At 38.1% G+C, this 57671-nt stretch carries 61 protein-coding genes, 1 rRNA gene and 2 riboswitches (1 of these 64 running past the window's edge); of the genes, 21 read left to right on the plus strand and 41 right to left on the minus strand.

Features of this window, described 5'->3' with window-relative positions; translation table 11 throughout:
- Positions 1-196: ribosomal RNA gene (locus ACNHOZ_RS24330) — 16S ribosomal RNA — on the minus strand; the annotation flags it as partial.
- A 342-nt stretch (positions 197-538) separates the two neighbouring features.
- A complete protein-coding gene (locus ACNHOZ_RS24335; protein ID WP_047751718.1) occupies positions 539-1405 on the minus strand; it encodes a nucleotidyltransferase-like protein in 867 nt (288 codons plus the stop codon).
- A 222-nt stretch (positions 1406-1627) separates the two neighbouring features.
- Between ACNHOZ_RS24335 and ACNHOZ_RS24340 the strand changes: the two genes are divergently transcribed.
- Entirely contained in the window at positions 1628-1987 is a 360-nt protein-coding gene (locus ACNHOZ_RS24340) for a YgzB family protein (RefSeq protein WP_014461817.1), read from the plus strand.
- Positions 1988-2009: 22 nt separating this feature from the next.
- Here the strand turns inward: ACNHOZ_RS24340 and perR are convergent, their stop codons facing one another.
- From perR to ACNHOZ_RS24370, 6 genes are all read right to left on the minus strand, one after another.
- Entirely contained in the window at positions 2010-2444 is a 435-nt protein-coding gene (gene perR / locus ACNHOZ_RS24345) for a peroxide-responsive transcriptional repressor PerR (protein ID WP_013055172.1), read from the minus strand.
- A 253-nt stretch (positions 2445-2697) separates the two neighbouring features.
- Positions 2698-3168: a thioredoxin-dependent thiol peroxidase gene (bcp, locus tag ACNHOZ_RS24350; RefSeq protein WP_028412424.1), complete on the minus strand. Its 471-nt coding sequence runs from the start codon at positions 3166-3168 to the stop codon at positions 2698-2700.
- 69 nt (positions 3169-3237) lie between these two features.
- Complete coding sequence (locus tag ACNHOZ_RS24355) at positions 3238-3630, minus strand: ion channel (RefSeq protein WP_013081554.1); 393 nt, start codon at positions 3628-3630, stop codon at positions 3238-3240.
- A gap of 92 nt (positions 3631-3722) precedes the next feature.
- Entirely contained in the window at positions 3723-4508 is a 786-nt protein-coding gene (locus ACNHOZ_RS24360; protein ID WP_013055169.1) for an ABC transporter permease, read from the minus strand.
- Between the two features lie 9 nt (positions 4509-4517).
- Positions 4518-5309 carry an ABC transporter permease gene (locus ACNHOZ_RS24365; protein WP_048021545.1) on the minus strand — a complete coding sequence of 264 codons (792 nt, stop codon included), beginning with the start codon at positions 5307-5309 and terminating at the stop codon, positions 4518-4520.
- A complete protein-coding gene (locus ACNHOZ_RS24370; RefSeq protein WP_013055167.1) occupies positions 5302-6315 on the minus strand; it encodes an ABC transporter ATP-binding protein in 1014 nt (337 codons plus the stop codon). Before ACNHOZ_RS24370 ends, ACNHOZ_RS24365 begins: the two co-directional genes overlap by 8 nt.
- A 202-nt stretch (positions 6316-6517) precedes the next feature.
- On the opposite strand from ACNHOZ_RS24370, the gene ACNHOZ_RS24375 reads away from it, so the two are divergent.
- On the plus strand, positions 6518-7816 hold the full coding sequence (locus tag ACNHOZ_RS24375; RefSeq protein WP_028412426.1) for a glutamate-1-semialdehyde 2,1-aminomutase: 1299 nt from the start codon (positions 6518-6520) through the stop codon (positions 7814-7816).
- Positions 7817-8143: 327 nt separating this feature from the next.
- Positions 8144-9232, plus strand: a complete 1089-nt coding sequence (locus tag ACNHOZ_RS24380; RefSeq protein ID WP_028412427.1) for an FUSC family protein — start codon at positions 8144-8146, stop codon at positions 9230-9232.
- Positions 9233-9267: 35 nt separating this feature from the next.
- On the opposite strand, the gene ACNHOZ_RS24385 is transcribed toward ACNHOZ_RS24380, so the two are convergent.
- The 5 genes from ACNHOZ_RS24385 to fabL all read right to left on the minus strand — a co-directional run bounded on the left by ACNHOZ_RS24385 (position 9268) and on the right by fabL (position 13406).
- Positions 9268-11019 carry an ABC transporter ATP-binding protein gene (locus ACNHOZ_RS24385; RefSeq protein WP_013081549.1) on the minus strand — a complete coding sequence of 584 codons (1752 nt, stop codon included), beginning with the start codon at positions 11017-11019 and terminating at the stop codon, positions 9268-9270.
- 169 nt (positions 11020-11188) lie between these two features.
- The gene (gene ntdP / locus ACNHOZ_RS24390; protein ID WP_013055163.1) at positions 11189-11725 is read right to left on the minus strand and encodes a nucleoside tri-diphosphate phosphatase; all 537 of its coding nucleotides are present in this window, start codon (positions 11723-11725) and stop codon (positions 11189-11191) included.
- Positions 11726-11920: 195 nt separating this feature from the next.
- Positions 11921-12181, minus strand: coding sequence for a YgaB family protein (locus ACNHOZ_RS24395; RefSeq protein WP_013081548.1), 261 nt, complete (start codon positions 12179-12181; stop codon positions 11921-11923).
- Positions 12182-12370: 189 nt separating this feature from the next.
- Positions 12371-12559: a gamma-type small acid-soluble spore protein gene (locus ACNHOZ_RS24400; RefSeq protein WP_048021547.1), complete on the minus strand. Its 189-nt coding sequence runs from the start codon at positions 12557-12559 to the stop codon at positions 12371-12373.
- A gap of 97 nt (positions 12560-12656) precedes the next feature.
- Entirely contained in the window at positions 12657-13406 is a 750-nt protein-coding gene (gene fabL / locus ACNHOZ_RS24405) for an enoyl-[acyl-carrier-protein] reductase FabL (protein ID WP_028412429.1), read from the minus strand.
- A 116-nt stretch (positions 13407-13522) separates the two neighbouring features.
- On the opposite strand from fabL, the gene ACNHOZ_RS24410 reads away from it, so the two are divergent.
- Entirely contained in the window at positions 13523-13747 is a 225-nt protein-coding gene (locus tag ACNHOZ_RS24410; protein ID WP_014461827.1) for a hypothetical protein, read from the plus strand.
- A 33-nt stretch (positions 13748-13780) separates the two neighbouring features.
- Here ACNHOZ_RS24410 and mutY read toward each other — a convergent pair whose 3' ends face one another.
- Positions 13781-14875 (minus strand): A/G-specific adenine glycosylase, encoded by a 1095-nt coding sequence (gene mutY / locus ACNHOZ_RS24415; protein WP_048021550.1) that lies wholly within the window; start codon positions 14873-14875, stop codon positions 13781-13783.
- A gap of 242 nt (positions 14876-15117) precedes the next feature.
- Here mutY and ACNHOZ_RS24420 point away from each other — a divergent pair, with 242 nt between their 5' ends.
- On the plus strand, positions 15118-16098 hold the full coding sequence (locus ACNHOZ_RS24420) for a metal-dependent hydrolase (protein ID WP_028412431.1): 981 nt from the start codon (positions 15118-15120) through the stop codon (positions 16096-16098).
- Positions 16099-16161: 63 nt separating this feature from the next.
- Here ACNHOZ_RS24420 and ACNHOZ_RS24425 read toward each other — a convergent pair whose 3' ends face one another.
- Positions 16162-16431, minus strand: coding sequence for a YfhJ family protein (locus ACNHOZ_RS24425; RefSeq protein ID WP_028412432.1), 270 nt, complete (start codon positions 16429-16431; stop codon positions 16162-16164).
- Between the two features lie 135 nt (positions 16432-16566).
- On the opposite strand from ACNHOZ_RS24425, the gene ACNHOZ_RS24430 reads away from it, so the two are divergent.
- On the plus strand, positions 16567-16722 hold the full coding sequence (locus tag ACNHOZ_RS24430; RefSeq protein WP_028412433.1) for a small, acid-soluble spore protein K: 156 nt from the start codon (positions 16567-16569) through the stop codon (positions 16720-16722).
- A gap of 84 nt (positions 16723-16806) precedes the next feature.
- Here the strand turns inward: ACNHOZ_RS24430 and ACNHOZ_RS24435 are convergent, their stop codons facing one another.
- Positions 16807-17121 (minus strand): YfhH family protein, encoded by a 315-nt coding sequence (locus ACNHOZ_RS24435; protein ID WP_028412434.1) that lies wholly within the window; start codon positions 17119-17121, stop codon positions 16807-16809.
- Positions 17122-17203: 82 nt separating this feature from the next.
- On the opposite strand from ACNHOZ_RS24435, the gene ACNHOZ_RS24440 reads away from it, so the two are divergent.
- On the plus strand, positions 17204-17857 hold the full coding sequence (locus tag ACNHOZ_RS24440; protein WP_028412435.1) for an SDR family NAD(P)-dependent oxidoreductase: 654 nt from the start codon (positions 17204-17206) through the stop codon (positions 17855-17857).
- Positions 17858-17965: 108 nt separating this feature from the next.
- Here ACNHOZ_RS24440 and recX read toward each other — a convergent pair whose 3' ends face one another.
- Complete coding sequence (gene recX, locus ACNHOZ_RS24445) at positions 17966-18775, minus strand: recombination regulator RecX (protein WP_048021552.1); 810 nt, start codon at positions 18773-18775, stop codon at positions 17966-17968.
- Positions 18776-18872: 97 nt separating this feature from the next.
- Between recX and ACNHOZ_RS24450 the strand changes: the two genes are divergently transcribed.
- The 4 genes from ACNHOZ_RS24450 (at position 18873) to ACNHOZ_RS24465 (ending at position 21997) form a co-directional block, all read left to right on the plus strand.
- Positions 18873-19775 (plus strand): TIGR01777 family oxidoreductase, encoded by a 903-nt coding sequence (locus ACNHOZ_RS24450; protein ID WP_048021554.1) that lies wholly within the window; start codon positions 18873-18875, stop codon positions 19773-19775.
- Between the two features lie 60 nt (positions 19776-19835).
- A complete protein-coding gene (locus ACNHOZ_RS24455) occupies positions 19836-20963 on the plus strand; it encodes an amidohydrolase (RefSeq protein ID WP_033580772.1) in 1128 nt (375 codons plus the stop codon).
- Positions 20964-21218: 255 nt separating this feature from the next.
- Entirely contained in the window at positions 21219-21779 is a 561-nt protein-coding gene (locus tag ACNHOZ_RS24460; protein WP_013055149.1) for a GNAT family N-acetyltransferase, read from the plus strand.
- Between the two features lie 101 nt (positions 21780-21880).
- The gene (locus tag ACNHOZ_RS24465) at positions 21881-21997 is read left to right on the plus strand and encodes a YfhE family protein (protein WP_013055148.1); all 117 of its coding nucleotides are present in this window, start codon (positions 21881-21883) and stop codon (positions 21995-21997) included.
- A 423-nt stretch (positions 21998-22420) separates the two neighbouring features.
- Here the strand turns inward: ACNHOZ_RS24465 and ACNHOZ_RS24470 are convergent, their stop codons facing one another.
- From ACNHOZ_RS24470 to ACNHOZ_RS24500, 7 genes are all read right to left on the minus strand, one after another.
- Positions 22421-24562: a PAS domain-containing sensor histidine kinase gene (locus tag ACNHOZ_RS24470; protein WP_048021556.1), complete on the minus strand. Its 2142-nt coding sequence runs from the start codon at positions 24560-24562 to the stop codon at positions 22421-22423.
- Between the two features lie 279 nt (positions 24563-24841).
- Positions 24842-26185 (minus strand): amino acid permease, encoded by a 1344-nt coding sequence (locus ACNHOZ_RS24475; RefSeq protein WP_048021558.1) that lies wholly within the window; start codon positions 26183-26185, stop codon positions 24842-24844.
- Positions 26186-26344: 159 nt separating this feature from the next.
- Positions 26345-26425: riboswitch (glycine riboswitch) on the minus strand.
- A gap of 199 nt (positions 26426-26624) precedes the next feature.
- Positions 26625-27974 (minus strand): FAD-binding oxidoreductase, encoded by a 1350-nt coding sequence (locus tag ACNHOZ_RS24480; protein WP_048021561.1) that lies wholly within the window; start codon positions 27972-27974, stop codon positions 26625-26627.
- A gap of 303 nt (positions 27975-28277) precedes the next feature.
- The gene (rlmD, locus tag ACNHOZ_RS24485; protein WP_048021563.1) at positions 28278-29663 is read right to left on the minus strand and encodes a 23S rRNA (uracil(1939)-C(5))-methyltransferase RlmD; all 1386 of its coding nucleotides are present in this window, start codon (positions 29661-29663) and stop codon (positions 28278-28280) included.
- 162 nt (positions 29664-29825) lie between these two features.
- Positions 29826-30635: a delta-lactam-biosynthetic de-N-acetylase gene (gene pdaA, locus ACNHOZ_RS24490; protein ID WP_048021564.1), complete on the minus strand. Its 810-nt coding sequence runs from the start codon at positions 30633-30635 to the stop codon at positions 29826-29828.
- 94 nt (positions 30636-30729) lie between these two features.
- On the minus strand, positions 30730-32271 hold the full coding sequence (locus tag ACNHOZ_RS24495; RefSeq protein ID WP_098627107.1) for a fumarate hydratase: 1542 nt from the start codon (positions 32269-32271) through the stop codon (positions 30730-30732).
- 162 nt (positions 32272-32433) lie between these two features.
- Entirely contained in the window at positions 32434-32619 is a 186-nt protein-coding gene (locus tag ACNHOZ_RS24500; RefSeq protein WP_013081532.1) for an SE1561 family protein, read from the minus strand.
- A 203-nt stretch (positions 32620-32822) separates the two neighbouring features.
- On the opposite strand from ACNHOZ_RS24500, the gene yfkAB reads away from it, so the two are divergent.
- Positions 32823-33941 (plus strand): radical SAM/CxCxxxxC motif protein YfkAB, encoded by a 1119-nt coding sequence (gene yfkAB / locus ACNHOZ_RS24505; protein WP_048021566.1) that lies wholly within the window; start codon positions 32823-32825, stop codon positions 33939-33941.
- Positions 33942-33976: 35 nt separating this feature from the next.
- Here the strand turns inward: yfkAB and ACNHOZ_RS24510 are convergent, their stop codons facing one another.
- Complete coding sequence (locus tag ACNHOZ_RS24510) at positions 33977-34777, minus strand: YfkD famly protein (protein WP_028412446.1); 801 nt, start codon at positions 34775-34777, stop codon at positions 33977-33979.
- 140 nt (positions 34778-34917) lie between these two features.
- Positions 34918-35973 carry a calcium/proton exchanger gene (gene cax, locus ACNHOZ_RS24515; protein ID WP_048021568.1) on the minus strand — a complete coding sequence of 352 codons (1056 nt, stop codon included), beginning with the start codon at positions 35971-35973 and terminating at the stop codon, positions 34918-34920.
- A 200-nt stretch (positions 35974-36173) separates the two neighbouring features.
- Between cax and ACNHOZ_RS24520 the strand changes: the two genes are divergently transcribed.
- Entirely contained in the window at positions 36174-36587 is a 414-nt protein-coding gene (locus tag ACNHOZ_RS24520; protein ID WP_034263743.1) for a pyridoxamine 5'-phosphate oxidase family protein, read from the plus strand.
- A 19-nt stretch (positions 36588-36606) separates the two neighbouring features.
- Here ACNHOZ_RS24520 and ACNHOZ_RS24525 read toward each other — a convergent pair whose 3' ends face one another.
- The 3 genes from ACNHOZ_RS24525 to ACNHOZ_RS24535 all read right to left on the minus strand — a co-directional run bounded on the left by ACNHOZ_RS24525 (position 36607) and on the right by ACNHOZ_RS24535 (position 38166).
- The gene (locus ACNHOZ_RS24525) at positions 36607-36990 is read right to left on the minus strand and encodes an OsmC family protein (RefSeq protein WP_034263756.1); all 384 of its coding nucleotides are present in this window, start codon (positions 36988-36990) and stop codon (positions 36607-36609) included.
- A gap of 206 nt (positions 36991-37196) precedes the next feature.
- Positions 37197-37685, minus strand: coding sequence for a phenolic acid decarboxylase (locus tag ACNHOZ_RS24530; protein WP_048021570.1), 489 nt, complete (start codon positions 37683-37685; stop codon positions 37197-37199).
- A 25-nt stretch (positions 37686-37710) separates the two neighbouring features.
- Positions 37711-38166 (minus strand): DUF3237 domain-containing protein, encoded by a 456-nt coding sequence (locus tag ACNHOZ_RS24535; protein ID WP_048021572.1) that lies wholly within the window; start codon positions 38164-38166, stop codon positions 37711-37713.
- Positions 38167-38347: 181 nt separating this feature from the next.
- Between ACNHOZ_RS24535 and ACNHOZ_RS24540 the strand changes: the two genes are divergently transcribed.
- Positions 38348-39532, plus strand: a complete 1185-nt coding sequence (locus ACNHOZ_RS24540) for an MFS transporter (RefSeq protein WP_033580744.1) — start codon at positions 38348-38350, stop codon at positions 39530-39532.
- Positions 39533-39546: 14 nt separating this feature from the next.
- Here ACNHOZ_RS24540 and ACNHOZ_RS24545 read toward each other — a convergent pair whose 3' ends face one another.
- Both ACNHOZ_RS24545 and ACNHOZ_RS24550 read right to left on the minus strand, forming a co-directional pair.
- A complete protein-coding gene (locus ACNHOZ_RS24545; RefSeq protein WP_048021574.1) occupies positions 39547-40476 on the minus strand; it encodes a cation diffusion facilitator family transporter in 930 nt (309 codons plus the stop codon).
- A 15-nt stretch (positions 40477-40491) separates the two neighbouring features.
- Complete coding sequence (locus tag ACNHOZ_RS24550) at positions 40492-40809, minus strand: ArsR/SmtB family transcription factor (RefSeq protein WP_034267028.1); 318 nt, start codon at positions 40807-40809, stop codon at positions 40492-40494.
- Positions 40810-41017: 208 nt separating this feature from the next.
- On the opposite strand from ACNHOZ_RS24550, the gene ACNHOZ_RS24555 reads away from it, so the two are divergent.
- Positions 41018-41167 carry a BH0509 family protein gene (locus tag ACNHOZ_RS24555; RefSeq protein WP_013055132.1) on the plus strand — a complete coding sequence of 50 codons (150 nt, stop codon included), beginning with the start codon at positions 41018-41020 and terminating at the stop codon, positions 41165-41167.
- A 225-nt stretch (positions 41168-41392) separates the two neighbouring features.
- On the plus strand, positions 41393-43312 hold the full coding sequence (locus ACNHOZ_RS24560; protein ID WP_034267025.1) for a heavy metal translocating P-type ATPase: 1920 nt from the start codon (positions 41393-41395) through the stop codon (positions 43310-43312).
- Positions 43313-43541: 229 nt separating this feature from the next.
- On the opposite strand, the gene ACNHOZ_RS24565 is transcribed toward ACNHOZ_RS24560, so the two are convergent.
- From ACNHOZ_RS24565 to ACNHOZ_RS24575, 3 genes are read right to left on the minus strand one after another with little or no spacing between them, the layout of a single operon-like run.
- A complete protein-coding gene (locus ACNHOZ_RS24565; protein ID WP_034267022.1) occupies positions 43542-44381 on the minus strand; it encodes a YihY/virulence factor BrkB family protein in 840 nt (279 codons plus the stop codon).
- Between the two features lie 14 nt (positions 44382-44395).
- On the minus strand, positions 44396-44734 hold the full coding sequence (locus tag ACNHOZ_RS24570) for a hypothetical protein (protein WP_048021576.1): 339 nt from the start codon (positions 44732-44734) through the stop codon (positions 44396-44398).
- A gap of 39 nt (positions 44735-44773) precedes the next feature.
- A complete protein-coding gene (locus ACNHOZ_RS24575; RefSeq protein ID WP_048021578.1) occupies positions 44774-45247 on the minus strand; it encodes a low molecular weight protein-tyrosine-phosphatase in 474 nt (157 codons plus the stop codon).
- Between the two features lie 176 nt (positions 45248-45423).
- Between ACNHOZ_RS24575 and ACNHOZ_RS24580 the strand changes: the two genes are divergently transcribed.
- Both ACNHOZ_RS24580 and ade read left to right on the plus strand, forming a co-directional pair.
- A complete protein-coding gene (locus tag ACNHOZ_RS24580) occupies positions 45424-45651 on the plus strand; it encodes a DUF1128 domain-containing protein (RefSeq protein ID WP_013055127.1) in 228 nt (75 codons plus the stop codon).
- A gap of 182 nt (positions 45652-45833) precedes the next feature.
- Positions 45834-45935, plus strand: a riboswitch (purine riboswitch).
- Positions 45936-46018: 83 nt separating this feature from the next.
- Complete coding sequence (ade, locus tag ACNHOZ_RS24585; protein WP_048021580.1) at positions 46019-47755, plus strand: adenine deaminase; 1737 nt, start codon at positions 46019-46021, stop codon at positions 47753-47755.
- A gap of 238 nt (positions 47756-47993) precedes the next feature.
- On the opposite strand, the gene ACNHOZ_RS24590 is transcribed toward ade, so the two are convergent.
- The 4 genes from ACNHOZ_RS24590 to hmpA all read right to left on the minus strand — a co-directional run bounded on the left by ACNHOZ_RS24590 (position 47994) and on the right by hmpA (position 52298).
- Positions 47994-48740, minus strand: a complete 747-nt coding sequence (locus ACNHOZ_RS24590; protein WP_048021582.1) for a CAP domain-containing protein — start codon at positions 48738-48740, stop codon at positions 47994-47996.
- A 358-nt stretch (positions 48741-49098) separates the two neighbouring features.
- A complete protein-coding gene (locus ACNHOZ_RS24595) occupies positions 49099-49611 on the minus strand; it encodes a type 1 glutamine amidotransferase domain-containing protein (RefSeq protein ID WP_013081517.1) in 513 nt (170 codons plus the stop codon).
- A gap of 143 nt (positions 49612-49754) precedes the next feature.
- Positions 49755-51044: a lysine N(6)-hydroxylase/L-ornithine N(5)-oxygenase family protein gene (locus ACNHOZ_RS24600; RefSeq protein WP_048021584.1), complete on the minus strand. Its 1290-nt coding sequence runs from the start codon at positions 51042-51044 to the stop codon at positions 49755-49757.
- A 72-nt stretch (positions 51045-51116) separates the two neighbouring features.
- Positions 51117-52298 (minus strand): NO-inducible flavohemoprotein, encoded by a 1182-nt coding sequence (gene hmpA / locus ACNHOZ_RS24605; RefSeq protein WP_048021585.1) that lies wholly within the window; start codon positions 52296-52298, stop codon positions 51117-51119.
- A gap of 216 nt (positions 52299-52514) precedes the next feature.
- On the opposite strand from hmpA, the gene ACNHOZ_RS24610 reads away from it, so the two are divergent.
- Positions 52515-52964, plus strand: a complete 450-nt coding sequence (locus ACNHOZ_RS24610; protein WP_028410145.1) for an Rrf2 family transcriptional regulator — start codon at positions 52515-52517, stop codon at positions 52962-52964.
- 173 nt (positions 52965-53137) lie between these two features.
- On the plus strand, positions 53138-53269 hold the full coding sequence (locus ACNHOZ_RS24615) for a YflJ family protein (RefSeq protein WP_016762840.1): 132 nt from the start codon (positions 53138-53140) through the stop codon (positions 53267-53269).
- A 48-nt stretch (positions 53270-53317) separates the two neighbouring features.
- Here ACNHOZ_RS24615 and ACNHOZ_RS24620 read toward each other — a convergent pair whose 3' ends face one another.
- Positions 53318-54403 (minus strand): nitric oxide synthase oxygenase, encoded by a 1086-nt coding sequence (locus ACNHOZ_RS24620; RefSeq protein WP_048021587.1) that lies wholly within the window; start codon positions 54401-54403, stop codon positions 53318-53320.
- A 99-nt stretch (positions 54404-54502) separates the two neighbouring features.
- The gene (locus tag ACNHOZ_RS24625) at positions 54503-55435 is read right to left on the minus strand and encodes a D-2-hydroxyacid dehydrogenase (protein WP_048021589.1); all 933 of its coding nucleotides are present in this window, start codon (positions 55433-55435) and stop codon (positions 54503-54505) included.
- 261 nt (positions 55436-55696) lie between these two features.
- Between ACNHOZ_RS24625 and ACNHOZ_RS24630 the strand changes: the two genes are divergently transcribed.
- Positions 55697-57253, plus strand: coding sequence for an ABC-F family ATP-binding cassette domain-containing protein (locus tag ACNHOZ_RS24630; protein WP_048021590.1), 1557 nt, complete (start codon positions 55697-55699; stop codon positions 57251-57253).
- Between the two features lie 195 nt (positions 57254-57448).
- Here ACNHOZ_RS24630 and ACNHOZ_RS24635 read toward each other — a convergent pair whose 3' ends face one another.
- Positions 57449-57671, minus strand: the final stretch of a protein-coding gene (locus ACNHOZ_RS24635) for a hypothetical protein (protein WP_048021592.1). The gene runs 674 nt beyond the window's last position; only the last 223 of its 897 coding nucleotides appear in the window; the start codon falls outside the window, past its right edge; its stop codon occupies positions 57449-57451.

The following is a 57671-nucleotide window of genomic DNA, read 5'->3' on the forward strand; positions in this document are numbered from 1 at the left end:
ATGAAGGAGAAGATCCTATCCGGTATTAGCTTCGGTTTCCCGAAGTTATCCCAGTCTTACAGGCAGGTTGCCCACGTGTTACTCACCCGTCCGCCGCTAACGTCATAGAAGCAAGCTTCTAATCAGTCCGCTCGACTTGCATGTATTAGGCACGCCGCCAGCGTTCATCCTGAGCCAGGATCAAACTCTCCGAAGAAATGTTTGACTTGCTCAATTAAAAAATAAAAATTAACGTTGACGTTTGTCGCTTTGTTCAGTTTTCAAAGTTCAACCGCCGCTCTTAAGCGACTTTTTAATCTTACCAGTTTATCTTTTTCTTGTCAACAACTTTTTTAAGAAGTTTTTTCAAGTTTTTGATAAATTTAGTATCGCTCATCAGCGACGTATATAAATTTACCACGGATATTTTAAAGCGTCAATAGATTTTTTAAAATAAATCGTGTTTTTTTAGAAAAACCTTTTATCCAGACTATAAAATCATGTGTCAGGGCATCTATACGTCATAACCATACCGTATCAGATACCCTTTCTCTCTCTATCATTTCGCCACATAGTGTCTATGGTACAAACTCTTTCCTTTGGTTTCTACTTTTTTCACCATAATGATATCTTTTTCAATTAAAAACTCAAGGAGTATTCCTAAGTCAATAGCATAAGGGCGTATTTCGGGATGATGAACAAGTTCATTAAACGTCCATTCCTGCTTTTCACTTTTCATAATATGAACAAGATGCTTCGCACCCAATTCAGTTTTTTTATTGACTAGAAATTCACTTGCTAAGAAAAGCAGCTCCAAACGCTTGCTAACCTCTTCTTGGCTAATAATTAGCTCTTCGTAAAGACGATGAATTTCAGGTTCTATTTTTTTCACTTGGTTCCACACTGTCACTTCTGGGTGAAATCCATTTTCCAACACAGACAGTCGTGCTAAATGATGAAGAGCATGAATGACATGATTGAATGCATCTAAATAATGATTAGACGCATAAAAGTCTTTTCCTTCTTTAAATCGGCGAATCAACTTAGCAAACTCGACACCTATTCTCTTTGTCCGATCTTCTCTAGGGAAATCAATTAAGCGTTTCTTTAAGTTTTCCATATATTCGTTTCGATCAAATAGCACTTTACCATTTAAGATCCAATCAATAATACGGCGGTTCGTCCCATTCATAATCCATTCACTCATTTGCTGTTCAGAAGCCATATAAAGTGCAGCACGCTCATTTTCATATTCGTATTGTTTAATAAAAAGAGAATTTTCTGTGGTTTTGGTCACAATAAATAAGATAGCATCCAAATTATCCGTCACTGGAGATTCTGATTTCTTTTTTTCAATCAGTAAAATACCGAGTGTGTCTTTATTGCTAGCTCTTTCTTGATATATTGGCCGTAAAACATCTTCCATTTTGAGCTCTCCTAACTGTAATAGACAAATATTTTTCAAAATTTTAAAGGCTATGGACTAAGATTTCTTTTTTTATTATATACGATGTATAACGGATATCCCACTCAGAATTATGGAAATCATTCAGAAAGCTTAAAAACTACGGATAATTTTCCGAAGATTCAATTTTTATTACTATTCACTGTCTCACTCTATGATATATTGGTAATAGGGGGGATACTGATGGGGATAAAGTATTCAAATAAAATTAACAAGATTCGCACGTTTGCACTCAGCCTGATCTTTGTTGGTTTCATTGTTATGTATGGGGGAATTTTCTTTCGGTCTTCAGTCTGGCTAATGACTATTTTTATGCTTTTAGGTTTACTGTGCATCGTAGCTAGTACCGGCGTTTATTTCTGGATTGGCATGCTTTCTACAAAAGCAGTTCAAGTAACCTGCCCTACATGTCAAAAGCAAACCAAAATGCTAGGGCGCGTAGATATGTGTATGTATTGCAACGAGCCGCTTACGCTTGACCGGTCTCTTGAAGGAAAACAATTCGATGAAAAGTATAATAGAAAAAAACAAAAAGAAAGCTGATAGTATCACTACTATCAGCTTATTAATGCGCTTTTTTAGCCGTACAATCAGGACACGTTCCGTAAATTTCCATTCGGTGGTGACTAATATCAAAGTCAGTAATATGAGCAGCCAGCTTTTCTACTTCGTCTAAACCAGGATAATGAAAATCCACAATTTTTCCGCAGCTTTCGCAAATCACATGGTAATGCTCTGTTGTAACATAATCAAACCGGCTTGATGCATCACCGTATGTTAGTTCCTTTACAATACCTACTTCGCGAAATACTCTTAAATTATTGTAAACGGTTGCTACACTCATATTTGGAAACTTACCTTCCAGCGCTTTATAAATATCATCTGCTGTTGGGTGTGTCATAGAATTGATTAAATACTCTAAAATAGCATGACGTTGTGGTGTAATACGAACGCCAGTACCTTTTAACGTTTCAAGGGCTTCTTGTAAATGATTTGACACGTCATGCACCCCTCTTCTATAAGTATTATTACTTTATAATTCTTATAATTAGTCTACATGTTTTACCCACGTTTTGTCAACTTGATGCCTATTCCTATTTTATGTAATAAGTAGAAATTATTCATATATGTTATGCAAAAAAGAAGTGTGGAAATCAATCCACACTTTTAAATATATTAACATCTGAGGAGGTATGCCCTACACTGATATTGTATGTTCAAAGACTAAAACTGCTCTAGTTATCTGCCTGTTTTTATGCCATTTTTTCTTTAATAAATGATAAAGCTTCTTCCACATGCCCTTTTACTCGAACCTTGCGATACTCTTTTACGAGCGTTCCTTCTTTATCAATGATAAAAGTGGAGCGTTCAATGCCCATATATTCTTTTCCAAAGTTTTTTTTCAGTTTCCATACTCCATACTCTTCAGCTACGCTGTGATCTTCGTCAGCTAAAAGCAAGAATGGAAGACCGTGCTTATCAATAAACTTATGGTGTTTGTCGATTGGATCCGGGCTCACTCCTAGAATCACCGCATCTAGCTCTTCAAAATTTTCATGCTGATCTCTGAAATCACAAGCTTCCGTTGTACAGCCTGGCGTCATATCTTTCGGATAAAAATACAGCACAACGTTTTTTCCTTTCATCGAAGCGAGTGATACTTGCTCTCCATTTGTAGACATTAATACAAAATCGGGTGCTTTTTCTCCAACTACAGCTGTCATATTTATCTGCTCCTTTACGCTTTTCATTTTCTTTGAATAGCGTACCCAATATTAGATAAGATGACAAGTTTAAGTGCGGGTAACAGTTCGCATCACAAAGATTGCAGGCATAATGTAGCCGATAAACGCTTCAAAAGTTGCAAATAATTTCCCAATTCCAACCGGATACATATCTCCGTATCCTACTGAAAATAACGTCGCTGCGCTGAAATACATGCTGTTAAACAGCGTATAAAAGTAATGACCTTCATGTTCAAACCCTCCGCTTAACACTGGAATACTTCCCATCTCACACACTGTATAAATAAGGCTAAACCCCAATAAAACTGTGATATATGAATAAAACAAGACAAAGAAATGACCAATTGAGAAAAAATGAAATTCTCCAAGTTCTTTTTCAAAAAGAAACTTCATACTACCGATTACAAAAACAATGATAACGAGGATTAGAAAAATAACCATCATTCTACTCCTTTAATTTATACTCTACTACCACTATACGCGCATCCTTGTCCATTCATTACTACTCAGAAGCCACGAAAAAGAGCAGGCATTTAATTGCCTGCTCCTCTGTATTTTTTGACACCTGTATTCCATAAGAAAATAGAGATTACAAAAAAGACGATTCCCATCACCGGGGTTAAAAATGCATATCCGTACCATTCTGACCTTCCTAAGAAATAAGCAGCTGGATATACGCCTACAAATGCAAAAGGAAGAATCCACGTTAAAACATATCGGATGACATTGTTATAAATATCTACAGGATACCTTCCGTAGTTTCCAATATTATAAATAGTAGGCATAATAGAGGTTCTGGCATCCGACCAGAAGCCTATGCTTGCTAAGGCGATGAAAATTCCTGCGTATACAAGCGCTCCTCCTAAAATAAACAATAGAAAAATAAAAACATCATACCACTGGAAATGAAGGTGTAAAGAAGACGCAGCGTAAGCCATTACGGCAATCCCTGTGATACCACCAAACAATGATTCCAGTTCCATCCGCTCTAAAATAACTTGAAACAAACTGTGAATCGGCCGCGTTAAAATTCGGTCCATTTCACCTTTAACAATGTAGCGCTCGTTGAAATCCCAAATGTTAAAGAAAGACGAAAAAATAGCAAAAGGGACCAAAAAGAAACCATAAATAAAGATAATTTCCTCTCGTGACCATCCGTGCAGCGACTGAGTATGTCCAAATACAACTAAAATAAAAATCAAATTAACTGTTTGAAACAATAAGTCTGAAATGATTTCAACTACCATATCGGTGCGATACTGAAGCCTTGTTTTCATATATTGACTAATGTACTGAAAGAAAATCGAAAAATAAAACATTTTCATAGACTACCCTCCTTGAATAACCATTTTTTTCTTCGCTATGTTCCACAAACACGCAATAGGAATAAATAGAAGCGCTGACCAAACTGCTTGTGTAATAAGAGCATTTATTACTTCCTGCCCTTTAAATCCATTTGTGAAAATCATGCTCGGAATATAACTAATGGCCTGAAAAGGGAAATAGCTCATAATATGTTGCGCCCATAAAGGATAGAAACTGATGGGCAGAAGAAGTCCTGAAAACAAATCAATAACAACGCGCTTCGCTCGAATGAGTCCGTCATTGTTAAAGAGAAAGAAAGTCGTAATACCCGTTAATAAATTAATTTGTGTATTAATAATGAAACTAAAAATTAAAGACAGTCCAAAATAAAGCCATGTTGCGGCATTGGCTGAAAACTGTACTGGAAATAAAAACGCGACAATAATCATACCGGGCACTGAGAAAAACAGCAGCCGAAAAATCCCTTCTCCCAGTCCTTGCATTGTTTTCATACCAAGGTAGCTATAAGGCTTAATTAACTCTACTGCCACCTTGCCATCTTTAATTTCCATTGCCATTTCACGGTCAATGTTATTAAAATAAAAGGCTCTTGCCATCCATGAAACGGCTACATACGTTGTCATTTGGGTAATGGATAACCCTTGAATATTCTCTTTTCCTCCATAAATAGCGGACCATAAAAAGTAGTAAGCACCAATATTAATCGCATAAATCAATATTCCGCTGTAATAATTCGTCCGATACGCCAGCATCATTAAAAAGCGAATGCGTATCATCTCTATATATTTATCCATTCACAACACCTTCTTCATAAATGTTGCGGATGATTTCTTCCGTTGAAATTTCTTCAATGTTAATATCACTGATTTCGTGCTTTGCCACCACTTTAGCAATCAGCTGTGACATTAAGTCCCCTTTATTTTGAAGCTGTGCTGTCCACAAATATTTTTGATCACCTTCAATCCAGTTAACAGGCATCCCTTGCGTCAATAGCTTCAACTGCTCTTTATTTGGCGCGGTTCCAAATTCAAACGTAACTTGTTTAAGGTCTCCCCAATTCGAACGCAGCTTTTGCAGCGAACCGTCATAAATAATACTGCCTTCATCCAGCATTACAACGCGTTCACATAAAGCTTCAATATCTGCTAAATCATGTGTCGTAAGCAAAATTGTCGTATTATATTTTTCATTAATTTCTTTTAAAAATTGGCGGATTTTTAATTTAACTAGTACATCTAAACCAATCGTTGGTTCATCTAGAAATAGAAGCGGCGGATTATGAATAAGAGCAGCAGCCAGCTCACAGCGCATTCTTTGACCTAGAGAAAGCTTTCGCACCGGCTTATCTAGTAGCGGTCCAATATCTAACGTTTGAATAACGTGCTCCATATGAGCGTTATAATCTTCATCTGATACTTTGTATACTTTTTTTAACAGGCGAAAAGATTCTTGTACAGCAATATCCCACCACAGCTGAGAGCGTTGACCAAAAACAACTCCAATCGTTTGGGCAAACTTTTCCCTTTCTTTATGAGGGTTCATGCCATTTACGGTAATGTCGCCTGAAGTAGGAGTTAAAATTCCTGTCAACATTTTGATTGTAGTCGATTTTCCCGCTCCGTTTTCTCCTATATACCCTACCATTTCCCCTTGTTTTACGGTAAACGAAATATCATTTACAGCTTTCATAACTCTATAATTACGGGTAAATAAATCCCGGAATGCCCCTTTAAGGCCAGAGCGGCTAGAATAGGCTTTAAATTCTTTCCGAAGTTGATTCACCTCAATAGCATTTTTCATTGTATTCCCTCCGTTACGTCGACGTATTAGTGGTTTCTTTTATTGTTTCCGGCGCCCTTGCTAGCAACTCCTCCAAGAGACGAGGAACTATTTTCTAGCAGTTAGCTCACAAATTTCTATCATACACGTTCTCGAATGTTTTTCAAGAAACAAATAAGTTTGATAGAATAAAGAAGTTGAACTTTTCATTAGGAGGCATAACATGCAATTTACAAAATCAGAACAATTACACGCTGAAGCGCTCGAACATATTGTAGGCGGCGTTAACAGCCCTTCACGTTCATATAAAGCCGTAGGAGGCGGAGCACCTGTTGCAATGGAAAAGGCAAGCGGAGCTTATTTCTGGGACGTCGATGGAAATAAATATATTGACTATTTAGCAGCTTACGGTCCTATTATTACAGGACACGCTCATCCTCATATCACGAAAGCTATTACAAAAGCAGCTGAAACTGGTGTTCTTTACGGTACGCCAACTGCTCATGAAGTCACATTTGCTAAAATGCTCAAAGAAGCGATGCCCGCATTAGATAAAGTGCGCTTCGTCAACTCTGGAACAGAAGCAGTTATGACAACAATCCGTGTAGCACGAGCTTATACTGGACGCGATAAAATCATTAAATTTGCAGGTTGCTACCACGGCCATTCTGACCTTGTATTAGTAGCAGCTGGATCTGGTCCTTCTACACTCGGAACTCCTGACTCTGCTGGTGTACCAAAAAGTATCGCTAATGAAGTCATCACGGTTCCTTTTAACGATATCGAGCCTTACAAGGAAGCATTAGAAAAATGGGGCGATCAGATTGCGGCTGTTTTAGTAGAACCGATCGTTGGAAACTTCGGAATTGTTGAGCCCGAACCCGGCTTTTTAGAACAAGTTAACGAATTAACTCACGAAGCTGGAGCGCTTGTTATTTACGATGAAGTTATTACAGCGTTTCGCTTTATGTACGGTGGAGCTCAAGATTTGCTTGGTGTAAAACCTGACCTCACTGCATTTGGAAAAATCATCGGGGGCGGTCTTCCAATCGGAGCCTATGGCGGTAAGAAAGAAATCATGGAAAAAGTGGCACCACTTGGGCCCGCTTATCAAGCAGGTACAATGGCAGGAAACCCAGCTTCTATTCTTTCTGGGATTGCTTGCCTGGAAGTACTAAAGCAAGAAGGCGTTTATGAACAGCTGGATAAGCTAGGGGCGATGCTCGAAGAAGGTATTTTAAAACATGCTCGTACATATAACATGCCTATTACGATCAATCGATTAAAAGGCGCTCTTACTCTCTACTTTACAACAGAAACGGTTAAAAACTATGAACAAGCAGAAAATACAGACGGCGAATTATTCGCACGCTTCTTTAAACTAATGCTCCACCAAGGCGTCAACTTAGCTCCTTCGAAATATGAAGCATGGTTCCTTACTACAGCTCATACAGAAAAAGATATTACCGACACTTTAGAAGCTGTAGAAAAAGCATTTAAACAGTTAAGTGAAGAACGCTAATTTTTACTCTAAAGCACTCGTTTGAAAATGAGTGCTTTTTTATCTTGCCTTTGGGTTTCCTTATAGAACATTCCCACCTTTCATAACCATTTCTTACGCGTCATCTCCTTTTTGTCATCCTGTCGAAAAATCCCGAGAAATACCCTTATTTTTCTGCTTGTTTTCTCTTGATATCCATTCTTAAACCTTGTATAGTATGTTATTGTTTATATTATTTCCAACAGGTTATGTAATAAAGAAGGATTGATTTTTGCAATTTATCATTTGTTTTGGGGAACATTCTTCATAACGAAAAAACTTTTTTACAGAAAGGAACTACGAACGCACATGAAACTTGGTGCCCGCATCTTAAAAACGGGAATTGCCATTACACTTTCATTGTTATTAGGTGAATTTCTAAGTTTACCATCTCCAATATTTGCGGCAATTGCGGCAGTTTTTGCAATTCAACCGTCTATTTACAGATCTTATTTAACAATATTGGAGCAAATACAGGCGAATGTGATTGGAGCTGCTTCTGCAGTTTGTTTTGGACTTATTTTTGGTACCCATCCCATCATTATTGGTTTTACCGCTGTTGTTGTCATCGCAGTCAACTTAAAATTACGTATTAATAATACAATTGGGCTTGCGCTTGTGACAGTAATTGCAATCATGGAAAATCCAGGAGATAATTTCGTTGAATATGCGCTTATACGCTTTGGTACAGTGTTACTTGGGGTATTCTCAGCATTTATTGTCAATCTTATTTTTATTCCGCCAAAGTATGAAACAAAGCTGTATTATAAAATTGTAAGCACAACGGAAGAAATTATTAAATGGATTCGTATGAATCTTTATCACGCATCTGAGCACACATTGTTAAAAGAAGACATTGAAAAAATGAAAGACAATGTGGCTAAAATGAATCAACTTTTCGATTTTTACAAAGAAGAACGCACTTATTCAACCAAAAAACGTTTTGTTAAGTCACGCAAGCTCGTTTTATTTCGTCAAATGATTACCGTAACAACACGAGCTCTTACAACCTTGAAACTACTTCACAGAGTGGAAAATGACCTTCAAGTCATGCCACAGCAATTTCAAGATTTAATCAAATCTGAAGTTGAGTGCCTGTTAATGTATCATGAGCAAGTATTATTAAAATTCATTGGGAAATTACGCGTACAGCCAACCACTACTGTACCAAACGAAGCCTGCGTTGGAAAACGAGCTTTAATCGATAAATTTATGCAGTACAAAATATACGATAATGATGAAGAGAATAAGATTATTTATCATATCTTCCCTTTAATTTCCGTCATCATTGAGTATAGTGAAGAGTTAGAGCATCTTGATAAGCTGATTGATACGTTCCAAAACTATCACAAAGATGATAACTCATTTGATATTAATCATCAGCGACAAGAAGATTAAAAACACCACCTATTGTCTAACAATAGGTGGTGTTTTTAAATTGTATCAAGCTGCTGAACGTTAAAGAGCTGATAGTAATGACCTTTTTTCTTAATTAACTCCTCATGAGAACCTCGTTCGACTACTCTTCCATTTTCTAAAAGTACAATTTCATCAACATGAGTAATTGTAGATAAACGATGGGCTACAATGAAAGTCGTACGGTCTTTTGCTAGTTCAGCTAATGCTTCTTGAATATAGTGCTCACTTTCCAAATCTAGAGCTGAAGTGGCTTCATCAAAAATAAGAATAGCTGGATTTTTTAAAAATACGCGCGAAATGGAAATACGCTGCTTCTGTCCCCCTGATAGCTTCATTCCCCGCTCTCCCACTTTTGTATCATATCCTTCGGGCAAATTCATAATAAAATCGTGGGCATTTGCGGCTTTTGCCGCAGCAATTACTTCTTCATCTGTCGCTCCTGGCTTTCCAAGCAGTATATTGTTTTTAACCGTGTCACTAAACAACACCGTATCCTGCAGGACGATTCCAATCTTATCTCGCAGGCTGCGTACTTTATAGGTTTTGATATCAATGTCATCAATGAGAATTTTCCCCTCTGTCACATCATAAAAGCGCGGAATTAAGCTGATAAGCGTGGATTTCCCTCCTCCGCTCATTCCAACAAACGCAACGGATTTTCCTTTTTCTACATCTAAATTAATATCATGAATCACAGGTTTTTCTTCTTCTTCATAAGCAAATGAAACGTGCTCAAACTGCACCTTTCCATGAAGCTCAGTACATTCTTTTGCATCTTTCTTGTCTGTAATATCGTATTCTTCATCAATGAACTCAAACACCCGGTCCATAGATGCAACAGACTGCGTGAGCGTAGTCGATGAATTGACCAAGCGGCGAAGCGGATTATACAAGCGGTCAATATAGGCCACAAATGCTACCATCGTTCCTACGCTAAGACTTTCTGTGATGACTTGATATCCAGCAAATGTAATCACGATTAAAGGTGCCAAATCGGTAATGGTGTTCACTACTGCAAATGTTTTGGCATTCCAATTCGTATGATTGATTGCTTTTTGTAGAAAATTTGAATTTTGCTTATCAAATTGTTTCTGCTCATGAGGCTCAATAGCAAAGCTGCGAATAACAGAGATTCCTTGAACCCTTTCATGCAAGTGACCCTGTACTTCGGCTAAAGCCTGCGAACGGACTCGCGTTAAATGGCGCAGACGACTGTAAAAATATTTTACAGAGAACGCATAAACCGGCAGCAAAATAATAGATACCAGTGTTAAAGGTACATTCATCGTAAACATAATCACAATGGCTATTACAATCGTCATCATATCAAGCCATACGTTCATTAAGCCTGTGATAACAAAGTTTTTTGTTTGCTCTACATCATTAATGACTCGTGAAATCACTTCACCCGCTCGCGTGTTTGCATAGTAACGCAAGCTAAGCTTTTGAATATGGCTAAACAGCTGATCCCGAATATCATATAATACTTTGCTCGATACCCACTGAGCATAATACTGCCTGTAATATTCAATGGGAGGTCTTAACACTAAAAATATAACAAACGAAATCCCCATAATCGTCACCATTTTATGAACTTTTTCAGAGGAAGACATGCCATGTCCATTTACGATATCGTCCAAAACATATTTCAAAAGCAGCGGAATTAATAAAGGAATAGCAAATTTAATAATACCAATTAAGACAGTGCCGACAATTTGCCATTTGTATGGCTGTACAAACTTCATGTAGCGTCTTATACTTCCCATAAAATCTCCCCTTTCTATCTATGAGGGCAAGCTTCCTTAGTATATGTACACGCGTCGATTTTTTAGTGCTTTTATCTCTTCTAAAAGATGGCGACCATAACGCCAAAAAGAACATTATATCAAACAGTCAGCTTTAGACGGCCTAACATAATGTTCTCTAGCTCATTCATCAAGAATGCCGATATGTTAAAAAACGTTCATACCAAATGTCAATGAAATCTGGAGCAAACGGGCCTTTTCGCTGTCGAATCCAACCTTTTAACTCCTCGACGTGATTATGTAAAATACGGTCAATCACTTCTGGATAATTCATTTCTTTTCGATGCTTCTCATATTCATCTTCATCAAGAAGGGTGTATGTCATATCTGGATAGACTTTAATATCTAAATCATAATCAATATATTTGAGCGCTTCATTGTCATCATAAATGAACGGCGAACTGATATTGCAGTAATAATAAATTCCATCTTCACGGATCATCCCAATGACGTTAAACCACTGCTGAGCATGAAAATAACAAATTGCCGGCTCTCTTGTGACCCATGTTCGTCCATCTGATTCTGTAACGACTGTACGATCATTTCCTCCAATCACTAAGTTATTGGTTGCTTTTAATACGGTTGTCCGATCCCACACGCGATGAATATGTCCATTATGCTTGTAGCTGTGTATTTGAATTGTTTCTCCTTCCACCGGAATTCCCATCTCCAATACCTACTTTCATTTTAGCACTTAAAAAAATTCATATAACGTCTCCATTTGTCTTATGTTTATTATAACGGTTTCTCTCTCATTTTAACACAAATGTGCTAACCTTCTTGAGTTCAAAAAAGTCACTCCCCCTACTTTTCCTTTGCTTGGCAGCCTTAAAAAAGAGAGGAAGTGACACATCAATGTTCATTAAGCAAGTGTAGAGCAAGCCCCTTCACTTTTATATGTACGAATAATGTCTTCGGTTTGTGCTTCAAACGTCAATTGAATCTCTTTTAATTTTAGCTTCATTTCACTAATTTCATCTTGCACAGAATGAAGTTTTGCTTCTTCATGAAGTTTTATTAGTTCACCTTCGATTTCCTGACAGCGCTCAATCTCAGACTGCAAAAACAGAAGTTGATCCATGGTCTCCAATTGTTGAGTTACTAGCTGATCAAATTTTTTCATACGATAGCTCCTCTCTATTTGCTTTAACCATACACGCGGCACTTCTGTTAACATTCTGTTTAGGTGATCCAGATTCCTTTGACGAGTTGTGTAAAGTTTCAAGAAGTTTTGTCATACTTTGTTGCTTTTTATATAAGAAAAAGCGAACTTAACATCGCCGTATGAAAGACGTTAAGTTCGCTTTTGATATTAACCTTGGTATTTACCAGAGTTTTGGTTTTTCTTTGCTTCAGCTTGTGCGTTTTGTTGTCTCACTTCTTGAGCACTTGTTTCGCTAGCAAATTCAGTACCGAAATTGTTTTTAGATGCTTGAGCATTTTGGTTTTTCACGTGTTGTGTGCTTGTACCAGATGCTGTTTTGTTAGTTTGTTTTGCCATTGTAATCACCTCCACGAAAATTAATATGCCCGGGAGGTAAATAGGGTATGCAAACTTTTTTCAGTATTTTAAAGCGCAAGCACAAAATACATTTACCTTACATTAAAAGTGAACGCCCTCCGTCAATAATAAGCGTTTGACCGCAAATCATATTTGCTTGATCGGAGACTAAGAACATCACTGCATCTACCATATCTTTTGGCTCCACCATACGACCAGCTGGAGTATGTTTGCGCGCATCATCTAACAGTTCATCACGATTTGGGAAGTGCTTTAATGCTTCTGTATCCACAGCACCTCCAGATACAGCATTTACCACAATATTTTTTGGAGCAAGCTCCACTGCTAAATAGCGGGTCAATGCTTCTACAGCAGCTTTTGACACGCCTACTGTTGTATAATTTTCCAAATAGCGAATAGAACCGAGCGAACTGATGGTAACAATCTTTCCTCCGCCTACTTTTTCCATACGTTTAGCCGCTTCTTGTGCACAGAATAAATATCCTTTGCTATTGATGTCCATTGTCCAATTCCAGTGAGTTTCTTCTAATTCCATAATAGGACGTAAAACTCCTGAAGCTGCATTACTTACAAATACGTCTAAGCGACCGAATGCGTCATCAATTTGCTCAAACATTTCTTTAATTTTCTCTACTTTTCCTACGTTTGCTTTAACAACTAATGCTTCTCTGCCTAATGCTTTGATTTCTTCGGCTACTTCCTGCGCTGCACTTTTGCTTCGTGCATAGTTTAATACAATATCGTATCCTTCTTTAGCAAGACGTAAGGCAATCTCTTTACCAATACCTCTGCTGCTTCCCGTAACTAGTGCTACCTTTTGTGACATGATGTCATCTCCCTTATGTATCATATTATCTTTACATTGTACTGATTTTATCGCATAAGAAACAAGTAATATAGGGAAAATAGATAAAACTTGATAAAATGAACGAGGTGAATAGAATGTATGTAGGTCGAGACATGACGGCTCTTTCAATGATTTCTAAAAGCGAGTGGAAAGACAGCGAGCTTGCGTTTTTCCATCACTCTTTACAGCAAATGACGCCGTATTTAAATGCTGAAGGACAAAGTATTCATCAGCAAATTATTAAAGAAATTGAAGCACGAGGCGGGTTACAGCGCCACGAAGCAGATTATACACACGGCACACACGTATCATATGATTAAATAAAAGAAGCGCGGAGTTTATCCACGCTTCTTTTATTTAACAAGCAAATATTCTTTTAAGATTTTTTGATGGGAAACCGGAAATGCATATTGTTCTAAGTCTTTTTCAGAAACTACTTTCAATTTTTTTAATGCACTGATATCACTTGCAAGCTCTGCTTCATATACTGTGATGTTCCAGACGATATGAGAAAACACGTGCTGAATTGTGGTAAACGGCGCATGAATTTTAATATCAGCTCCGTACTCGTTTTGAATAAATGCCTGAAGCTGCTGATGATCTGGCGCTATACTAAGATCTACTTCTATATTTGGAAATTCCCATAGATTAGCTAAAAGTCCTTTGCTTGGACGCTTATGAATTAGATAATTTCCTTCACCGTCTTTAATCACCGCTGCAGCAAGCTGAAGAGCACGAGGCGCTTTTTTCTTTGATTTAACGGGAAGCTCATTCTGCACTCCTTCTTCAAAAGCGCGGCAGTGTTCGCGAACTGGACATAACAAACAGGAAGGAGAAGTTGGTGTACAGACAATGGCACCAAGTTCCATCATACCTTGATTGAAATAGGAAGGATTATCTGTTGAAATAATTTCATGCACGATTTCTTCAAACAACTTTCTTGTTTTCGGTTTTGCAATATCATCCCAAACGGATAAAATGCGCGATAGCACACGCATGACATTTCCATCTACAGCAGGCTGCGGCACTCCGTATGCAATACTTAAAATGGCCCCTGTTGTATAAGGACCTACTCCTTTTAGTTTGGAGATTTCTGCTGGCGTATTTGGAACTTCTCCCCCGTATTGTTCGTGAACTTCTCGAACCGCAGTTTGCAAATTACGGGCACGAGAATAATAGCCTAATCCTTCCCACGCTTTTAACACATCATCTTCATTCGCATAAGCTAAGTCTTTGATAGTGGGAAATTTGCTAATAAAATTATTAAAATAAGGAATGACCGTATCTACTCTCGTTTGTTGAAGCATAATTTCAGATACCCACACCTTATAAGGGTCCTGATCTTGACGCCAAGGTAAAATGCGCTGTTCCTGCTCAAACCAAGAGATTAAGTCATTTTGAAATGCTTGAATATCAAAATTTTGTACAATATCTTTACTTTGTTTCACGTCATAGCCTCCGAGGTATTAACTATACATATACAATGTGTTGCTTTTTGAATCTTAGTAACTTTATGATAACCTTATAACAACTACAAATATGAATAGTAAAATGAATTGTTCAAATAATGAATAAAAACAGCCGATTTGCTGCGTTAATAATAAAATGAGATTTTTTGCTTTGAATCAAGCTTTCATGCTGAATTAGAATAATCTAAGATCGTCATCATCTTACAAAGGAGGAGTTCGCTCTGGATACTGGTACACACATTGCAATGGGAATCGCTCTTGGCGGCCTTGCAACATTAGACCCCACTGTATCTGCGAATACAGCCACAATGGATGCTGTGATGATTGGCGTAATGGCCGGGTCATTAGCACCTGATTTAGACACTGTTTTAAAGCTGCGAAACAATGCACAGTATATCCGCAATCACCGTGGAATTACACATTCTATCCCGGCTGTTATTTTATGGCCTTTGCTTATCGTGTTCATTCTTTCGCTTCTGCTGCCAGGAGCTAACTTGCTACACCTATGGATGTGGACCTTTGCAGGCGTCATTATTCACGTTTTTGTTGATATCTTTAACGCTTATGGCACGCAGGCTTTACGGCCTTTCACAAATAAATGGATTGCTCTTGGCGTAATCAACACGTTTGATTACGTGATTTTCTCAGCCCACGTGCTCGCAATTTTAATCTGGTTTATTGGAGCAGAGCCAGGACCAACATTCATTACGCTATATGTGTTATTGGCGTTTTACTATGGACTGCGCTTTTATATGCGCCACCAAATCGCCAAGAAGCTTCGAAAACAGTTTCCTGATGTTATCAAGCTCAATATCTCTCCTACGCTGCGTTTCACTCACTGGCACTTAGCCGTGACGACCGAAAAGTACTTTCATGTAGGAAGAGCAATCGGAGAAGAAATTTTTATTTATGATACGTTTGATAAAGTTCCAATTCCTGAATCGGCCGTAATTGAAGTAGCGAAAAAAGATGAAAATTTATCTGCTTTTCTTTCCTTTTCACCTATTTATAGATGGGAACTGGACGAATATAACGACCACATTGAAGTGCGCTTTATTGATTTACGCTACCGCAGCAAAGACTACTATCCATTTGTAGCCGTGGTCCAGCTTGATTACGATTTAAATATTATTTGTTCGTACACTGGTTGGATTTTCAGTGAGAAAAAATTGCGTAAAAAGCTTGATTACCTCCCGCACTAATCATAACAAGAACAAATATGAAACCCAAAAACGAACCGTCTTGAGAAGACGGTTCGTTTTTATTTAATGTTTTAAATAGTCATCGTTATTTAATAAATGCTGATATTTAGGGTTTTTAACCGCGATTTCATGAAGTTTGTCACCGTAGCTGTTGATGTACATCGTAACAACCTTTTCCGTCGCTTCTTTCCCTTTATAATCATATCCTGCTTTTGCGTAAGATGACTCAAAATCTTCCCAGAAAAGTTCGACCCATGTACGGGCTTGAGCGTATGAAAGCGAACTATTTTTGCTTAATAGCTGATTCGTTAATCTTTCGAATATATCGTTCATAAGAACACCTCGATTACCAAAATTCTTTATGAGTATGTTTGCACTTTTAACTTACACTATAAATGCGGAGTTATTCACTCCCTCATGTACTATATCATAACCGCAACGCTTTCTGTTGTAAAAGGAGAGGTATCGATGCGCAATAAAGCAAAAGATTTTACAAACCAACATCATACTAAGTTTGAAGGCGAACCTCGAGCAAAAGCAGAATACGCTTCAAAACGTGCAAATGGAACGATCAATACGCATCCGCAAGAACGTATGCATGCTTCTAATGAGCGCGAAGAATAACCGCTTGCTTTGCTTATTTGTTTAAAAGTAAAGCGAATATAGATATCAAACAAGCAGCACACTTCGTGCTGCTTGTTCGTCCCTTTATTTTTTCAACATGGAAATAGGCAATGCCTCTTCGTTTTGCGGTGAGCCAAGTCTAAACCCCCATGCAAAAACTCCGTTCATATAATCAATTTTAAAATATGAACCCGGATCTCCTTGAATTTCATATACTTCCCCTGCTTGAAACGTTTCAGGATCCAATAAGTACGATCTAGCCATTGTTACTTTTCTTTCTAATACTGCATACTCATTGACCATGCCAAGCTGTTCAGCTTTTCGTGCTTTTTCTTGAAGAGACCCAATTTCTTGTTGAAGTTCATACGTCGTCATATCACTGTAACGTTTTTCAGACATGCTGTTTTCCCCCTTGTTTGCTTTCATTTTATTATAACAAAAGGTATAACTAAAGGGAGACTATGAAAAGGGAGTTTTGGGAATGAAAACAGTGCTAATCACAGGCGGTGCGACGGGTCTTGGAAAAGAACTCGCAAAACTTTACGCAAAAGACTGCAACGTCATTCTAGCTGGACGCAATCAACAGAAATTAACTGAGGCGCAGCATGAGCTAGGAGAAAACGTATATACGATGTCTGTAGATATTACACAGTATGAAGAAGTAGGAAAATCTGTAGAAAAACTGCTGATGCAGCATTCAGTAGATATCCTTATCAACAACGCAGGCATTGGACATTTTGGTCCTTTGACAGATTATACAAAACAAGCAATCGATGAAGTCATCGATACAAATGTAAAAGGAACTATTTTTTTAACGCAAGCGCTTATGCCTCATCTCTTGACGAGACCTGAACCTAAAGTTATGAATATTATTTCAACTGCAGGACTTCGAGGGAAAGCCAATGAAAGCGTCTATGTGGCAAGTAAATTTGGCGTAAGGGGATTTACAGAAAGTTTAAAAGTGGAGTACCAAGATACCAACCTTCATGTGACGGCAGCTTATATGGGAGGCATGAATACTCCTTTTTGGGATCACAACAACCACATTAAAGATAAAAGCCGCTTGCGCTCAGCTTCAGAAATCGCTGAGATTATTTATAAACAGCAGAATGACTCAGAAGATATTTTGTTTTAAAAAGATTGAAGCATCACAATAAAAAAATCCGAACGAGTTGGATTCTCTATCAAGAATCTCGATTCATCGTTCGGATCTTCCTTCAACTAACATACTTTTTTCCCCGCTCTATTCCTCTTCAATAGAATCTAGAAATGATTGAATTTGTTCAATGGAGAATCCTTTTCTATAAAGAGCCTGCTTCATTTTTTGCTGATATTCCCAGCCTTCATACTTTGAAAAACGACGATGAGCTTTCATTCCTTGATATTGCAGAGCTTCCCAAACCTCATCGCTTTCTTTTTCTGTATCCGTTCGCTGAAATGCTTCTTGAATAACAGAAAACGAATAGCCCTTCACTGCCAATGCTTGTTCCATTTTTTGTTTCATCATTACTTGAGATAATTTTTTATATTTCCCTTTTAACTTTTCAATTAATTTTACAGCAGTTTGAATTTGCTGTTCTTCAGGGTATTCACATAAACTAAGGGTAATAATGGAATCAGAAATCCCCTTTTCTTTTAATTCTCTTTGAATCACATTTGGTCCTTTTGATGTCGTGTTCATCTGAGTTAACACAAATGCTTTTGCAAACTCTTCATCATTTAAATAACGGTGGCTGACTAGTTTCTGAATAACTTGTTGAATAATAGTAGAGTTAATTTCTTTTTTCTTTAAATAATCATGTACCTCTTTTTCAGAGCGCATTCGATAAGATAAGTAAATGATCGCTAAATTATAAGCTTTTTTCTCATCATCTGCGTACTGAATTTCCGTTAATTCAAATTCATCAAGCTCACGACCTTTTTTTAAGTCATATTTGATGAGGACATTTTCGTCAACACCAAAGCCAAACTCTTCACCTTTACCGTAATCTAAATACACATTATAACGTTCACCGCTATTCTTTTGCGTTGTGATCTTTGTGACAACAGGCATTAACCTTCACCTCATATTTCTTATTAAATTGATGGCTGAAGAACCGCCAAACGTATCATACACATTTTTATTTATCTCAATAAAGGAGGAAGTTCGTATGAAAATTGTTATTGCTGGAGGAACTGGATTCGTAGGTAAAGCTTTAACAAAACATTTTTTAACACAAAAACATTATGTATATATTTTAACACGCAATGCAGATAAAGCTGCAAGAGATCCGAAACTTAAATATGTAGAGTGGATGCAAGAAAACAGCCAACCTGAAGAGCATGTAGAAGGAGCAGACATTTTTATCAATTTAGCTGGCGTTTCACTTAACAGCGGCCGCTGGACGGACGAGCGCAAAAAAGCCATCGTGGAAAGCCGCCTTTCTTCTACTCAAGAAATCCTTCGTATTATGGCTGCCTTGCCCGAAAAACCGTCACTTTACGTAAATGCAAGCGCCGTTGGTTATTACGGGACATCAACGAAAGAAACGTTCACAGAAGCTTCTCCATCCATCGGCACAGACTTTTTAGCTGAAACGGTAAAAAAGTGGGAAAATGAGGCCCTAAAAGCGATGGAACTCAATATTCGTACTGTCTTAACAAGATTCGGCGTTATATTAGGGAAAGGTGGCGGAGCACTTCCTTCTACGGCCCTTCCTTATAAATTATTTGCAGGAGGAACAGTCGGTTCCGGAGAACAGTGGATGTCTTGGGTACATCTTCAAGACGTCGTGAAGATCATCGATTATTGTATCCATACCGAACAAATAGAGGGACCTGTTAATGTAACTGCCCCAAATCCCGTTCAAATGAAAGAGTTTGGAAAGACGATTGGAAAAGTGTTGAATCGTCCTCATTGGATGCCCGTACCTAGCTTTGGCCTTCAGCTGCTGATGGGAGAAATGAGTATGATTATTTTAAAGGGACAGCGCGTTTTACCTGAAAAATTGATTCAACAGAATTACATTTTTACATATACTGTATTAGAAGATGCATTGCGAGATTTACTCTAGTTATTTTCTGTTATTTCCCTAAAACAGGTGACTAAGCTGCCGATAGATAGGAGTAACTTTATGAAAACCATTCTCTTGAAAAATGCAACGCTCTATCCTATTACGTCAAAACCTATTTATAATAGTGATGTGCTCATTCAAGATGGAAAAATTGTTTTAATTGGGCCAAACTTGCAGCCACCTCTTCGAGTAGAAGTCATTGACTGCAAACAGCGTTATTTATTCCCTGGATTTATTGATGTTCATACACATCTAGGATTATATGATGAAGGAACCGGCTGGGCCGGGAATGATGCTAACGAAACCATTGAACCTATGACTCCACATATCCGAGCTTTTGACAGTGTACATCCTTTAGATCCTGGGTTTAAAGATGCCATTGAAGCGGGTATTACGTCTGTACACATTATGCCAGGAAGTGCAAATGTGATTGGAGGCACAACTTCCGTTATTAAAACAGCTGGAACAAGCATTTCTCAAATGTTAATTCAAGAGACAGCTGGACTTAAGATTGCGCTAGGAGAAAATCCAAAACGAATTCACAGCCACGGCAATAAAGAATCGATTACGCGAATGGGTATTATGGGGATGCTGCGAGAAGCCTTTTATCACGCAGCAAGCAGTGACAACAAAGATGATTTGCGCATCAAACCTCTCACTCAAGCACTGAATAGAGAAATTCCAGTTCGGATTCATGCTCATAGAGCCGATGATATTCTATCAGCTCTTCGCTTAGCAGATGAATTTCATTTAGACGTCCGTATTGAGCACTGTACAGAAGGTCATTTAATTGCTAAAGAGCTGGGTGGAAGAAATTTAAAAGTGAGCGTAGGTCCAACTTTAACACGCCGCTCAAAGGTTGAACTTAAGAATAAAACGTGGAAAACCTATCAAGCTCTTTGCAATGAAGGAGTAGAAGTTTCCATTACAACGGACCATCCTTATACGCCTATTCAGTATTTAAATATTTGCGCATCCATTGCCGTACGTGAAGGACTCGAAGAGCAAAAAGCATTAGAAGGCATCACGATTACTGCTGCTCGGAATCTCCGTATTGATCATCGAATCGGCAGTATCGAAGCAGGAAAAGACGCTGATTTAGTGCTATGGAGCCATCATCCCTTTCACTACTTAGCAAAGCCTATTTTCACCATGATAGATGGTAAAATATTATTTAAAAAAAATTAACATTTTACCTATTTTCTTTTTTTATTTTTTTTAGTATGATACGTTTAGAAGCATGTGAATTTCACAAAAGCATAAACATCACACGTTGACTTTTTATGTTTGTTGACTTGTAATGGGAAGGCAAATGGTGCGCCACCAGGTAACTGGTTCTAGTGGGTTCGATTCCCACCCCGAAATTTTTTTAATTATTAAAAAATTTCGAGGGTGGGGACTTGATTGGAGTCTGTATATACCCTCGATCAGGAGGGAAAAGTTATGTTAAAAAAACGTGACCTAAATGACTGTCAATCTCTATACGAACTCATGGTACATCCTGATGTCTTCCCTTTTGTTCGTCATAAAGCCCATTCCTATGAAGAATTTTTATTTGTGACTAAACAAACGATGGAAGCAGAAGATCATGGAGAAATTATTTCTCGCACGATTTTAGATGAATGGGGTAACCCTATCGGCACCATTAATTTATTTGATGTACAGGATCAAGCTGGTTTTTTAGGCACTTGGCTTGGCAAACCGTTTCATGGAAAAGGATATAATCAAATTGCAAAAGAAGCGTTCTTTAATGAACTGTTCTTTGAGTTAAATATAGAGCGAATTTTTATGCGAATCCGCAAAATCAACATCAGGTCTATTAAGGCTGCCGAAAAACTGCCTTATGCAGTACTTGCGAATGAAACACACAAAGCTTTATACGATGAAATTAATCAACATGAAGACGTATATGATTTATACGAAATTCCAAAAGACTTGTATACATTATACTACCTGCGTCACGAACAAGACGTTCAAGAAGATCACCAGCTTAAAGAAGCGTAAGAGTCTCTCCGTTACACGGAGAGCTTTTTTTATGATTAAAAACGAGAGATTCTGGAAAAAATAAGTAGCATGATCGAAAAACGTTAATTGGAGGTTTTTTTATGTCTGAAAAAAAACGAAAAGAAAACGCAAAAAATACGTTAAGTAGCGCTCAAGAAATCTATTACGGCCGCGAGTTTAAAAAAGCAGACCGTGCAGGCGGCTACACGAAAAAATAATTGAGGCAAAACATCTCTATCCAACGCTTGATCATCCCAACGTCCTTTCTGTACACTGTGTATCGGAAGGACGTTTTATATTATGTAAAGATAATAACGCGAAGATTTCATGCGTATGATTTACGATTTTTTAATAATCTACTATATCCACAAAGTTTACCCACAATTATGTGGATAATGTGCATAACTTTATCAGATATGTATATTACCGCTTTCATAACTTGAAATGACAGTGGGTAATTTTTATGTAAATTTTCTGAAAAAATGTGAATAATGTGGATAAAGTTGTGAATATCCTATACAATTCAGCAGTTAACTTCTTGTTAACCTGTGGATATCTTCTTTAGCACTTTCGTTTGTTTTAGTAACATGAAAGCTTTTGATATATTATAAGTATAATAATAAAAAGTAGGGGAACTTTCCCTACTTTTTTATGATTGGAAACAATATATCCACACTTGTTCCTTGATTTAACTGACTAGAAAATGTCATCTGCGCATGATGAGCTTTAATAATCCGATAGCTGACCATCAGCCCTAAACCTGTACCTTTTTCTTTTGTACTATAAAAAGGCTCACCTATCTTCGCTAACCGTTCAGGAGGAATACCTTGCCCTTCATCAGCAAGCTGCAGCCAAAGGTGGTTTTCTTTTGCTTTAATCATAATATGAATACCCCCTCCTTCAGGCATTGCTTCGATAGAGTTTTTAATAATATTAATAAATACTTGTTTTAACTGATTTTTATCTCCATATACCTGCGGTAATTGCTCATCCCTTTCAAATATGAAAGCTACCTTTTTTTCTACTGCTTCAGGTTCAAGAAGCGAGCACACTTCTTGAACAAGCGCTTGCATATTCAAGGGTTCAACATTCATAACCTGAGGTTTTCCTAACATCAAAAATTCTTCTACGATTCCATTCATTCGTTCTAATTCAGTTTCCATGATATCTATATACAAAGCATCTTTGGGATTTTGTTCTTTTAATAAGTGAACAAAACCTTTTAAAGAAGTCAAAGGATTTTTGATCTCGTGAGCAACTCCAGCTGCAAGTTCTCCTACAACGGCAAGCTTCTCAGAAGTTCTAAGCTTCTCTTCTGCTTTTTTACGCTCCGTAATATCTGTCGATACGCACAGCATTTGAATCACTTCCTGTTTTTCATTCATAATAGGAAGTTTTGCTGTTTCGACCCAGCGCCGGTTTCCTTTCGAATCTTTAAACTGTTCTTCTAATACCATCCCTTTTTGCGTACAGTTTGAAAACGTCCCTTTATATAAAAGATCTGATTGAAGGTTGAATTGATATTTATCAATTGGTTGTCCAATCAAGTCATCAGATTTTTCACCTAGCAGCATCGCAAAAGATTTATTAACAAGAATGAACTCCCTTTTTTGATTAATGGCATAAATATAGCTTGGATTAATGTCAATGACTTGTCTTAAAAACGTTTTTTGTTCCTGCAGCTGATTTTCTTTTTGCTGTAAATTTGCTTTAGAATGGCGTATATAGCTAATCATTTCATTAAACTGTTTAGATAAAGTACCGATTTCCCCCCGCTCAATTTCTCGTTCCGGAATTTTTTGATTAAAATTCCCGCGCGCTACTTGTCCCGCCAATTCATATAGTTTACGAATAGGATTCACAATTTGCCTTGCATATAACGCAGTAAAAAAAGAAAGCAGTAAAATTGTAATACCTGAAACGGTCCAAAGCGTTTTTTCAAACGTTTCATAAGGCCTGTAAATTTCTTCAACGGGTAATTCAGCGACAATTCCCCAATCCAAAACAGGAATATATTCAAATGACGCAAAGAAGTACTTACCTTCGGTGTTCACAACGCGCTGATATCCTGATTTATGATTCATCGTTTCCTGAACGATTTCATTTTCCTTGGCATTTTCACCGATTCTCTGTTTCTCAGGGTGTGAAATAATTCTACCATTGCGGTCTACAATAAACGTATAGCCGTTCTCTCCTATATCGAACGTTTGAAAAATGGATTGAAAGCTTTTATTTTCTTCAATGCGCAGCGCTAAATTTATAACTTTTTTTACATTTTGCTGCTCATCCAAAATAGGAATTGCCATCACCACAATGTAATGCTTTGTGTCTGCTGAAACGACATCGCTTAAATATATTTTTTTAGTTCGCAGCGCTTCTTGAAAATATTTTCTTTTACTTAAGTTCACGTGCTTCATACTCTTTAAATCATCTGGGTAATAATGCTCCACATACCCTTTTGTATTAAAAATGGTTCCGCTATCGATATACGGTGAAATATTAACTATTTTCTGCAGTTCTTTGTCTATCTCTTGTTCATCATCTGATAAAAAAATAGGATCTTGCTGTACCTCGTCGCCCAAGCTCCAAATATCTTTAATAACGATGTTAATTTGCTCTTTCATTCTCTTGACGGTTTTATCAGTTACCTGTCGATATTGATCTTGAGAAATATTAGGCAGCATCACTCTTGAAACTATAAACATTAGCGTCAGTACGGTACAAATAAGAAGCACATTAATCGTGAAGATTTTCCAAAACGTATGAGATTTAAACCATTTCATGTTTGTTCACCTTAATTCAATGAAGTCTACCTCCATTGTACTGCAAAATGAAAACTTTTCCATGTAAATGATAGAATTCCACCTTTAGACATAGAAGAAAAGCATTTGGTTCTACATTACTATCAGAAAACTATGAGCTTTTTCACTGTATTTTCTGCTAAAACTTTTTTAGGGTTCTTATATAAACTTTGCTTACTGCATTTTCTTCATACAGTAGAAATCAATTATTTATCTTCCAATAAAAAGACCCCATCACGAAATGATGAGGTCACCCATTTACTATTTCTTCTTCCTTCTAGCCCCGTAAAAACCAAATAAGAGAATAAACCAAACGGGTGTCAACAATAAGGCTGGGCGCGTCGCATCAGAAAACAGCATAATAATAAGAATCACTGCAAACAACGCTAGCACAACATAGTTTATAAATGGTGTTAACGGTGCTTTGAATGTTGATGCTGCATGCAGCTGTGGACGTGTTTTTTTATATCTTAGATGGCAAATCAAAATGATACTCCACACCCAAATGAAACAAATAGCGCTGATGGTTGTTACGATGCCAAAAGCTTGATCTGGTATCAGTTTGCTTAACAAAGCTCCCGCCGAGATAACCAGCGTAGATACAAACAATCCGTTGCTTGGTACGTGGTTTTTGTTCAGTTTTGCAAACGTAGATGGCCCTTGGTCATTTTTACTTAAGTTATATAAGATACGGCTTGTTGAAAACATTCCGCTATTACAAGCAGAAGCGGCTGAAGTTAATACAACAAAATTAATAATTCCAGCAGCAAGCGGAATTCCGACTAAACTAAAGGTTTTAACAAATGGGCTTTCTGCTGCATTCAATTCCATCCACGGGTTAATAAATAAAAGGACGATAAGCGCTCCAACATAGAAAAATAAGATTCGCAGCGGAATTTTATTAATGGCCGATGGAATATTTTTTTGGGGATTTGATGTTTCCGCTGCCGATACCCCTACCAATTCAACCCCGACGTATGCGAAAATAACCATTTGGAATGAAAGTAAGAAACCTGAAACACCATTTGGAAACAGTCCTCCATGATTCCAAAGATTTTGAACCGTAACGGATCCTGCATCTGTTTTAAATCCGATTACCAGTAAAATAACGCCAATAACAATTAACGCAAGAATCGTAATAACCTTTATTAAAGCAAACCAAAACTCTAATTCTCCAAATAATTTTACGGTTAATAAGTTAAGTCCTAATAAAATGATTACACAAATAAGTGCAGGAATCCACTGAGGAATATTGAACCAATATTTCACATATACGCCAACGGCAATCACATCAGCCATAGCTGTCATGATCCAGCAAAACCAGTACGTCCACCCTGTGACAAATGAAGCCCATGGTCCAAGATACTCTTCAGCAATATCTGTTAACGATTGATAACCTGCTTTAGACAGCAGTAGTTCTCCTAGCGCTCTCATCACAAAGAAAAGCGAAATACCCACAATTAAATAAGCAAAGATGATAGAGGGACCTGCAAGCTGTATGGCTTTACCAGAACCTAAAAATAATCCCGTCCCAATGGTTCCTCCAATCGCGATTAGCTGAACATGACGATTGGATAAATCCCTCTTTAATTCTCGTTGTTCCAACTCTAACTCCTCCTAACAATAAAACCTTTGATGCGATCGTGCGGACTACAAAATAAAGTCCAATAAAAAAAGAGATTGGATGCGCTCCAATCTCATGGTCATAAGAATAACAAATATTATGGTACATGCTACCAATTAGTAACATGCCAAATAAATATCCGGTACTCTTCTGTCCTTTTGCCTGAGATTGTGAACCCTTCGGCGTCGCGAAACTATCGCGATCTCTCCAGAAGCTGCTCCTGCTATAGTGTGATCCATAGCAATCATAGCTTTCTACGTATTAAATTTTTCGATCAAGATAATGACTGTCGAATAGTTGTTTATTCTAATACCAGTTGGATGCTTTGTCAACAAGAAAGATGACTTTCATTTATTTACCTTCTTCGAAAGAAGGTAATGAAACAGGTTCAATCGTCAACTTAGTATCCTTTTCTACATGCTACCTGAGTCCCTGCGGAAACCTAAATACGTTAAATGGATCGTACTTTTTATTTACTCTTTCTAACCGCTCTGCGTTGTCTCCAAAATACTCATACTCGTAGTTTCTAAGGTTGCTGATAGGGAAATTCACATAGGAGCCTTTCGTAATACGTTTAATATATTGAAATCGCTTATACAGCCACTCTCTGTTTGCTCGTGCAAACGCATCGTCTGTCCATACAGATTGAAAGCCCAGAATATATCTAGCGTTTCTGTAAAAGAAGGCCGTTTCTCTGTTACCAACACTGCGAATTTCTCCTCCTAGTGCATAAAAAGAAATCGCGGCGTAAACGGACCCTTCTGCTGGACGCTGTATGAGATCTGCAAGATTTTCAAGCTGGCCAACTGAATAACTTCTTTGCACAAATCTTCCCGTTGACTTAAATTTTTCAGACGGAGGATAGGTTGCTTCTATCTTTTGTACCGCTTCAAGAAAAGATAATGACTCTAGCTCGACTCGGAACCCCTCCACCTCTGCAAAAGGCTGCAAGATCTTTCGAGCTCTTTCTGGAGATCCGTAAAAGAAGCCGTTCGCAAATATGCCCAATCCTTCTCCTTCTGCATTATAAAAACTGGCAACTAGCGTCATACGTTTGTCCAATTCAGGCACCCACCTTTGCCATATATTCATCACTTGTACCTGTTTTTCTCTTGTAGTACCTACATAAAAGAAGCGAACAAGCGTCACAGAGCTGTTCGTCGGTTTTGGAAGCTGAAACGTCATGCTTGCCACAACGCCAAAATTACCGCCACCAGCACCTCGGCATGCCCAAAAAAGATCCGCGTTACACGATTTGTTTGCTTTAATAATCTTTCCTTCATAATTGACCAACTCTAGCTCTATCAAGCTGTCACAGCCTAATCCGTAAAGTCTGCTCGAAAGCCCCCAGCCTCCTCCGAGCGTAAAGCCAGACACCCCAACAGTCGGACACGTTCCTCCTGGAAACACATATCCATTCGAACCGATAAAATCATACACTTCCGTGTTCTTTGCTCCTCCCTCCATCTTTAAGATGTTCCGTTTCCTATCCAATTTCAATCCGTTTAACCGACTGATATCAATGACCAATACACAGTCACCCGTAGAATACCCTTCATAATGATGACCGCCAGATCGAATGCGAATGTTTACACGATGCTTGCGCGCCCATTGAATTGCATTTACAACATCCTGCTTTTTTTCACAGTACACAATCACAAGCGGAAATTTATCAATAGCACGATTCCACTCCTGACGAGTTTCCTCATAAATGGGGTCTTTCGGCGTTACCACTTCACCCGTAAGCCCTTTCAAAAACATTGAGTCCATTTGACCTCTGCCCCCTCTGTATATACTTTTTAGTAGTTTTATTAATATAGTATTCTTAGGGTGGTTGAGGGTGTGGGTTTTCAAGACTAGATTGGCGTTTATCATCTCTATAAAAAATGAAATTTCAGTTCATTTACTGAAATATAAGTACTAATAAAACTTCTTTTCGGTGCTCCGATGCTTTCTAAAACATAACTTTCCAATAATTCAAATTAGATATATTAGAATATTTTTTCTTCCAACAAGAGTTCAATTCAAATAAAAAAAGAGCAGAACCAAATCTGCCCTTTACTCTTCATCTATTTATTTCTTTAACGTCAAACTCACCACATTCTCCACATGCGCCGTATGAGGGAACATATCCACAGGCTGAATGTAATCCACGTGATAAGCCTTCGACAGCTGCTGCACATCTTTCGCTAATGTGGATGGATTACAAGATACGTAAACCACTTTCTTTGGCTTTACTTGTAAAATCGTTTTTAGAAGCTTGTCATCACAGCCTGTTCGCGGCGGGTCAACGACGACTACGTCTGGCTTCCATCCTTCTTTCACCCACTGCGGCATCCATTTTTCAGCTGGACCCGTCACATACGTGGCATGTTCAAATCCATGATCTTTGGCATTTTTTCGCGCGTCTACAATGGATTCTTCAATCGTGTCCATTCCGCGAATTTCTTTGGCATCTTTAGCAAGCCATAAGCCAATTGTCCCTACTCCGCAGTAAGCATCTACGATTTTTTCACTGCCTGTTAGCGCAGCTGCTTTTTTTACTTCTTCATATAGCTTCACCGTTTGGAGAGGATTCAGCTGGAAAAATGCACGCGCTGAAAGTTCGAATGAGATATCACCTAACGTTTCTTGAATCACCGACTTTCCAGCAAGTGTAAACGTTTCGTCTCCAAAAATAAGCGATGTTTTTTGACCGTTTACGTTTTGTACGAGTGATTTCACTTCCGGCAGGCGGCGCTGAATTTCTTTCATCAGCAGCTCTTTTTTCGGAATTTCTTTTTTAGCCGTAATCAAGACAATTTGAACTTCACCCGTTTCAAACCCTACTCGAGATACAATGGTACGCACAATTCCACGGCGTTTACGCTCATTGTAGATAGGAATTTGAAGGTCTTGTAAAATTCGTTTTATTTCTTTTGTCACGTGATTTGTAGCTTTATGCTGAATGGGACAGTTTTCAATATCAATCAAGCGGTGAGAATTCAGTCCATACAAACCAGCAATGACTTTTTGTTTGTCCACGCCGACTTGAAACTGAGATTTATTACGGTAGCGCCACGGATCTTCCATACCAATCGTTTGGCGAGTTTTTTCCTCTACTTTTTTTAATGAACTGTGACGTTCGAACGCTTGCAGAACAATATCCCGCTTGGATTCTAGCTGACCTTCATAAGATAAGTGCTGAAGCTGGCAGCCTCCGCACTGGTCGTAAATCGGACAGGGTGCTTCTACGCGATGAGGAGATTTTTTGCGAATTCGCTTGATTTTCCCTTCGGCAAACTTATGCTGAACATTTGTTGCTTCTACAACCACTTCTTCATTTGGCAATGCTCCCGGTACAAAGACGACTTGGCGCTTAAAATAGCCTACGCCTTCTCCATTAATGCCGAGTCTTTTTATAGTCAACGGAAACGTTTGTCCTTTTTGAACTTTCATTTCAGTTTTTGGTTTATTCATGAGACCAACTCCGATTAGTTTAAATTCTTTATATAGTTATTAACGGTCTTTAGCTGCTTAAAACCTATTGGACCGTATCGCTTTAGAAAAGACATCAACGCATATTATAACACTTCAACAGCAAAAAACCGACAGAAGAAATATTCCCGTCGGTTTTTATCTTTATTTCGTTTTAGAAGGACTTTTCTTCAATTGTTTACGTTCGTTCATTAAATCATCAATGCTTTTAAACGTATAGCCCTGCTTTTTTAAATCCACAATCGCTTGATCTAACGCATCTGCGTTATCCTTTGAAACGGTATGCAGAAGCATGATCGCACCTGGATGTATTTGAGTCATCATATTGTCGTATGAGTAGCGCCAGCCTTTTTGTTCATTCACTTTCCAGTCAACAAATGCTAGTGACCAAAATACGTTCGTATAGCCTTCTTGCTTTGAAAGAGCTAGCGTTCGTTCGCTAAATACGCCTCTAGGTGAGCGGAGATACTTCATTTCATCACGACCGGTAATATTCTTGTATTCATCTTTTACTTTTTGCAGTTCCTCTTTAAAACGTGCATCATCCACTTGAGTTAAGTCAGGGTGATGCCATGAATGATTGCCGACAATATGCCCTTCTTTTACCATTCGCTTAATTAGCTTAGGCTCTTCTTTTAAATAGTGTCCTGTTACAAAAAACGTCCCAGGAACCTTTCTTTTTTTGAGCACGTCTAATACCTGCGGGGTATAACCATTTTCATAACCGTTATCAAACGTTAAATAAATATTTTTTTTAGTTGTATCGCCGAGGTAAAACGCATCATACTTAGCAAGAATTTGTTCATAAGCTGTACCTGCGGATGCGGGCTTGTGATTTTTACTTTTTTGAAATCCCCAGCTGATCGGAGTATTTGGATACATTTGTGCTTCAACAGATGCTATGCCTGTTGACATCACGAATAAAAAAACGAGAAAAAAGGTGAACCGGCGCATAAGAAGCTCCTTTCGGAAGTCATTTTACGCTTAGTATCCACTCAATTTTCTCGTTCATGAACGTTACTTTTTACCATACGTTCCCGACGTATTTTTATTTAAATACCGGTTCTTTAAATTGCTCAAGCTTTTCAAATGAAGATTTGTCTACATCTGCATGCAAGCTGTTTCCGTGTGAATCCATCGTCACTACAGCTGTAAAACCTTCTACTTTTAAATGCCACATTGCTTCAGGAATACCGAACTGCATCAAATCAACGCCTTCTACGCTCTTGATACAATCAGCATAGTACTGCGCAGCTCCGCCGATAGCATTTAAGTAAACGCCCCCGTGCTCTTGAAGAGCAGCAAGCGTTTTAGGACCCATACCGCCTTTACCGATAACCGCGCGGATACCAAATTTCTTCATAATATCTCCTTGGTAAGGTTCTTCACGGATACTTGTTGTTGGTCCTGCAGCGGTTACGTGCCATTTTTCATCTTCGTCTTTTAACATAACCGGGCCACAGTGATAAATGATTTGTCCATTTAAATCAATTGGCGCATCGTGGTCTGTTAAATGTTTATGAATAGCGTCGCGTCCTGTGTAGATCATACCGTTGATGCGCACTACGTCACCAACTTTTAATTCACGAATTTGCTCTTCTGTAATAGGTGCTTGTAATACAACTTCTTTTGTTTCATCCGCATTTTGTTTCTCTTCTGCACCTGCATTTTTATTAAAATCTACTTCTTCGCCTTCTTGATACAGCCACTCTTGAACGCTTCCTGTATCAGCGTTGATTTTAATACCTAAGCGACGGTAAGCCCAGCAGTTATACGCAACTGACACATAGAAGCTAGCAGGAATACGATTGATTACGCCGACTTTACAGCCAAGTAATGTCGTTTCTCCGCCAAAGCCCATTGTACCGATTCCTAGCTTATTAGCATTTTCCATTACATACTCTTCTAATTCTTTCAGCTGAGCGTTTGGATTTTCGTCATCTAAGTTTCGGAACAGCTGCTCTTTTGCTAATTCATAGCCTGTTGTACGGTCGCCACCGATTCCAACACCAATGACGCCGGCGCTACAGCCTTGGCCTTGCGCTTGGTATACTGAGTGCATCACACATTTACGAATACCGTCTAAATCACGGCCAGCTCGGCCTAACCCTTCTACTTCACAAGGCAGGCTATACTGAATGTTTTTATTTTCACAGCCGCCGCCTTTTAAAATAAGACGCGCATCAATATAGTCATTTTCCCACTGTTCAAACTTAATAACCGGCGTGCCTCCGCCTAAATTATTACCGCTGTTTTCTCCCGTTAACGAATCTACAGAATTAGGGCGAAGCTTTCCGTGCTTTGTTGCTTCTTCAATTGCCCAATAAATCGCTTCTTTAATTTGAAGCTGATTCACTCCTACAGGGGTTTTAATTTTAAATGTTGGCATACCTGTATCTTGACAAATTGGCGATAAATTATCATCCGCCATCTTAATATTATTGGTAATGGTCGCTAAAGACATTGCTGCACGCGTTCCTGCATTTTCACGCGCTTTTGCCTTTGCGATAGCACGTCGAACGTCTTTTGGCAATTTTGTAGATGTTTCAACAATTAAATCGTACATGCTTTGTTTTAAAGCTTCAATCATCACTTAATTCCTCCCATATCCCGCTAATGTATGTATTTATCTATCTGTCGTACAACTTTCAAAATTTATTATACTCCTTCAAAAATTGTTTCGAAAGACCTTTATAGGAGGATTTCCACTTCAAGCAAAAAAGCGCTAGTTTTTCTAGCGCTTTTTTCTTCTTCATTCTTTATCTTTTTTAAACTGCTCACATTTTGCTTCTAGGTCATCAATCATTGTAATCAAACGGTCAATATCTTCTAGATCTGTGTTTTCAGGCTCCATAGAGTCTAATACATGTACAAACATATTTAAACGATCTTTTAAATAACGTACTTGTGAATCTTTATCTCGAACGGCGTTTCCCATTTTAAACCCTCCTGATGTAGCTTTTCATTCGTATTTCCTTATATCCTAACGAATACTTTCATATTTGACAACTAAAAGCAATAAAATCCATAATAGTCACTGGTGTCCGTTTTGAATGGGACGTATAATTTAGTCTAGCAGGACGGACCGTGAGATGTTTTCATCATCATTTCACTTTACGGAAAAATAAAAGGAGTTTTTTTATGGCCACTTTACAACGAATTACCCCGGAATTCGATCCGTGGGAAGCGTATTTAGATATGAAACAATATGGCAAACCGACGCTCACAAACGTTGAATTTACAACAACGACGCTTTGTAATATGCGATGTGAGCACTGCGCAGTTGGATATACGCTGCAGCCAAAAGACCCAAACGCACTGCCTCTTGATTTAATTTTAAAACGTCTCGATGAAATTCCAACACTTCGAGCGTTAAGCATCACGGGCGGAGAGCCTATGATGTCTCTATCTTCTGTGAAAAATTATGTGGTGCCTTTATTAAAGTATGCACACGAACGAGGTGTCCGTACACAGATTAATTCAAATTTAACATTAGATCTTGCTCGTTACGAACAAATCATTCCTTATTTAGATGTTTTACATATTTCTCACAACTGGGGAACGATGGACGATTTTGTGGAAGCTGGCTTTGCAATGATGGAGCGAAAGCCTACTTATGAGCAGCGCGCCAAATATTTCGACCGTATGATTGAAAACAGCCGCGCGCTTGTAAAAGCAGGTGTAACGGTATCAGCTGAAACGATGTTAAATAAACGTACGCTTCCTCATATGGAAAAAATTCATCGTCAAATTGTGGATGAAATGCTTTGTCAACGTCACGAAGTACACCCTATGTATCCAAGTGACTTTGCCAGCACCTTAGAGACATTATCTCTTCCTGAAATGCGTCAAGCGATTCATCACCTTCTTGATATTCGAGATGAAAATGTGTGGATGCTATTCGGCACGCTGCCGTTTTATGCATGCAGTAATAACGAGGAAGACTTAACGCTTTTACAGCGCTTGTATAGCAGTAAAAATGTAACCCTTCGAAACGATCCTGACGGACGTTCTCGCCTAAATGTAAATATTTTCGACGGAGATATTATCGTAACTGATTTTGGTGATACGCCTCCTCTTGGCAACATTCAAGATACAAAGCTTACAGACGCTTTTGATACGTGGCAGCAAAGCACAATTTCTAAAGAACTTAGCTGCCATTGTTCAGCGGTCTCTTGTTTGGGACCTAATATTTTGGTAAAAAACAGCTATTATCAAGATACTGATTTTAGCAAACTCCAAGCGAACATTACAAAATAACAAAAAGAGATTCCACCACTGGAATCTCTTTTTTGTTATCTCGGCTGATCGTAAGCCCCGAAACTTAAGGAGACATAATCTTGTACTGGAATCCATGCTCCAATTCCTTGAGACGTTACATTTCTCACCACAATTGAACGCTTGCTGCCTTTTACCGTTACATATACTTCCCCATACGTTACTTTTCCCTTTTCACTTACAGCAGGCGTGTACGCATAGAGATAACCTACTTTTTTAGGAGCTACGTTATACACCTGGTCTTTTTTCGTTCCGGCACCTACAAACGTTTGAAATGATAAAGTGAGCTTTGTTTTTTTAGCTGCTTCAATTAGCATCATTTGTTTAACATGATCAGGCTGAGGCACTTTTGCCGTTAATCCGCCTTTTACATGGCTTTGATTTTCCTGACTGTACATCATTTTGTACTGAGTTTTTCCTGCTCTGTTATCATAATGATTCGTATTGATTCGTTGGTGCTGCCAGTTAACGTTTGTTTCTGTTGATTCATAATTTAACGGCCACTGTCCTAAAAAAATGGTTGCTCTAAATCCAATTGCCCATGGAGTTTTAGAAATGTTTGATTCATTTAATATACGAATTAAATCAGGGTTTTCAATTTTTACATTTGACGTTTCAATGAGCTCTTTTGTGAACTCACTCGGCTGCAAATAAGGCGTGTCTTGACTAGCATTTGGATACGTATTTTCTTTTGAAATATTTAAAGCTGAAGAAGGCACGTTGATGGTAGGCTGAGCTGTTTTTGCAATGGCGATCTTCGTTGAACATGAAAACGAAATAATGATGGTAAACACAAATAAAAGCAATTTACGTAACATCTAGAAACTCCTTTCAACATCGTTAATGAATGCAACCATAGTTTTTTCAAACATCCCCTGTTTTATCCTGAATACCAAAAGGGAAATTCTTCTATTCACTCACAAAAAAGAAACGTCCACATAAAGTGAACGTTTCTTTTTTAAATGAGATAAAAACCAATTCCCATAATAATATAAGCACCTAAAAGAGTTGCGCCTTCAAACCAGTTTGTATCTCCGTCATTAGAAATCGCAATCGTTAAAAATACGGCTGTTACCATCGCAATCAACTCAGGCCAAGTAAAAACAAGAGACATTTGGCTTTCGAACATTAGCGAAACAAGTACTAATATTGGTGCTACAAACATCGCTACTTGTAAAGTTGATCCAACAGCAATTTCAACAGCTACACCCATGCGATTTTTAACGGCCATAATAATAGCGGAAGCATGCTCTGCCGCGTTCCCAACAATCGCTACAATGATGACCCCGATAAACAGCTCACTCCAGCCAAAGCTTTCCGAGACAATTTCGATTGTACTTACCAAGCTTTCGGATACATAAGCCACCGCTAACGTAGACAAAAAGAGAACCGCAATCGCTTTCCACATTGACCACTCTGGCTCCTCATGTTCTTCCACTTCTTCACTTTTATGCTGATACACGCCTCGATGCGTGACCAGCTTAAATAATAACGCCGCTAAGTATAAGATGATGAGAATAATGGAAATTCCGACACTTAGAGACATGGTCTTCGCTTCGTCCATTTCGCTAGCAAACACTTCAGGAATAACAAACGCAACGATAACGGCAAAGATCAATAATCCAGAATTATGTCTTGCATCATAGACATTAAATTCTTGACGCTTAAATTTAAGTCCCCCGATAAAGAATGAAAGACCGCCTACAAGAAGGAGATTTCCTAATACAGAACCGGTTAACGATGCAAGCACCACGGCTGTAAGGCCTTCTTTTAAAGCAAAAATCGAAATAATTAATTCTACAGCGTTACCAAAGGTAGCATTCAATAGACCGCCTATTCGAGGACCAGCTACAACAGCTAAGCTCTCTGTAGCTCTTCCCATAAAAGCTGCGAGGGCAATGATTGTTAAACAGTAAATAATAAACATAAGAACATCTGACCAGTGCATCATGTGCCCAATAACAGATAGCGGCACCCCAAGAATAACCGCTATCAGAAAAATCCGATTGATCATCGATATGTACACCTACCTTATTCATTTTTTGACAACAAAATCAATCATATCAAATTAATGGAATCTGTATAGACTCACCGTCAATGTTAGTATTTTTAACCTATTTTTATAAATGATAAACCTCTAATTGATTTTTGATTAAGATATTTAAAAATCAGCCAAACTACCAAGGATAATGAGATAGAATGAGGAGTGAAAAAATGAGTAATGATGTAAAAAACCAAATTTTATCGGTACTGGATGACTATACAATCGGAACGTTAGCTACGATTCAAGATGGAAAACCTTATTCACGCTTTATGATGTTTTTTCATGAAGATCTCGTGCTTTACACCGCCACCAATAAAGATACCCACAAAGTCGAAGAACTAGAAAAAAACCCTTACGTTCATATTTTGTTAGGCTATGATGGGCAAGGTTGGAGTGATCCGTATGTAGAGGTAGAAGCCAAAGTAAATGTAGAAACAAACGAAGAGTTAAAAAAGAAATTTTGGAATGAAAAGTTAAAAGAGTGGATTAAAAGTCCAGATGACCCAAATTTTTTGCTTCTTCAGCTGACTCCTGAACGCATGCGCTATTTTGATAAAGCCGGAAGCAAACCAAAAGAAATATAAAAGTGGACAATGTCCACTTTTATTTTATTTCGAAGGTTTCTGTCACTTCTATACTGTCAATAACTGACTGTAGCATTGAACAATTTTTTCGGGCTAGCTCAATCGATTTTTCAATTTTGTCTAATGGCAGGTCTTTTCCCGTGATGATATAGTGCAAATGAATTTTTTCAATTCGCCCCGCTTTTTCATCATTGCGCGTTACATCAGCTTGGATGCGTAAATCGGAAAAAGCGATTCTTTTTTTCTCTAGAATCTTTCTTAACACGCCTCCGCTGCACACGGCAATGGATGATGTCATTAGCTGATACGGACGAAAGCCATGCTCTTCATCTCCAGCGATATGTAGCTCTCCATAAGGAAAATCTGTCGTAAACCCCGCCTCTTTTTTCATGTTAAATTCCATTTTCTTCACTCCTTTCCTTCATTATAAACCGTTTTTTATATAACCAACTACTCTCACTATAGATCACTTGTTACACCGCGGTTTATTTCCGGGCACCATCACAATAAAAAAATCCGAACGAAGTTGATTCTTGATCAAGAATCAACTTCGTTCGGATCTTCCTTCAACTAATATACTTTTGTCCTAGCCTTTTGTATGACTCCGTATTAAATTAATTTTCCAGCGCGAATATCATCCGTCATTCCTTCGTAAGGCGCTTGAGCGATAACTTCCTCATTGTTTACTCCGACATTTGTGATGAATGTAATGTCAGCAAATTCGGGAACCACGTATTTCGGATATGTTTCGTATTTTTCACGGGATTCATGCATTAAATCAAGATAATCATTTTGATAGCACACGGTAATTTCAGGATGTTCATGTACCCATTTTGGGAAGAAAATAATTCCGTGCATGCGTTTTTCATCAGGCATAAAGTTCAAAGATACATCTGTCCCCGTTGGTTCAGTCCAAGATACTTTATATACACCTTCTGTTAATTTCACAATATCTACTTTTTGGTCACGAACCCATCGTCCTGCCACCATTCCGCTATGAATACGATAATCGATTGTATTTTCGTTTTTAATATAGATTTCATATTCCCATCCGTTTTCGTATGTGTAAATCATATGATTTCCAATAAATTTTTCCATGTCTATACCTCTCCTTTGATTTGATTTATAAAACTTCGTATATGTCTAGCACAACGCTTTCTGGGTTTCTTACAGCAGCGCCTATAAACATGCGGTACTGTAACCACTTATACTTTGCACTTCCAGTTTCAAAGACAGGAATCGTACGAAAGTAAACGTGCTCTGGGGGTATAATTTCACCTTCAGCAGCCTGTTCTCTAAACTCTTCACTAACCTGACGTATTCCATTGTTTTCAATATAAATAAGTTCATCATCTTCTGTTTGAATGACATATCGTGCAGATAAATCGACGCGGCCATCCCAACGAATAATTTGAGAATCCGCTCCACTTGGAAGAATTAAGCCTTTTATTTCCCCGTCTGCAGTACCTGACTTAATGGGAATAAACTGTTTTTTTCCTAATCCTGTATGACCAATAACGACGGGTGTACCAACATTAATTGTGAATGTTGCTATTTTCTTCAGCCCTGGTTCTATCATAGCAATCACCTCTTAATTGTAAATAAAAACATGTAAATATTTACACGTTTTATTCTACTCCCCTTACATAAAGATGTCAAATGGACAGCACGGCCTGTTTATATCCTTGTCAATAAAGCGTTTTCCTTGTACGATTAAACAGTTGGATTGACAAAATATAGATAAAAAGAGGTTAAATGCTATGGGTGCTACTCATCAACAACGTTTCTGGATTTTAGTTAGCCTTGTTGCCATTTCTGGATTCAGCCAAGGCATGCTGCTTCCTTTAATTGCTATTATTTTTGAGAAAGATGGTCTTTCCTCTACTATAAACGGATTAAACGCAACTGGATTGTACCTGGGCATCTTATTTATTTCTCCTTTCATGGAAGCGCCGCTTCGCAGATACGGATACAAGCCAATTATCGCAGCAGGAGGACTTTTAGTTATTGTATCTTTAGCTTTGTTTCCCCTGTGGAAATCTGTTGTATTTTGGTTTGTGCTCCGTTTATTTATTGGAATAGGAGATCACGCGCTGCACTTTGGAACTCAAACGTGGATTACATCGTCTTCCCCTGCTGATAAAAGAGGTAGAAACATTTCACTGTATGGGCTCTTTTTTGGTATTGGTTTTGCTGTTGGTCCTTTAATGACGCCGTTAATTGAAATTAATCAAGCGCTGCCTTTTATGATTTCTTCTGCTCTATGTCTTCTAACGTGGGTATTTTTATTTTTGATAAAAAATGAATTTCCCCTTCAGGGAGTTGAGGTTAATTCATTAAAAGAAACGGCTAAGCGATTTTCTAAAGCGGCTAAATATGCTTGGATTGCTTTTTTACCGCCTTTTGGATATGGTTTTTTAGAGTCATCACTGAACGGCAGCTTTCCTGTATACGGTTTACGAATTGGATTGCAAGTAGAGTTTATTTCACTGTTGCTGACTTCCTTTGCAGTTGGGGCTATTGTGTTTCAGCTTCCTCTTGGCATACTGAGCGATAAATTCGGACGGAAATTGATATTAGGATGGATTTTATCAATTGGAGCCGTGACTTTTTTTACAGCAAGTCTCTTGGAAGACACCGCTATTCCATTAGTAGCGTGTTTATTTATAGCAGGCATGGTTGTAGGTTCTACGTTTAGTTTAGGAATCAGCTATATGACGGATTTGATTCCTACTCGTCTGCTTCCTACAGGTAATTTACTATGCGGCATTGCTTTTAGTATCGGAAGCCTTGCCGGTCCTTACATAGGCGGTACTTTTATTCAGTTCTTTCATCATGTCAGCTTTTTTAATATTATTAGCGGGATGCTTGGCTTTATTTTTATCCTTCTTTTTGTATTCGGACAAAAAATGCCTATGCAGCAAAAAACAAGCGAGAACTTATAAGTTCTCGCTTGTTTTTAAACTTTTAGCGTCCGGTGCTGAAGAGCTGATTTTTCAATTTGTATCGTCGTATGCTCAATACCACAGTGATCGTGTACTAAATCAATGGCTTTTTGCAAAATCTGCTGACAATCTTTTTCATCTTCTACGTGCATATGACAGCTCAATGAGTCCAGTCCTGAAGTGATCGTCCAAATGTGTAAATCATGCACATCTTTGACTCCTTCAATGTTTTCAAGAAGGTTTTTTATTTCACTGTGATCCACTCCTTCAGGAGAGCCTTCCATCAAAATATGAACGCTATGAGCAAGCACGCCCCAAGCGCTTTTTAAAATTAATACAGACACAACTACAGAAATAATCGGATCAGCAATATACCATCCAAACAGCATCATAAGAAGTCCCGCTACAATAGCTCCAATAGACCCTAAAGCATCTCCCAATACGTGTAAGTAAGCGCTGCGCAAATTTACATTTCCTTTTACATCGCCTTGTCTCATAAGTGACCATGCGCTGATTAAATTAGCGAGTAAACCAACAGCAGCAATCAGCATCATGCTGCCACTTGCTACAGACTGCGGCTCCAGTACGCGCTGATAGGCTTCATAAATGATAAACCCTGCTATTACAAACAGTGCCACTCCGTTAAAAAGAGCCGCTAATATTTCAAAACGATAATAACCGTACGTTTTTTTAGCCGAAGCAGCTCGGTTAGCAAACCATATGGCTACGAGGCTAAGAGCAAGTGAGCTTGTATCAGACAGCATGTGTCCGCTATCGGATAATAGCGCTAAACTATTTGTAAAAAGCCCTCCAACAAACTCAAGAACCATAATACCCGCGGTGATAATTAGTGCAATTAACAGACCTTTTTTGTTGCCTTCACGCTGTGTATCAAAATGGTGATGATGACCATGATGATGATGGTGGTGATGATCATGACTCATGCAAAGCCCCTCCTTCTAATCGTTATGTGCGCATTCTACGTGCTGAATCACTTGATGCAGTATTCCAACCACGTGTTCATCGTCGTACGTATAGAAATACGTATTCCCTTCACGGCGATATTTTACTAAACGTAAATGACGCAAGTGAGTTAACTGATGTGAAATAGCTGATTGTGAAACACCAAGCACTTCAACCATATGACCGACTGAACATTCTTCTTGAAATAGCAAATAGAGAATCTTCATTCTCGTAGGATCTGAAATAGCTTTTAGTATTCTTGATGCTTCTTCTACTGTTTGAGGTGATAAAAACGAATGTTCATCTTTTTTCATAACATCTCTCCGTTCATTATATGCAAGTATATGAGCATATGTTCATATATAAATTATAAAGTACCTTTTTCTCTATAGTCAATTATTTACGTCTTTCAAAATTTTTTTGCCTATTTTTAAAAAAAATCCACACAAAATACTTTTTCTGTTATATAATACAATTAAATATAATAAACTGTATTAAAACAGATGGAGAGGAGAATAATAAATGAGCAGACAAGAACGTAAAAACATGATTACATTTATTGAAACAATGAAGGGGATTGACCGTGAAACCTTAATGTACATGACGGATGCCGATATCGAGCACATTTACACTTCCGCTTATAAATATTATGAAGAGCATTTAGATATGTAGTACGTTTTTTACAGAATGCAGACGTCCAGCTGCATTCTGTTTTTATTTTTTAAGCATTAGTTGTTACCTCCTTGCTTGTTCCGTGCTATACTATACTAAATATCCCAATTCAAAAGATAATAAATGGAAAAAGTTTGCTGCTATCGCTGAGATGGCAGCTTTCGTGCTTTTTTAGGGGTAATGATTGTGATTATTTTTCTCAATTATCGTTCAAGGAGGATTTGTATGGAAAATGCGTTACCTAAAAAACAAGAACAAACGCCGCAAACATCTTCTGCTGTCAACGTATTAAAAACACATGGTGAACTCATTGCTGCACTGTTGAGCGGAGTCCTTATTTTAGCCGGCTGGCTGATTTCAAAACAGCAGGATACAGCTGTATCTATTACGCTCTTTGTATTAGCTTATGTGATAGGTGGATTTGCTAAAGCAAAAGAAGGCATTGAAGAAACGATTGAAAATAAAGAATTAAACGTCGAAATGCTAATGATTATTGCTGCCATTGGAGCGGCTGTAATTGGCTACTGGACAGAAGGTGCTATGCTTATTTTCATTTTTGCACTAAGCGGTGCATTAGAAACGTACACCATGAATAAAAGCAACCGAGAAATTAGCGCCTTAATGAATTTGCAGCCGCAAGAAGCAACGCGGCTGATTGGAGACCAAGAAGAAATTGTCTCCATTTCAGATTTACAAATCGGAGACTTGCTGTTAGTTAAGCCGGGTGAACGAGTGCCATCCGATGGTATTGTTGTCTCAGGTCAAACAACGATTGATCAGGCGGCTATTACGGGTGAATCTGTTCCCGTACTAAAACAGCTCGATGATGAAGTATTCGCGGGCACGGTGAATGTGAAAGGCGCCATTACCATTAAAATGACAAAGCCAAGTGCTGAGACGCTGTTTCAAAAGATCATTCAACTTGTTCAAACGGCTCAAAGTGAAAAGTCTCCTTCTCAATTGTTTATCGAACGATTTGAAGGCACATACGTAAAAATTGTTCTATCGGTTGTGGCAGTTATGCTGTTTCTCCCCCACTATGTGCTTGGATGGAGCTGGACCGAGACATTTTATCGAGCAATGATTCTCTTAGTTGTAGCGTCTCCTTGCGCCCTAGTTGCATCTATCACCCCTGCTTCGCTGTCTGCTATTTCAAACGGAGCAAAAAAAGGAATTTTGTTCAAAGGCGGCGTGCATTTGGAAAGGTTAAGCCATTTAAGCGCAATTGCTTTTGACAAAACAGGCACGTTAACAAAAGGAAAGCCAGAAGTGACAAATGTTATTGTACGTTCTGATATAAACGAACAGGAATTTCTTATTAAAATAGCATCAATTGAACGTCAGTCTAATCATCCGCTTGCTCAATCCATTGTTGACTTTGTGAAAAACAAGCAGGAATTGACGCTCGTTCAGCCAGATTCACTTGAAGACGTTCCCGGATACGGTGTGATTGGGTCTCTTCAAGGAGATACGTGGAAGATAGGAAAAGCAGATTTTGTAGGTAAAGAAGAAGCAGCTGAATTTGAAAATGGGATTTCATCTACGCTTGCCAGTGAAGGAAAAACGATTGTGTACGCAAAAGACCAGCATGGTATTGTGGGATTGCTTGCGCTAAAAGACGTTGTACGAACAGAAGCTGTAGAAGCTGTTAAATCTCTTAAAGAGCAGGGTATTCATACCGTCATGATTACAGGAGACAGCGAAAAAACAGCCGAGGCCATTTCAAAAGAATGTGCCGTCGATGAATACATTGCAGAATGCTTGCCTGAAGCGAAAGTAGATAAAATTAAAGCGTTAAAAGAAAAATTCCCTACCGTTTCAATGGTGGGAGATGGTATTAACGATGCACCTGCTCTCGCTACTGCTAACGTTGGAGTAGCTATGGGAGAAGGAACGGATGTGGCACTTGAAACGGCAGATATCGTTTTAATGAAAAATGATTTATCAAAAATTTCGGATGCAGTAGCTCTTTCCAGACGAATGAACTCAATTGTGAAGCAAAATGTTATTTTTTCTATTGCCGTCATCTTTTTATTAATTTGTTCGAATTTTTTCCAAGTGCTTGATATGCCATTTGGTGTTATTGGTCACGAAGGCAGCACCATTTTAGTTATCTTAAACGGCCTTCGCTTGCTAAAATCTTAACGAAAATAAGCCTAACGTATTTGTTAGGCTTTTTATTATGGAAATCAATGCCTTAATGGTAACCGTTTTGTCCATTTTGGCTGTTGCTTGTTTTATGCTTTGGCTGGCTCTTTTTATTTTGTTTTGTATTGCTTCCATCTTTTTTTGTATGCTTTGTCATGATGTAAAACCTCCCTTTCACTTTGTTAGTATGCTCATATCTTGCGAATGATTTCATCCCAATTTGTGACTATGAAGATTTGACTCGGCGGTCGTAGAAAATAGCGTTAATTTCTCCTCCAATAACGATAATCATACCCGATAGGTACAGCCAAATAAGCAAGATAATAATTCCGCCCAAGCTTCCATATGTAGCCGTATAGTTATTGAAATGATTTACATAGTACGCAAATAGCATCGATACCACTGTCCATCCGACCGTAGCAAAAGCCGCTCCTTTTACAACATTTCGAATCAGCAGCTTTTTATTAGGAGCAAAGTAATACAACCCCGTAAAAACAGTAAACAAAATGAGACCGCTGATAATCCAGCGGGAAGCAGACCATAAAGCGAGAAAAGTTTCTGAAAATCCAAACGTAGACGATAAATAAAGACCAATCATATGACCAAAAACAGGAAGTAAAAGCGCTACAATAATAACAAATATCATCGCAAAAGTAAGGAGAACTGCCATGCCTCTCGCCACTAAAAACGGCCGATTTTCTTGTACGTGATACGCTCGGTTAAATGCCCTTACGATCGCATTAATTCCATTTGAAGCAGACCACATCGTGGCAATGATACCAAAGGACAATAGTTTTTCATTATGAGAACCAATGATATGAGAAACGTTGCTTTCAATCATGTGCAGCGTTTGCTGTGGCGCTACATTTTCGACCAAGTCAAGCAGATCTGTTGATTCCAATGGCAAAAATCCAATCAGCGTAATTAAGAAAATTAAAAAAGGAAATAGCGAGAGCAGCAAATAATAAGCCAATTCAGCTGATAAGCTGGGCAGCTCATCTCGATGAATGCGGCCCATCAGTTCTTTTCCAAACTTTACGATGTTATTTATGTATATTCCAGCCATATGTGCCTCCTTATTTATTTTTGTTCATCACCATACTTCTCTACAAATGCTTCTTTTGTATCGTTTACAATTTCCATCACCTGAGGGGTTGTTTCTTTTAACTTTTCTACTTTTCCCGCTACAAATGATACATCTTCAGAAACTTGCTCAATGGTCGTACGGATCGTTTCATATTTCTCTTTCACAGTATCCGTCACAAGTTCAGGATGCTGAATAAGAGTTTTTGTTTTGTCTTTCAGTTTTTTACTTCCTTGAATGACGGAACGTCTGGTTTCTTTATCAAATAAAGAAACAGCTCCTCCTATAATTGCTCCAATGACCATACCTTCTACTAGCTTATTTCGTTTACCCATTTGTCGTTTCTCCTCCGTTTTTTATTTTTTAAGTATCACTTATTCTGAGAAATGCTTCTCTATAATTTCGTCTAAAAGAGCCTTGCATCCTTCTTGAACTAAGTCATATACTTCGTCAAAATTTCCCGTGAAATAAGGATCAGGCACATCTTCAATATGTAAATCGGGCACAAAATCCAAAAGTCTTGCAATATAACCTGTTTTAGTATGTCCAGCCATCCTTCTCAGATTTCCTACATTTTCGATATCCATTCCAATAATATAATGGAATTTAGCTACATCCTCTTGAATCACTTGTCTTGCTGTTTGCCCTTTAAAATCAATGTTGTTTTTCGTTAAAATAGACTGCGTCCCTTCATGAGGAGGATTGCCTTTGTGCCAGCCTCCTGTGCCTGCAGAATCTACGTGAATTTGTCCTTCTAGCCCTTTTTTCTTCACCATATCTTTAAAAACCGCTTCTGCCATCGGTGAACGACAAATATTTCCCAAACAAACGAATAATACGTTAATCATAGTCTCGACTCCTTTCCCTTATTACAAACATTATATACAATCATTTTTAAACTAAAAAATAGTTTTCTTTTATTTATATCGTTTCCACTCTTCTGTGGATAAGAACCTGACATAAAAGTGTTCACACGATAAAAACATGTTACAATAAAAAAAACGCAACTGGAAGGATGAACAAAGTGGATTTATCAGTAAAATCTCCAGAGAATATTAAACATATGGTCGATAGCATTAGTGAAAAATTGCGCATGCTAAATATCGGAGCAATTAAAGCTGAAGCTTTTGACGAAGAAATGTATGAAGACTTAAAGTACTTATACGATATGGTAATGAGAAAAGATTCTTTTAGCCCAAGTGAAATGCAAGCGATCGCGGAAGAATTAGGTACACTGCGTAAACAAGCTTAATGACAACTCCGTCAATGACTAATAGCCATTGACGGTTTTTTCTACATTTTTTTCTATACATGAATGCTGCACCTTTTAGCGAGCAAATAAGAGTTAAATCGTTTACATACACATAGATGAAATATTCCCAAAAATCTTTCTTTTTTATTAGGAATTGACGTTTTTATTATTTGTCTATAGAATGTATCGAAATACCTAAAGCTCGTATAGTCTTGGAAATAGGGTCCAAGAGTTTCTACCGAACTACCGTAAATAGTTGGACTACGAGGGTTGAACATCATTCATACTGCATTTTTATTCTTCTTTATGTTCTCCCTTACATAGTCCTTCATTGTTATTCAGTTATACAATGAGAGGAGTCACATTCATGTCAAATACAAAAACAACCTTAAAAAAACAGCTTGCTGTTGCCAATAAAAAAATACCTGCAGATCTTGTAGTGAAAAACGGGAAAATTATCGATGTCTTTACGCTTTCCATCATCGAAGCCGATATTGCGATTGCAGATGGAGTGATTGTTGGAATAGGTCAATACGATGGGAATAACGTCGTGGATGCAAAAGGAAAATACATTTCTCCTACATTCATTGATGGACACGTTCACATTGAATCATCAATGGTTACACCTAAAGAGTTCTCAAAACTTCTTGTACCTAGAGGCGTCACAACTGTCGTAACGGACCCTCATGAAATTGCGAATGTTTCAGGGAAATCTGGCATTGAATTTATGCTTCAAAACTCGGATTCCATTCCTTTAGACGTATTTGTGAACTTACCTTCAAGCGTTCCAGCAACTCCTTTTGAAAGCTCTGGAGCCGTCTTAAAAGCAGCTGACTTAGCGCCATTTTTCTCTCACCCTCGCGTGCTTGGATTAGCAGAAGTGATGGATTTCCCTGCTGTGCGAGATGGAGATAACGATATGCTCGATAAATTACAAGCAGCTAACGATGCAAATGGTGTAATTGATGGGCACGGCTCAGGGTTAGATGCTACGGGCGTTAATATTTATCGTACCGCTAACATTTCAACAGATCATGAATGCGTAACAGCAGAAGAAGCAATTGAACGTATTCAGCGCGGGATGTATGTTCTGATCCGCCAAGGTTCTGTCGCTAAAGATTTGAAGCAATTATTACCCGCTGTAAATGAACGCAACGCACGCAGATTTTTATTCTGTACAGATGACAAACACCTAGATGATTTATTAACGGAAGGTTCTATTGATTATAATGTTCGTTTTGCTATTGAACTCGGGCTGGATCCGTTAATTGCGATTCAAATGGCTTCATTAAATGCCGCTGAATGCTACGGGTTAAAAGATAGAGGTGCGGTTGCTCCTGGTTACAAAGCCGATTTTATTCTGCTGGACGACTTAACCGATATATCTGCAGCACATGTTTATCAAAACGGAGAGCTCATTGCTGAAAATGGAGAGATGCTGTCTGTTCAAGAAGAACAAATTGATCTTCCGACAGAACTAATGAATTCTGTTCATTTGAAAGAGTTCTCTATTAACAAACTTACGATACCACTTCAGCACAATCGGGCTAATATTATTGAAATTAATCCAAACAGCCTGCTTACAAATCATATTGTAGAAGAAGTTCAAGTGAAGCAAAACGAATTTCAGCCTTCTGTAGAAAACGATCAGCTGAAAATGGCTGTTGTTGAGCGCCATCATTTAACAGGGAATATTGGTCTGGGGATCGTAAAAGGCTTTCAGTTAAAAGACGGAGCGATTGCTACTACGATTGCTCACGATTCACATAACATCGTAGCGGTAGGAACAAATGACGAGGATTTAGCAAAAGCAATTGCGGCAATTGAAGAAATCGGCGGAGGTATTGTTATTGTAAAAGGCAATGAAGTGATTGGCTCCCTCCCTCTTTCCATCGGAGGATTAATGTCACCTCATCCTTACAATGAAGTGAACAGCTTACTTAAGCAGCTTCACGGAGCTCTTCATGATCTCGATATCTCACAGAAATTCAATCCGTTGCTGACTTTATCTTTCTTGAGCTTACCTGTTATTCCATGTCTAAAATTAACCGACAAAGGATTATTTAACGTAAAAGAATTTAAGCATATCCCTGTTCAAGCATAAAATAAAAAGGACTCTTTCGAGTCCTTTTTATTTATACCCTTTAGACGGAGTAGTTCGAGTTTTACGATTTTTATAATGACGATATCCTTCTTTTAACAGGATAGGAAAAACAGCGACTAGAATTTTTTTTACTATACGTCCCAATTTAAGGCACTCCTTTACGTGTTCTTACTTTACTATACCCAAATTGGACAGCTAAAAACGCAAAAAAGAGCAGGTATATCCTGCTCTTTTTGTATTACTTACCGATAAATTGTTGAGTCCAGTACGTAGTATCACCTTTTACGTATCCAACACCAATTTCAGTAAAATCAGGGTTTAGAATGTTTTTGCGGTGACCGTCACTATTCATCCAAGCATTCATTACATCCTCAGGAGATTGCTGACCTTTTGCAATATTTTCACCTGCAGTTGTATATTCAATGCCAAATTGTTTCATCATATCAAATGGTGAACCATACGTTGGTGAATTGTGGTCAAAGTAACCTTTATCCATCATATCTTTTGATTTAGTGCGTGCAACGTCACTTAATTCTTTGTTAAGTGTTAAAGGCTTTAAACCTTGTTTTTGACGTTCTTGGTTTACTAAATCTACTACTTTTTGTTCAAATTGACTAGCATCTTTTGTTTGTTCTGCTTTATCAGTATTTTCTGATTGTTGAGCTTTTGTGTTTTGCTGTGTTTGCTCAGGAGCTTTTGCCTCTTCACTTTGCTCTGGTGCTTTTGCTTGTTCCTGTGGAGCTGCTTCAGCTTGCTCTGGTGTTTGTGTTTCTTGTTGTGGAGCTTCTGCTTGAGCAGATTGTCCTTGAGCGTTAAATTTCTTTAATAGCTCATCTACATTTATATTTTGTGCTGCTTGAGCATCTTTAATGGTAATTTGTTTTGGAGTGTTGCAATCAGGAGCTGCTGCATTTGCTTGTCCTGCTGTTAGTAATCCTAATGATACGGCACCTGCGACAGTGGCAATACGAAACCTTTTCTTCATGTTTGAAATCCTCCTATGTGATAATAAAGTTTTTTGTAAAACCGCAACGCATCTAAGCTTGTAGCAAGCCAATCTCGTGATGCACCCTCATTGTTGCATGAAAACTATGAAACTCGCAACGCCTTTTAAGCTACCAAAATTATACTCACACTTATGTAAAAAATATTTCGATTATATTACGCGGCTTCCATCTATTGATAGTAAAAGGTTTTCATATACTTTGAGAAACAGCTCCATCCAATGCGGTAATATAACTGTAAATTCCTCGTCAAAAACGTTACATACAAAAAAGGCGACAGCAGAGTGGTAAATCACCCTGTTATCGCCTTTTACAGAAAGTTTTACTAATATTATTTACTTATTTTAAGACGTTTACTGATTCACGTACGAATGCTTCCATATCATCTGGTGTACGGCTTGTAACTAGTTGATTACCGCATACCACAACTTCTTTATCATGGAAGTTTGCGCCTGCATTTTTCAAATCAATAGCAATTGATTTGAAACCAGTTACGTCACGTCCTTTTAATGTTTCAGCATTGATTAGCAGCTGTGGCCCGTGACAAATAGCCATAACCGGTTTGCCTTCATCCATAAATGATTTTGTAAAAGCTACGACTTGATCGTCCGCACGCAAGATATCTGGTGAGAAGCCTCCGGGTAAAAACAATGCGTCAAAATCTTCTGGTTTTACATCGGCAATTGCTTTATCAATTGTTAATGTTGTTTCGCCTTGTTTACCTGTTACTTCGCCTGTTTTCACATCGATTTTTGTTAGCGTATGGCCTTCTTCTTCAAAGGCTTTGGCTGGATCTGTATATTCCACATCTTCAAATAAATCTGTTACTAATACTGCAATTTTCTTACTCATTCTAAGCAACTCCTTAATTGATTTGTGTACTAATGTTCTATAAATAAAATACCCGTACACTATTCTTTTAAACATGGTTTATGAGTAAAAAACTTTTCTACAATAATCTAAAAACACAGTGTAGGTTTTTATAAATCAGACATTCAAAACAAATTAAATGTCTGAAACGTCGTCTCTTCTGGAACTGGATACACATCTCTACCTGCAATTACGTTCAGAATACGCTGATTACGCTGAACGGATAAACCAAGATTTGTTGCGCCAGATCCGTGTGAATGTTCAATGTTAGTTAACGTAAAAAAGTGGTGGTTACGGGGTTGTTTAAAGACAAGCCGGTAATCTTTTGTGACGTTGAAACGCTTGTCATCTTCCCATTCGATATCATCTTTTATTCGTTCGATGAACGGCGAAATCTTTGGCTTATAGCCCGTGGATAATATCAAACGATCCGCTTCGTATTGAAAAGAGCGATCAGCCTTTAATTGTTTACACTCCAGCTCATATCCATTTGCTTTTTTATGAATGTCACTTACTTCAGTCGAAGCTTGAATCGTAACGGGTACTCTTCCTTTAAGTGAACGATGATAGAGTAAATCATAGATTTTCGTTAAGGTAGAAGATTCAATTCCGTGACGTAGGGGGTTTAAATCTTCTACCGTGCTTGTACGTTCCTCAAAAGACAGCGAATGAAAGTAATCTACATAGTCTGGCGAAAATAACTCTTGAGCAAGCTTGGATTGATCAAGCTGAAAAAAATTAGAGGATCTTGTAAACCATGTAAGGTGGTAATGATGTTCAGTCTGTTCTTCTAGTAAATCCAGAAAAATCTCGGCAGCACTTTGCCCTGAACCAACGATCGTTACATGCTTTCCTTTTTGAATCTCTTCTTTTTTATGTAAATAGCCGCTGCTGTGTAAAATATGCTCATTTAGCTTTTCTTCAAAAGCCGGAGGCACAAGTGGAATGCTTCCTGTTCCCATTACAACGTGTTTAGCATTTACCGTTTGAATTCCCTCAGGTGTTTCTACCTTTACTTCATAATACTCTTCTTCATTTTTTGGTATCACATCCACAACTTTTGAAGAAAAGTGGCAGGAAGATAGCTGCTCCGCTACCCATTTCGCGTACTCGTTGTATTCTTGACGCGGAATGTCAAAACGATTAAAGAAAAAGAACGGATACAAGCGCTTTTGCTTGTGAATATAATTTAGAAAAGAATAGGGGCTTGTTGGATCTGCAAATGTAACTAAGTCTGCTAGAAACGGAATCTGCAAGTCCGTGCCGTCAATTAACATGCCCGGATGCCATTCAAATTTCTCTTCTTTATCAAAGAAGACTGCATCAATTTCATCAAGAGGCTCAGCAAGGGCCGCTAAGCCTAAATTAAAAGGGCCTATTCCTATTCCCACCATGTCATACTGCTTATTTGTCATCTTTAAACTCCCTTTCATAAAAAAAGCTAACAGTATTGTCTACTGTTAGCTTTTTACCCTTTTTCCATACATTTATGCGGAAGGAGTCATACTCATTTTCGGGCCAAACGATTCATACATGATATTTTCTTGGGAAATGCCCATTTCATCTAGGCCTTCTAACACCATTTGTGTAAATGAAGAAGATCCACAAACATAATAATATGCATGTTTATCGCCGACATATTTAGCTAGCTCTTTTTTAGTTAAGCGACCATACGTTATGTTTTCATCATGCTGATCTGTTTGCGCTTGACTATAGAAAACGTGCTGTTCAAACGTATATGTCTCTGACAACGATTGAAGCTCTCGTTTCATTGCATGAAACTGCTCATTTTTAGCACTGTGAATAAATGTTACTTCTTGATTGTTTTCCAATGCTTGATGAAGCATTGACATCATTGGAGTAATTCCTACACCTCCGCTGATAAATACTGATTTATTATTTTCTTTTAAGACAAAATCTCCTGCTGGAACGCTGACTTCAAGCAAGTCTCCTTCTTTCAATTGATCATGTAAATACGTTGACACGACCCCGTCTTCCATTTGTTTTTCTTTTTTCACCGTAATTTTATAGTATGGTTGGTTTGGATAGCCAGATAAGCTGTACTGGCGAATGGATAAATATTCTTGACCAGGAATTCGTACACTCACGTACTGACCTGGCAGAAAAGCAGGCAGTGCTTTTTGATCAGGTGATACTAAATAAAACGAGTACACGCCTTCTGCTTCTTTTACTTTTTTATGAACCATTAGTTTTTTATAATCTTTCCATCCTTTTTCTTCAGCTTCTTCATATAACTCTTGCTCCACACTTATGAATACGTCTGCAATGGCACCGTAAGCTTCTTTCCAAGCTTCCATAATCTCATCGGTCGCAGCTTCTTTTAAAACATCTTTAATTGCCTTTAATAAGAACTCGCCGACAATTGGATAGTGCTCTGCTTTCACGCCGATACTGCGATGTTTATGGGCGATTTGCTTCACAACTGGAAGCAGCGTTTCAAGCCGATCGATGTACTGCGCAGCGGCATAAACTGTATTAGCTAACGCCATTTGCTGACGTCCTGTTTTTTGATTTGTTTGGTTGAATACATTTTTTAAAGAAGGATACTGTTCAAAAAGCATTTCATAAAAACGAGTTGTGATTGCTTGCCCATGCTTTTCTAAAACAGGAACTGTACTTTTTACAATAGAAATAGTTGTTTGTTTCATAACTTTCGCCTCCGAAAGATTCATTTTTAAAAGATATATTTTTAATACATCTTTATGATACTCATATCCTACTTAAAAAGATATATTTTATATACACATTTAAAGAAATGTTCACAAATTCACCCTGTCAAAAATGTGAGCATTCTTTCTGTATTTCTTAGATATAGACATGCTATTATAGATATATCAGCTGCTGATAAGAGAAGAGGTAAAAAGATGAGGCTCACACAATATACAGATTACTCACTGCGAGTTTTATTATATTTAGGCGTTCGCGATAATAATAAACTAAGCAATATAAAAGAAATTGCTGAAGCGTATAATATTTCAAAGAACCATCTTATGAAAATCATTCACGAACTTGGAAAACTTGGCTTAATTGAAACGATACGAGGACGAAACGGCGGTATTCGTTTAGCTCAGCTTCCAAAAGACATTAATATTGGCAAAGTGGTACGTCAAACTGAAGAAGATTTTCATATTGTTGAATGTTTTGACCGTGAAGGAAACTTCTGCATTATTAGCCCCGTCTGCAAGTTAAAAAGTGTTTTGCATGAAGCCATGCAAGCCTTCATTAAAGTGTTAGATCAGTATACATTAGAAGATCTAATCCAAAATAAAGACGAATTAAACCTCCTCCTCCTATCTCAAAAAAACGAGGAATGAACAAACTAAAATTCACCTGAAATCATTCTCGTTTTTTTGACCTTTTTCCCTTTCATCATAAAATAAAAGATGTTACAATGAGGCACGTATTGGAAAGACAAGATGTCTCCATTCGAGCAGACAATGAACCTCATTCTGTTCATCCTAAAAAAATGACGAAAGGGTGTTTGAGTATGCACGTAGGAAGCAAAGGTTGGTATGTTGAGGAACTTAAAAAACGAGGAGTTCGCAACCATGAAGGCCGCAAAGTGGAAAAGTACAAAACATATGTACTTGCTAACTTGCTTGATAAACACAAAAATTAATTAACGTGTAAAAAGAGAGTACAAATTTGTACTCTCTTTTTTGTTCATTTAATAAGCTGCGTCTTGATAAAAATAATTTGGTGATAATACTTTATTTTTATAAGGCTTATGAAAAATATGTGTGGTAGCTGGTGAAACCGGTGGGATTAACCATGTCCAGTTCCCAGTCACTTCCCGGCCATTTTTTTGTTCTCTTTCTTCAAACAAGTGAAATTGCTGAGCAGCCGTATGATGATCTACAATGCTAACACCTTCTCGTTTGAAAGAAGAAAGCACCGCAACGTTTAATTCAATAATAGCTTTGTCCTTCCAAAGCGTCGCGTTGTAATCCATGTTCAATCCCATCATAGAAGCTATTTTTGGAAGTTGATTATAGCGATACGTATCCGCCAAATTTCGGGCACCAATTTCAGTCCCCATGTACCATCCATTAAATGGTGCTGCGACGTAATCAATCCCTCCAATTTCTAGCTTCATATCTGAAATCATCGGGACAGCGTACCATTTTAACTGTAAGTCTTCAAATTCAGGAAGTTCCGGATGCGTAATAGCTACTTCTTTCACTAAATGTTTTGGAATCTCAAACCATCGAGGTGACGCTTCATTAACTTGCAGGACCAGAGGAAGAACATCAAAGTGAGTTTTCTCACCTTCCCACCCTAGCTTTTGGCAAACCTCCGTGAACGCAACAGAATCAGGATCTCCTATCACACCATATTCCGTCTCGTACCCAGCATAGCGGATTAGCTGATGATTCCAGATTCTAACCGGTTCTTTTGCTTGCATTTTCGGTTTAAACACCGTAATAGTAGGCCGGATTTTCCCGTCATTTGTTGCATATTCAATATGATGAAACAGAGCGTCTCTTACCTCTTCAACTGTGCTCACCTCTCGCTTATCAAATACATTGAGCGATTGCCAAAATAGTCGTCCGATACATTTATTGCTGTTTCTCCAAGCCATGCGAGCTCCGTGCTCTAACTCTTCAAATGTATGATCATAATGTCCGAGTGACATAATTTGCTGATGAATTTCTTTTAATCGCTTGTTTTTTTCCACTTCGCTTTTTTCAAGTTCAGCGTAGCACGTCTCTATAAATACACGTGCTTGTTCAAATAATTCTTCTTGCTTCAACGTTTGTTCCCCCCTAGAAGAACAGATTTCATTCTTTTCGTCCACGAAAAGCAAGTTTCAGTATACCATTCTCATAGCGGAAACGCGCATCATAATGCTTTAATAACCTCTTTCAATATTAACCAAGTTAGAAGGCAATTCGCCTTGCTCAACTTTTTGCAGCGTTTCAACAAAGCACTCTACGGCTTCTGCAGGCGTAGTCACCGCCGAAATATGAGGTGTTATGATGATATGTGAATGATTCCACCAAAAAGATTCTTTCGTTAACGGCTCACGTTCAAATACGTCTATGTATGCTTTTCGAATACGCTTTTGCTCAATAGCCTCTACTAACGCATTTTCATCTACAGTTGCACCTCGTCCAACATTTATAAAGTATGCATTTTCAACTACATTCATCCATTTTGAATCAAAGTAGCTTTTTGTTTCATTCGTTAGCGGCATTGTACTAATAATCCAATCAGCTTCTTTTAGCAAGTCTCTCTCATTTGAAATCGAGACTACTTGATCAAATGACGGCTTTTCATTTCCACTTTTAGATACTCCTATCACTCGTACACCAAAAGATTTTAAAACGGTTGCAAGACGTCCTCCGATTTCACCTGTTCCATAAATGATGACCGTTTGAGCAGAAAGCTGCTGAGGCTCTACCGCTTTCCACTGCTTTTGTTTTTGCTGATGCTGAAACTGTGCGTGGTGCTGAAGTTCAGCTAGCATATAGCTAAGACAATATTCACTGATCCGCTGACCAAATGAACAAACCGTACGTGTTAACATCACGCTCTTTTTCCAATCCCCACTTTCTAAGAACCGATCAACTCCTGCACCGAGAGAATGAATCCATTTGAAGCTATGGTCTTTAAAGTAATTCGTTGGACCGAAGGATAAAAGCGCGTCAGCCCAGTTTAAATCTTCCATTGTAACGTCTTGCTCTTCCATAAATCGAAACGTCTGAGACAGCTGCTTTTGTTTGATTATCTCCTCCAGCTCCTTATGCATTCTTCCTGCCACTAGTATCGTATAAATGTTCATTTCTTTTCCCCCTGCCTTTTTATTCTTCTATATACTCTATTTGAATGATTCGATATAACCGTCCCTTCGTCATGAAGGATTTTCTACATTGATATATATAGTATGAATCAAGTGAAAGGAAGACGCGAGTGAATTTTATATGACTTTCAAGGCTGGAAAACTCATATGGATTTATGTATATAAGTTCGCTATAATCGTTATGAATCAATTTGTTTATAACGAAACGTACGATAGATATTTTAAAAGAAAAGGTGTGTCAGCATGAGTGTATTAAACGTAAAAAATCTAAGCCATGGTTTTGGTGACCGTGCGATTTTTAACGATGTATCATTTCGATTGTTAAAAGGTGAACACGTCGGCTTGATTGGAGCAAACGGCGAAGGTAAATCAACATTTATGAACATCATTACAGGCAAGCTAGAACCGGATGCGGGAAAAGTAGAATGGTCTAAAAAAGTGCGCGTTGGCTATTTAGATCAGCACACGGCATTAGAGCGCGGCCTTTCTATTCGTGATGTACTAAAAAGTGCTTTTCAATATTTATTTGATTTAGAAGCTCAAATGAATGGCCTCTATGAGAAAATGGCGGATGTATCACCAGAAGAACTCGAAAAACTATTAGAAGAAGTCGGTACGCTTCAAGACCTCTTAACAAACAATGACTTTTACGTTATCGATGCAAAAGTCGAAGAAATTGCGCGCGGATTAGGATTAGAAGATATCGGCTTAGATCGTGACGTACAGGATTTAAGTGGCGGACAGCGTACAAAAGTATTGCTAGCCAAACTATTGCTTGAAAAACCAGAAATTCTTTTACTTGATGAGCCTACAAACTACTTGGATGAACAGCATATTGAGTGGCTACGACGCTACTTGCAAGAATATGAAAATGCCTTTATTTTAATTTCTCACGATCTTCCATTTTTAAATAGCGTGATCAATTTAATTTATCATATGGAAAACCAAGAGTTAAATCGCTATGTAGGAGACTACCACGATTTTATGAAAGTATATGAGATGAAAAAACAGCAGCTTGAAGCAGCTTATAAAAAACAACAGCAAGAAATGGCAGATTTAAAAGATTTCGTAGCGAGAAACAAAGCGCGCGTGTCGACACGAAATATGGCCATGTCCCGTCAAAAAAAGCTGGATAAAATGGAAGTAATTGAACTAGCTCAAGAGCGTCCAAAACCAGAGTTTAACTTTAAGAGTGCTCGTACTTCAAGCAAATTAATTTTTGAAACATCTGATTTAGTCATTGGATACGAAGAGCCGCTTTCTAAGCCACTGAATCTAAAAATGGAGCGAGGTCAAAAGATTGCCCTTGTAGGAGCAAATGGAATCGGGAAAACAACTCTTTTAAAAAGTATTCTAGGAGAAATCAAACCGATTTCAGGCTCTGTAGAAAAAGGCGATTACCAGCATATTGGCTATTTCGAACAAGAAGTTAAATCAGCTAACTACAATACGTGTATTGAAGAAGCATGGAACGAGTTTCCTCACTTTACCCAATATGAAATTCGTGCAGCGTTAGCTAAATGCGGCTTAACAACCAAACATATTGAAAGTAAAGTAGAAGTTCTAAGCGGTGGAGAAAAAGCAAAAGTCCGTCTATGTAAGCTGATTAACAATGAAACCAACATTCTTGTACTGGATGAGCCTACAAACCACTTGGATGTAGATGCGAAAGATGAATTAAAACGAGCTTTAAAAGAATACAAAGGAAGTATCTTAATTATTTGTCACGAACCTGAATTTTATCAAGATGTAGTCACAGACGTGTGGAACTGCGAATCTTGGACGACTAAATTATTTTAAAAAAAACGGGTTAAAAGAGGCATATCTTTTAGAAAAAGTGGGAATGATAAGATTAAGTTCCCCCCCTTTGTGTGAGTAGCCATTTTTTAAATGGTTACTTTTTTTATGTATAGTCCTTTAATAAAATGGCTATATTGTATCTATACTCCCTAAACCCAAAAAGACCGCTGCAGTGATGCAGCGGTCTTTTCGTTGTCATGGTTTCATCTGTAGCCAGCTATCAAAATGATGAACAGCTATACTGCTTGGAGGGTTTTTAGCTTGACACTTCGTAAGCAACTTACCCAGCTCTTGCATCATCTTTTCTTCTCCTTTAGCAGAAAAAGAAATGTATTCCCCTTCATCTGAAGCCATCGTTTCTACCCCTATTTCAATCGGAGTGGATAGTACACGTCCCCACTTGCGTTCATTTTGCGTT

It is taken from the genome of Priestia sp. D51 (assembly GCF_053345675.1).

Coding starts and splice junctions, on each gene's coding strand:
- ACNHOZ_RS24335 (WP_047751718.1), bottom strand. CDS start 1,405: ATGGAAGATGTTTTACGGCCAATATATCAAGAAAGAGCTAGCAATAAA.
- ACNHOZ_RS24340 (WP_014461817.1), top strand. CDS start 1,628: ATGGGGATAAAGTATTCAAATAAAATTAACAAGATTCGCACGTTTGCA.
- bcp (WP_028412424.1), bottom strand. CDS start 3,168: ATGACAGCTGTAGTTGGAGAAAAAGCACCCGATTTTGTATTAATGTCT.
- ACNHOZ_RS24355 (WP_013081554.1), bottom strand. CDS start 3,630: ATGGTTATTTTTCTAATCCTCGTTATCATTGTTTTTGTAATCGGTAGT.
- ACNHOZ_RS24360 (WP_013055169.1), bottom strand. CDS start 4,508: ATGTTTTATTTTTCGATTTTCTTTCAGTACATTAGTCAATATATGAAA.
- ACNHOZ_RS24365 (WP_048021545.1), bottom strand. CDS start 5,309: ATGGATAAATATATAGAGATGATACGCATTCGCTTTTTAATGATGCTG.
- ACNHOZ_RS24370 (WP_013055167.1), bottom strand. CDS start 6,315: ATGAAAAATGCTATTGAGGTGAATCAACTTCGGAAAGAATTTAAAGCC.
- ACNHOZ_RS24375 (WP_028412426.1), top strand. CDS start 6,518: ATGCAATTTACAAAATCAGAACAATTACACGCTGAAGCGCTCGAACAT.
- ACNHOZ_RS24380 (WP_028412427.1), top strand. CDS start 8,144: ATGAAACTTGGTGCCCGCATCTTAAAAACGGGAATTGCCATTACACTT.
- ACNHOZ_RS24385 (WP_013081549.1), bottom strand. CDS start 11,019: ATGGGAAGTATAAGACGCTACATGAAGTTTGTACAGCCATACAAATGG.
- ntdP (WP_013055163.1), bottom strand. CDS start 11,725: ATGGGAATTCCGGTGGAAGGAGAAACAATTCAAATACACAGCTACAAG.
- ACNHOZ_RS24395 (WP_013081548.1), bottom strand. CDS start 12,181: ATGAAAAAATTTGATCAGCTAGTAACTCAACAATTGGAGACCATGGAT.
- ACNHOZ_RS24400 (WP_048021547.1), bottom strand. CDS start 12,559: ATGGCAAAACAAACTAACAAAACAGCATCTGGTACAAGCACACAACAC.
- fabL (WP_028412429.1), bottom strand. CDS start 13,406: ATGTCACAAAAGGTAGCACTAGTTACGGGAAGCAGCAGAGGTATTGGT.
- ACNHOZ_RS24410 (WP_014461827.1), top strand. CDS start 13,523: ATGTATGTAGGTCGAGACATGACGGCTCTTTCAATGATTTCTAAAAGC.
- ACNHOZ_RS24425 (WP_028412432.1), bottom strand. CDS start 16,431: ATGAACGATATATTCGAAAGATTAACGAATCAGCTATTAAGCAAAAAT.
- ACNHOZ_RS24430 (WP_028412433.1), top strand. CDS start 16,567: ATGCGCAATAAAGCAAAAGATTTTACAAACCAACATCATACTAAGTTT.
- ACNHOZ_RS24435 (WP_028412434.1), bottom strand. CDS start 17,121: ATGTCTGAAAAACGTTACAGTGATATGACGACGTATGAACTTCAACAA.
- ACNHOZ_RS24440 (WP_028412435.1), top strand. CDS start 17,204: ATGAAAACAGTGCTAATCACAGGCGGTGCGACGGGTCTTGGAAAAGAA.
- recX (WP_048021552.1), bottom strand. CDS start 18,775: ATGCCTGTTGTCACAAAGATCACAACGCAAAAGAATAGCGGTGAACGT.
- ACNHOZ_RS24450 (WP_048021554.1), top strand. CDS start 18,873: ATGAAAATTGTTATTGCTGGAGGAACTGGATTCGTAGGTAAAGCTTTA.
- ACNHOZ_RS24455 (WP_033580772.1), top strand. CDS start 19,836: ATGAAAACCATTCTCTTGAAAAATGCAACGCTCTATCCTATTACGTCA.
- ACNHOZ_RS24460 (WP_013055149.1), top strand. CDS start 21,219: ATGTTAAAAAAACGTGACCTAAATGACTGTCAATCTCTATACGAACTC.
- ACNHOZ_RS24465 (WP_013055148.1), top strand. CDS start 21,881: ATGTCTGAAAAAAAACGAAAAGAAAACGCAAAAAATACGTTAAGTAGC.
- ACNHOZ_RS24470 (WP_048021556.1), bottom strand. CDS start 24,562: ATGAAATGGTTTAAATCTCATACGTTTTGGAAAATCTTCACGATTAAT.
- ACNHOZ_RS24480 (WP_048021561.1), bottom strand. CDS start 27,974: ATGGACTCAATGTTTTTGAAAGGGCTTACGGGTGAAGTGGTAACGCCG.
- rlmD (WP_048021563.1), bottom strand. CDS start 29,663: ATGAATAAACCAAAAACTGAAATGAAAGTTCAAAAAGGACAAACGTTT.
- pdaA (WP_048021564.1), bottom strand. CDS start 30,635: ATGCGCCGGTTCACCTTTTTTCTCGTTTTTTTATTCGTGATGTCAACA.
- ACNHOZ_RS24495 (WP_098627107.1), bottom strand. CDS start 32,271: ATGATTGAAGCTTTAAAACAAAGCATGTACGATTTAATTGTTGAAACA.
- ACNHOZ_RS24500 (WP_013081532.1), bottom strand. CDS start 32,619: ATGGGAAACGCCGTTCGAGATAAAGATTCACAAGTACGTTATTTAAAA.
- yfkAB (WP_048021566.1), top strand. CDS start 32,823: ATGGCCACTTTACAACGAATTACCCCGGAATTCGATCCGTGGGAAGCG.
- ACNHOZ_RS24510 (WP_028412446.1), bottom strand. CDS start 34,777: ATGTTACGTAAATTGCTTTTATTTGTGTTTACCATCATTATTTCGTTT.
- cax (WP_048021568.1), bottom strand. CDS start 35,973: ATGATCAATCGGATTTTTCTGATAGCGGTTATTCTTGGGGTGCCGCTA.
- ACNHOZ_RS24520 (WP_034263743.1), top strand. CDS start 36,174: ATGAGTAATGATGTAAAAAACCAAATTTTATCGGTACTGGATGACTAT.
- ACNHOZ_RS24525 (WP_034263756.1), bottom strand. CDS start 36,990: ATGGAATTTAACATGAAAAAAGAGGCGGGGTTTACGACAGATTTTCCT.
- ACNHOZ_RS24530 (WP_048021570.1), bottom strand. CDS start 37,685: ATGGAAAAATTTATTGGAAATCATATGATTTACACATACGAAAACGGA.
- ACNHOZ_RS24535 (WP_048021572.1), bottom strand. CDS start 38,166: ATGATAGAACCAGGGCTGAAGAAAATAGCAACATTCACAATTAATGTT.
- ACNHOZ_RS24540 (WP_033580744.1), top strand. CDS start 38,348: ATGGGTGCTACTCATCAACAACGTTTCTGGATTTTAGTTAGCCTTGTT.
- ACNHOZ_RS24545 (WP_048021574.1), bottom strand. CDS start 40,476: ATGAGTCATGATCATCACCACCATCATCATCATGGTCATCATCACCAT.
- ACNHOZ_RS24550 (WP_034267028.1), bottom strand. CDS start 40,809: ATGAAAAAAGATGAACATTCGTTTTTATCACCTCAAACAGTAGAAGAA.
- ACNHOZ_RS24555 (WP_013055132.1), top strand. CDS start 41,018: ATGAGCAGACAAGAACGTAAAAACATGATTACATTTATTGAAACAATG.
- ACNHOZ_RS24560 (WP_034267025.1), top strand. CDS start 41,393: ATGGAAAATGCGTTACCTAAAAAACAAGAACAAACGCCGCAAACATCT.
- ACNHOZ_RS24565 (WP_034267022.1), bottom strand. CDS start 44,381: ATGGCTGGAATATACATAAATAACATCGTAAAGTTTGGAAAAGAACTG.
- ACNHOZ_RS24570 (WP_048021576.1), bottom strand. CDS start 44,734: ATGGGTAAACGAAATAAGCTAGTAGAAGGTATGGTCATTGGAGCAATT.
- ACNHOZ_RS24575 (WP_048021578.1), bottom strand. CDS start 45,247: ATGATTAACGTATTATTCGTTTGTTTGGGAAATATTTGTCGTTCACCG.
- ade (WP_048021580.1), top strand. CDS start 46,019: ATGTCAAATACAAAAACAACCTTAAAAAAACAGCTTGCTGTTGCCAAT.
- ACNHOZ_RS24590 (WP_048021582.1), bottom strand. CDS start 48,740: ATGAAGAAAAGGTTTCGTATTGCCACTGTCGCAGGTGCCGTATCATTA.
- ACNHOZ_RS24595 (WP_013081517.1), bottom strand. CDS start 49,611: ATGAGTAAGAAAATTGCAGTATTAGTAACAGATTTATTTGAAGATGTG.
- ACNHOZ_RS24600 (WP_048021584.1), bottom strand. CDS start 51,044: ATGACAAATAAGCAGTATGACATGGTGGGAATAGGAATAGGCCCTTTT.
- hmpA (WP_048021585.1), bottom strand. CDS start 52,298: ATGAAACAAACAACTATTTCTATTGTAAAAAGTACAGTTCCTGTTTTA.
- ACNHOZ_RS24610 (WP_028410145.1), top strand. CDS start 52,515: ATGAGGCTCACACAATATACAGATTACTCACTGCGAGTTTTATTATAT.
- ACNHOZ_RS24615 (WP_016762840.1), top strand. CDS start 53,138: ATGCACGTAGGAAGCAAAGGTTGGTATGTTGAGGAACTTAAAAAACGA.
- ACNHOZ_RS24625 (WP_048021589.1), bottom strand. CDS start 55,435: ATGAACATTTATACGATACTAGTGGCAGGAAGAATGCATAAGGAGCTG.
- ACNHOZ_RS24630 (WP_048021590.1), top strand. CDS start 55,697: ATGAGTGTATTAAACGTAAAAAATCTAAGCCATGGTTTTGGTGACCGT.